We start from the raw sequence: 56489 nt of genomic DNA, 5'->3' as shown, positions 1-56489 counted from the left end.
AGCGCCTCGTCCGCCGCCTTCGCCCTACGGCGGAACGTTCCTGGTCTTCTCCGACTACATGCGGCCGGCGGTGCGGCTCGCGGCGATGATGAGGCTTCCCGTCACCTTCGTGTGGACCCACGACTCCATCGGCCTGGGCGAGGACGGGCCCACCCACCAGCCCGTCGAGCACCTCTGGTCGCTGCGGGGCATCCCCGGCCTGGACGTCGTCCGCCCCGCCGACGCGGGCGAGACGGTCGCGTCTGGCGCGGCGTCCTCGAACGCACCGACCGGCCCGCCGGACTGTGCCTGAGCCGGCAGAGCCTGCCGGTGCTCGACCGCGGGGAGGGCAGCGGGCTGGCCCCGGCCGACGAAGCGGTCCGCGGCGGGTACGTCCTCGCCGACGCCGAGGGTGGCAGCCCGGACGCGGTCATCGTCGCCACCGGCAGCGAGGTGCACATCGCGCTCGCGGCCCGGGAGGTCCTGCGCGAGGAAGGGACCGACACGCGCGTGGTGTCCATGCCGTGCCTGGAATGGTTCCTGGAGCGGAGCCAGGCCTACCGCGACGCGGTCCTGCCGCCCGAGGTGACGGCGCGCGTCTTCGTGGAGGCGGGCACCGCACTCGGCTGGTACGCCCTGCTCGGCTCCGCCGGAGAGACCGTCGCCCTCGACCAGTTCGGTGCCTCGGCTCCCCCCGAGGCGCTGTACCGCCAGTTCGGCTTCACCGCGGACAAGGTCGCGGCTGCGGTACGCACCAGCCTGAAGCGGGCCCGACGGGCCGAGCGCGCCTGACACACCCGCCCCGCAGCACAGGAAGGAACCAACCGATGACGACCCGCCGACACGCCGCGGTTCTGGGATCCCCCATCACACACTCGCTCTCCCCCGTACTGCACCGCACCGCCTACCGCGAACTTGGCCTGGACGACTGGACGTACGACAGCCACGACGTCGACGAGAGCGCTCTGGAGTCCTTCCTCGGCAGCCTGGACGACAGTTGGGCGGGCCTGTCGCTGACCATGCCGCTGAAGCGGGCCGTGCTTCCGCTGCTCGACTCCGTGACGGACACCGTGCGATCCGTGCAGGCCGTCAACACCGTGCTCCGCACGGCAGACGGCAGGAAGGAGGGCGACAACACCGACATCCCCGGCATGACCTCGGCGCTGCGCGAACGGGGCATCACACACGCCGGACACGCGGCCGTCCTCGGGGCGGGAGCCACCGCGGCCTCCGCCCTGGCGGCCCTGGCACGCATGGGGACACGCGACGTCACGGCCTACGTGCGCAGCGAGGCCCGGGCGGCCGAGATGGGCCGGTGGGGCGAGCGGCTCGGACTGACCGTGCGCACGGTCGCCTGGCATCGGGCGGCCCACGCGCTGAACGCGCCCCTCGTCATCTCGACCACCCCCGCCCGGGCCACCGACGCCCTGGCCGACTCTGTACCTGACAAGCCGGGTGTGCTCTTCGACGTGCTGTACAGTCCCTGGCCCACCCGGCTCGCACACCACTGGCAGTCCCGGGGCGGAACCGTCGTGGGCGGCCTCGACCTGCTGGTGCACCAGGCCGTGCTTCAGGTGGAGATGATGACGGGCCGGCGCCCGGCACCGGTGCACGCCATGCGCGCCGCAGCCGAGCGGGCCCTCGACGCCCGTACGCAGCTGGTCTGACCGCGGTGCTCCGCCCCTGCCGGGCACCGCCCCCGGGCCGCAGGCTCCCCGACCAGCGGTGGTTGACTCCTCAATCACGGTCTGCCTAGGTTCGGAGCTCTAAGCGCGAAATGGCAGGCCAGCGGGGGAAATGCGATGACCGACGCAGTAGACACAGACCGTCCGGACCCGCTCACCGTGCTCCGGCTCCTCGCCGAAGAGGTGCCGTCCCACCGCTTCGAGGAATTACTGCTGCGTGCGGACCAGACATGCTCCGCACACGAGCGGGACCGGCTGGAACAGGCGGTCCGGCTGGCGCATGTCATCCATGCCTCGCAGCACCGCCGTCGGCAGCGCGAGGACGGGCTCGCCGAACTCGTCGACACCGCCCGCGACATGACGCACCCGCACGACCTGGGCGAGCTGATGCGGGTCATCAGCCGCCGCGTCAAGCGGATCATCAAGGCGGACATGGCGTGCATCGGTCTGCCCGAGGACGACGGAACCTTGCGTCTGCACGCCGTCGACGGCGCGACCACCGGTCTGTGGGCAGAGGTGCGCCTGGCCATGGGTTCGGGACAGCAGGCCATGACCACCGGCGCCCCGCTGTGGACGGCCGACTATCTGAACGACGACCGGTTCGAGCACAGCCCGCAGGCCGACGAGCTGGTACGAGCGGAAGGCATCAGGTCACTGCTCGCCGTGCCGCTCGTGCACGGCGACGGCACGCTGGGGGTCCTGTTCTGCGCGAGCCGCACCGTGCGGCATCTCACCCCTGACGAGATCGGTCTGGCGTGTTCGCTGGCCGCGCTGGGCGCCCTGGCGCTCAAGCGCGCGGAGCGGCTTCAGGACGCCAGCGACGAGGTCAGCGAACTCGAATCCGACGGTTTTCGTACCCGTACCGCCCTGGCCAGGCTGCAACAGCTGGCCGACGTCAGAAGCCACCTGATGGGGCTGTTGCTCTCCGGCGCGGACCTCGACATCCTGGCGCAGGCCGCCGCCGACGCGCTGGACGGCACCGTGCAGCTGCGCAATCCCGCGGGCCTGATCATCACCGCCACCGCGCACCTGCCCGACCTGGACGACAACGCGGTGACCGAGGTGTCCTGGGACGCCCAGGCGCAGCGCACCCCGATGATGCAGGGCGAGGACACCTGGGTGGCCCCCGTGGTGGCGGGCGCGGAGAACCTGGGGTTCGCCGTCCTGCGCCCCGCCACCCCGCTGATCGGCGAGGACGAGCGGCTGCTGTACCTCATCACCCAGATCTTCGCGCTCCAGCTGCTCCTCCAGCACGGCACGGCCGCGGCGGAAGGGCCCGTGCACGACGAGCTGTTCGACGAACTGATCGCCCTGCCCTCCGGCGGGTCGCGGCGGGCACACCGCGTCGAGCAGCGTCTGAGCAGGGCCGGCCTGGACCCGGCAGCGCCTCATGTCCTGCTGGCCGTACGCATAGAGGGCGGGTCACACGGACGCGCGATGATGTGGGCCTCTTCCTACGCCCACAGGCAGGGCGGTCTCAAGACCGCCCGAGACGGCAACATCGTGCTGCTGTTGCCCGGCACGGACGCCTCGGACACGGCGCGCTCGGTGGCCGACGAACTGTCCGCGGTGCTGGGCCATCCGGTGACCGTGGGCGCGTCCGGACCCGGCCGCGGGCCCACGGAAGCGGGCCGGCTCCACCAGGAGGCGGTGCGCTGCCTGGAGGCGCTGACCACCCTCGACGCCATCGGGAGCGCCGCGGCGCCGGACGACCTCGGCTTCGTGGGACTCCTGCTGTCCGAGGGCCACGATGTGGGCGGCTTCATCGAGAACTCGATCGGGCCGCTCTTGGCCTACGACCGGGAGAACGACACCGATCTGGTGAAGACGCTCGAGGCGTACTTCGCCACGGGCGCCAGCCCGAGCAAGGCCGCCGACACCCTCCATATCCACGCCAACACCGTGTCACGGCGCCTGGAGCGGGTCACCGCGCTCCTGGACCCGCAGTGGCAGCAGCCCGGCCGGGCACTGGACATCCAACTCGCCCTGCGGATCCACCGGATGAGGGCTTTGCTGCGAGCAGACACCGCCGGCGCACCCCACGCCTGACACACCAGTCTGGTTCCGTCGGCTCTTCGGGGCCACGGCGGGCAACCAGATCTGTCAGGTCGAAGAGCGCCGCCGCCCCGACGTGACGTATTCGCCGGCGCGGACGGTGGCACGGCGGCGTTGATCACTAGCTTGACGTGGATGAAGACACGCATACATGTGGGCACCAGTACGGGTCATGGTTCGTACGACGTACGCGTGGGCCGCGGCCTGTTGCACGAACTGGCCGACGCGCCGACCGGCTCGGGCGACAGGGCCCCCTCGCGCGTGGCCGTCCTGCATCCGCCCAAGCTGCGCATGGTGTTCGCGGCCGAACTCGGCGGCTTGGCGGGCCTTTCGGACGACGCCGTGGTGCGGCGCCACCGGTCCGTGCTCAGCGCGGTCGGCCTGCCCTTGCACCACCGCGGCGGGCGGTGGCCCGATCTGCTGGAGGCCATGCGGGTGGACAAGAAGTCCCGAGGGAACACACCGCGCTTCATCGTCCTCGACGGCATCGGGCGCACTCGTGTCCTCAAGGATCCGGCTCCGGACCGGCTCGCCGCCGCCTGGGCACGGGTGTCCGGCTGACCGGCTGACCTCGGATCGCACACAACGAACGAAAGGACGTCATGCAGTTCGGGATCTTCTCCGTGGGCGATGTCACGCCAGATCCGGAAACCGGCCGGGCCGTCAGCGAGCACGAGCGGATCAAGGCGATGGTCACCATCGCGCTCAAGGCGCAAGAGGTGGGATTCGATGTCTTCGCCACCGGGGAGCACCACAATCCGCCGTTCGTACCGTCCTCCCCGACGACCTTCCTCGGCTACGTCGCAGCGCGTACGAAGCACCTGATCCTGTCCACCTCGACCACCCTCATCACCACCAACGACCCAGTGAAGATCGCTGAGGACTACGCCATGCTCCAGCACCTCGCGCAGGGACGCGTGGACGTGATGCTCGGGCGTGGCAACACCGGCCCCGTCTACCCCTGGTTCGGCCAGGACATCCGGCAGGGTATCCCCCTCGCCGTCGAGAACTACGGGCTGCTGCACCGGCTGTGGCGGGAGACGGACGTCGACTGGGAGGGAAGGTTCCGCGCGCCGTTGCGCGGATTCACCTCGACCCCCCGCCCCCTCGCGGGAGTTCCCCCCTTCGTCTGGCACGGTTCCATCCGCTCGCCGGAGATCGTCGAGCAGGCCGCCGTCCACGGTGACGGCTTCTTCGCCAATCACATCTTCTGGCCCGCGGCGCACACCAAGAAGATGGTCGCGCTCTTCCGCAGGCGGTTCGCCCACCACGGACACGGCACACCCGAGCAGGCCATCGTGGGCCTGGGCGGGCAGACATTCGTCCGGCGCCGTTCCCAGGACGCGGTCAGGGAGTTCAGGCCGTACTTCGACCACTCGCCGGTCATGGGCGGCGGTGTTCCCCTGGAGGACTACATGGCGGCCACACCGCTGAGCGTCGGATCGCCCCAGGAAGTCATCGACAAGACACTGACCTTCCGTGAGTACTGCGGCGACTACCAGCGCCAGCTGTTCAACGTCGACGCCAACGGACTGCCCCTGAAAACCGTTCTGGAACAGCTCGACATCCTGGGCGAAGAGGTCATCCCCGTGCTGCGCAAGGAGTTCGAGCGACTGCGTCCACCGGGCACGCCCGCGGCCCCGGAACACCCGGCGGCGCGGCGCGGGAGGGCGGCGGCACACTGACGACGGCACGGCGCCCCCCGGCCCTGTCCGGACAGCACACCTAGGGACCGGTCAGGCACGGACCAGCCGTCCGGCCCGCCGCGGCGCGTACTCCGCGGCTTGCAGGGCGATCGCCGTGTGCGCCACGGAGGCCAGAGTCATGTGGCGGTGCCAGCCGCGGAATGAACGCCCCGCGAAGTCGCGCAGCCCGGCCCGCTCACCGATGCGTTCGCAGTCCCGCTCGACCCGGCCGGCCAGCTTCGCGGTGCGAACCAGCGACGCGGCCGACATCTGCGGCAGGCAGGTGAGCCAGAGGGCGGAGGGCGGCCGCGCCGGATCGGCCCACTCACCCACCAGGAACAGCCGCTGGGGCGTCCCGGTGGCGGGACCGGGCAGCGCGACGGGGACTTTCGCCGCCCAGGAGGCGCGGGGGGTGTGCGGCTCAGCCGCGTCGTGCCAGGCGGCGGGCACGCGCATCCCCTTGAGCAGTTCGAGGATCCGCCGCGCGGGCAGCGCCCCGGCTCGGTGGCCGGGCAGCGCCTGGTCGGCGACGGACAGCAGGCACGAGGGGCTGATCCGGGTGAGGAAGGGCACGCCGCCCGATGTGAGACGGCGGGTCGCGGCGGCTACGTCGCCGCGGCGCAGATCGAGGACGGCGGGCCGGCGCGGGATGTCCCACATCCGCGCCATGTCCAGGGCGACGGACACGGCGCACTCCTCCGCGCTCTCCGGCGCCGTTCTCTCGGGCACCTCCGCCCGCGCGCGCCGCTCGGAGTCGTTGATCCAGCTCTCGGGCAGAACCATCCGCCAGTTGACGGGGGCGCTCAGCGTCGTGGAGGCGAGCCAGGCGCCGGTCACCTGCTGGCCGCGGACGACCTGCCCCAGGTGTGGGGCGAACTGCTGGTCCACGCCCACCGAGTACTTGCCTGCCTTGGGGATGTGCATCGGCTGTATCACCCACGCCTGCGGCGCGATGGTGTGTTCCAGATAGTCGGCCAGCGCGGCGCGCAGGGGGTGCCAGTCCCAGGTGGAGCTGGCGATGAAGTGGTGCAGGCTCTGCTCCAGGCCGGGCCGCCCCAGATGGGCGGCGATGTTACGGATGGACTTGCGGCCCTGGGTGGTCAGCAGCCCGCGCAGGTAGTGCTCCGCCCGGCGCCGCTGGTCCTTTCTGCCCAGGAGGGAGAATAAGGCGGCACCCAGCTCCGCGACGATGTCGTCGGGCGCCTCACCATCGGGGGAGACAGAGCGCTTGTGGGGCACGGAGTGGGCGGGGTCGCATTTCCCGAGGACGGTCGTGTTCACGTTGCTCCAGCCATGTTCGGGCAGCCCTGTTCGGCTGCATAAGCACCATGGCTGGCGCGGCCCCGGGACGACGAGGTGCTCCTGGCACCCGAATGTGCCGGATGCTGCGTGGAGGGCCACCGGTGGGCGGCGTACGGGCACCGTGCCCTTCAGTACGGTTGACGCCTGGTATACGGAGCATTGCGTCGTTCACCCGGGGGGTGTGGCCGGACCACCGTCAACACGGGTGGGTGTGGGGGCCGCGCCCCACACCCACCCGCCGGCCTCAGCGTATGGTCAGGTGCTCGACGTACGACTGAGCGTTGCGGCGGGTCTCCACCACACTGTCGCCGGCGAACTTCTCCGCCACCGCGTCCGCCAGCACCAGCGCGACCATGGCCTCGGCGACGATCCCGGCCGCGGGCACCGCGCACACGTCCGAACGCTGATGATGCGCCTGCGCCGTCTCACCCGTGGCCACGTCGATGGTGGCCAGCGCGCGCGGCACGGTCGCGATCGGCTTCATCGCGGCGCGCACCCGCAGCAGCTCACCCGAGGTCAGACCACCCTCCGTACCGCCCCCGCGACCCGAGGCACGCCTGACACCGTCTGAGGTGGCCACGATCTCGTCGTGCGCCTGCGAACCCGGCACCCGGGCCAGGTCGAAGCCGTCGCCGACCTCCACGCCCTTGATCGCCTGGATGCCCATGAGCGCGGCGGCGAGACGGGCGTCCAGCCTGCGGTCCCAGTGCACGTGGGAGCCGAGGCCGACCGGCACGCCGTACGCCAGCACCTCCACCACACCGCCGAGGGTGTCGCCGTCCTTGTGGGCCTGGTCGATCTCCGCGACCATCGCCTTCGACGCGTCGGCGTCCAGGCAGCGCACCGGGTCCGCGTCCAGCTTCTCCACGTCCGCCGGGGTCGGGTACACCCCGTACGGCGCCTTGGCCGAGGCCAGCTCGACGACATGGCTGACGATCTCGATGCCGGCCGTCTCCTTCAGATACGACCGGGCCACCGCGCCCAGGGCCACGCGGGCGGCGGTCTCCCGCGCGCTCGCCCGCTCCAGGACCGGCCGCGCCTCGTCGAACCCGTACTTCTGCATACCCGCCAAGTCGGCGTGGCCGGGTCGGGGCCGGGTCAAGGGCGCGTTACGGGCCAGATCCTCGAGCACGTCCGGATCGACCGGATCGGCCGCCATCACCTGCTCCCACTTCGGCCACTCGGTGTTCCCCACCATCACCGCGACCGGCGAGCCCAGCGTCAGCCCGTGCCGGACACCACCGAGGAAGGTCACCTCGTCCCGCTCGAACTTCATCCGCGCACCGCGCCCATGGCCAAGACGCCGCCGCGCCAGGTGGTCCGCCACCATCCGGGTGGTGACCGGAACACCGGCGGGCAGCCCCTCCAGCGTCGCCACCAGTGCGGGGCCATGCGACTCCCCTGCGGTCAGCCAGCGCAACCTGCTCAACGGTTTCCCCCGATGCCGCTGTCGGTGAAGGCCAGGTCGCCGTGGAGCCAGGAGACCTTCTCGTACATGTCCTGCTGCGACAGGCCGGAGAGCATCGCGTTGCGCACCTCGGCCTTCTCACCCGCCGGGTGGTACAGCTCGCTGCCCATGCGCCGGGCGATCAGCTGGGTCCGCCCCGCGCGTTCGCGGCGTGCGGCGTTGTACTTCTCCAGGCGCTGCACGACGTCGTCCTCCCCCACGGTCTCGGTCAGCTCGCCGAGGACCACGGCGTCCTCCAAGGCCTGGCACGCGCCCTGGGCCGCGTACTGCAGCATGGGGTGGGCGGCGTCACCGACCAGCGCGACCCGTCCGTCGGTCCAGGCCGGGACGGGGTCACGGTCGCACAGCACCCACTCGCGCCACCCCTCGCCGAGTTCGAGCAGGCGACGGGCGGTCGTGCCGATGCCGGGGAACCGGCCGAGCACGTGCGCGCGTTCGGCCTCCCGCCCGGCCACCGGCACAGTGGCCCCGTTGTCGCGGGTGACGGCGAGATTGAGGTACTTGCCGCCGCCGATGATGTAGTGCACGAAGTGCCACTTGGGGCCGGCCCACAGCGTGACCGTGTTCCAGCGCAGTTCCTCGGGCACCTTCTCGATCGGTATCACCGAGCGGTAGATGGTGTGGCCCGACACGCGCGGTTCACCGTCGCCCAGCATCTGCGCGCGCACCGTGGAGCGGATGCCGTCCGCGCCGATCAGCGCCGCGCCGTGGAAGGTCCGTCCGTCGGTGGTGTGCACCGTGACGCCCGCGGCGCTCTGCTCATAGCTCTCCACCGAAGCGTCGGCGACGAGTTCGACGGCGTCGAGCTCCTGGCAGGCGGTGAGCAGCGGCTGGTAAAGATCGCCGCGGTGCACCACGGCGTAAGGGTTGCCGAACCGGTCGCGGTAGGCCTCGGTCAGCTCCATGCCGGCGACCTTCTCGCCCGTGGTGCCGTCCATGAAGCACAGTTCATCGATGAACACGGCCTGTTCGCGCACGCCCTCGCCCACGCCGAGGCGGTCCAGGGCGTGGAAGGCGTTGGGGCCGAGCTGGATGCCGGCGCCGATCTCGGCGAAGGTGCCACGGCGTTCGAGCACGGTGACCCGGTGCCCGTTCCGGGCCAGCGACACAGCTGTGGCGAGCCCGCCGATGCCGCCCCCGGCGATCAGTATGTGCGTCATGTGAATCGTCAGATCCCTTCTGAGGCAAGGAAAGTGGTGGTCCGCGTCACGCAGAGACGCGGGCAGGTAGAGCCGGCAGCGGATGCCGCGGGAAGAGCCGGTGGAGCTCCTCGTGGAACCCGGGGAAGGTCTTGGCGACACAGCCGGGGTCGTCGAGCGTGAGATTCCTCGTGCGCAGATTCAGCACGGAGAACGCCATGGCGATGCGGTGGTCGCGGTGACAGGCGATCCGCGCAGGGTACGTGCTGCCGGGGTGCACCGTGATCCAGTCCCGGCCGGTGTCGGTGCGTACGCCCAGGGCGCGCAGGTTCCGGGCGACCGCCTCGATCCGGTCCGACTCCTTGAGCCGGGCATGGCCGATGCCGCGGATGGTCAGGGGCGCGTCGGCCAAGGGGGCGATCGCGGCCAGCGTCATGAACGTATCGGAGATGTCCCCCATGTCCACGGTGAAACCGCCCCTGAGCGTGCCGGTTCCGGTGACCGAGATCGCCTCCTCGCCGCGGTGCACACGGGCCCCGGCCCGCTCGAGCACCTCAGCGAACCGCACGTCGCCCTGGAGGCTGCCGCGGCCGAGACCGCGCACGGTCACGGTGCGCCCGGTGACAGCCGCGGCGGCGAGGAAGTACGAAGCGGTGGAGGCATCCGGCTCGACCCCTAGATCGGCGGCCCGGTAGCCGGTGGGACGGATGGCGAACTCGCCCGGGGTGTTCTCGGCCACGTCGGCGCCGAAGTGCCGCATCAGCGCGAGCGTCATGTCGACGTAGGGGCGGCTGACCAGTTCGCGCACCCCGAGCAGCAGCCCGCCGCGCAGCAGCGGGCCCGCCATCAGCAGCCCGCTGAGGAACTGGCTGCTGAGGCTGCCGTCGACCTCCAGCGCGCCGCCGTCCAAGCCCTGGGCGCGTACCCGCAGCGGCAGCGTGCCTCCCGGTCCGGTGTGTACCTCGGCACCCAGGCGGCGCAGCGCGTCGGCGAGCGGTGCCACGGGGCGGGCCGTGAGCTGGTCGCTGCCCGTGAAGACGAAGTCACCGTGGCCGGCGGCGGCCAGCGGTGGCAGGAAACGTGCGGCGGTGCCCGCGTCCGCGCACCAGATACGGCCGGTGCCCTTCGGGCCGCGTCCCAGCCCGGTCACCTGCCAGGCGCCGTCGTCGTCCGATGGCTGGACCCGGGCGCCCAGATCGCCGAGCGCTCGGCGGAAAGCCATGGTGTCGTCGCTGATCAGCGGAGTGGCGAGCACACTGGTCCCGTCCGCCGCGGCGGCGAGCAGGAGTGCTCTGTTGGTCAGTGACTTCGAGCCGGGAACACGGGCGTGAAGCGAGTCGGGCGGCGAGGGGACGGTGGTCATCGCTGTCCTTTGTCGAGTACGGCCGTCACCTGTGCGGCCAGGCGGTCCCACCGAGTGGCGGCGGTGACGGCCCAGCGGGCATCAAGAGCGGCGCTGATGGTCCGCAACGGCACGGAGAACCAAGCGAGATGGGACAGAGTGCGGTGGGCGTCGCCGTAGTGCGCGCCGGACCACCGCACCGACGGGAGATCCTTGGTGAGGGCGAAAGCCGAGCGCAGCGCGACCGCCGTGCCCGGTGCCGCCAGGGGCGGGCGGGCCCCGGCCACGGGGACCCCTGGTGCGGTGGCCTCGCACCACAGCAGCCGCGGCAGCGGGGCGCCGCGGTCGCGAAGCGCCTGCCAGCGGGGGGAGTCGAAGGTGTCCAGGGCCTGTTCGTGGATGACCTGCGCGAGCGCTCGGGCCACGCTGCCGCGCAGCGCCTTGGCCTCCTCGCCGCCCGCCCGGTCCAGCAGCGCGTCCACCGCGCACTCCACGGCGCCGACGCCGACGGACACCAGCGCGGCGGGTGGCGTGTGCCCGGCGTCGACCGCCTGTTCCAGGCCCTCCAGGCAGAAGCGCAGCGCCTGCTGGGCGCGGTCCGTGGTGTGCAGGGGGCCGATGCCCGCGTTCAGCCCCTCGGCGAGCGCGTCGCGCATCGCGCGCAGCCCGGCATCGGTGGCCGGCAGCACGGGGACGAGCTGGTCCGTGGCCACGTCCCGGTGGAGGGTCCGTACGGCGGCCAGCATCTGTCCCGGCGTGTGCGCGCACCGCGGATCGACCTCCACGGCGAGATGTCCCAGGCGCCCCCCACTGTTCCGGCGCACCTCGTGCAGCAGACGGGAGCCGAGCCGCAGCCGGTCGAGGACCAAGGCGTGCACCGCGTCGCGGACGCCGTGGCGGGTGAGGTGGTGCAGCCGGTGGTCCGCCGTCCGGTCGAGCGGGGCAGGGCCCAGCAGGACGCCGGTGATCCGGTGGCCTTGCGGCACAGTCGGCAGGTCCTCGTGGTGCAGGCCGTCCCACCACAGTTCCGGCCCGGACAGCGGTGTCGTGTCGCCGCGCCGCGTCGGTCGGGCCAGGGCGGTGCGCGCGCTCACGAGGCCGGGCTCGGGCGGCCGGCGGGCCGGCTCAGCGGGTCAGGGGCAGGGAAGGGCATCGGTGGTTCTCCTCAAGGGTGTGTTCCGTTTGTGGCCTGCGCCACGAACGGCCTTGTACGGCAAGGCTGTCGGGGGGCGGACCGCTGCTCCGGCGCAGTCGGCCGGTGGTCAAGTCGCCTCCGATCGCTGGTGTCCGATCAGCGGGTGGCTGGAGCGAGCACGGTGGCGATCTCTTCGGCGATCTCGTGCGGATCACGGTCTTCGGCGCGCACCGACACGACCGCCAGCCGCCGGTACAGGGGCAGCCGGGCGCGCATCAGCAGCGCGAGGCGGATCCGGGGGTCCCCGTCGAGAAGGGGCCGGTCGCCGTCGGCCCGGACCCGGTGCTCGAGCGTGTCCAGGCCGACCCACAGGTGCACCACACGGCACCCGCGCAGCCGGGCCCGGGTGCCCTCGTGCAGCACCGCGCCGCCGCCCAGCGCGAGCACACCGTCGTGCTCGGCCAGGGCGGCGGTGACCGCTTGGTGCTCCAGGAGACGGAAGGCTGCCTCGCCCTTCTCCCGCAGTACCTCGGGTGTGGGTTTGCCGGCCAGACGGGCCACATCGTGGTCGGTGTCACGGAAAGAGACACCCAGCAGGCCGGCCAGCGCCCGGCCGACTGACGTCTTGCCCGCACCGGGCATGCCGATCAGGATCGTCGCAGGTCCTGTCATGGGGGTGTTGCCTTTCGCGTCAAGGGGGCATGGAGCCGCAGTGGGGGAGGGCGGGCGCGCGGGGCCCGGCCGCGGTCTCGTGGGGTACGGGTCACGGGCCTTGTGGGATACGGGGCCACGTGGGATACGGGGCCACGTGGGGTACGGGCCACGGGCCGCGTGGGATACGGGCCGCGTGGGTACGGGCAAACGGGCCGCGTGGGGTGCGGGCCATGGGCGGCCGACGGCGTTCGCGGGCCGGTGCGGAGCGTGGGCCCGGCCCCGGGCCGCCTGCTGACGGTGCCGCGTGCCGCGCCCGGGCCACGTCCGCCCGGCACAGTGGCGTGCGGGGACCGACCCTGTGCCGCGGGGTCCGTGGTCGGTCACGGACCCCGCGGCAGTCGGGATGTCCGGCCGTCGCCGACACGGGAGTGGCCCGAGCGGCACACACGGGTTCGGCGGAAACTTCATCGAGGGCCGACCGCGCCGGCGCCGAGCCGGGACGTCCGAGTCCGTCACTGCCTGCCGCCCCGCCGGTGTGCGGGGTGACCGGCAGGCCCGGCGGCCGGTCAGCCGGCGTCCGGTGTGAGCGCCAGTCCCCGCCCGGAGAGCGCGGCAAGGGCGAAGTCGCCCTCGACGGTGGCTTCCACGTCGAAGGCGTGCCGCTCGGTGGGCGGATAGCCGATCAGCTCGGCAGCCCGGTTCGGCACGGGAGCCGTGGCCGCCTGGCGCGACTCCCACAGCAGCACCGCCCCCCACCGGTTGGCGGCCTCGTCCGAGATCCAGAACTTCAGCCGCAGCCCGGCCATACGGGAGAAGCGGTCCACCGCCTCCTCGCGCAGAAAGTCACGCAGGGACTCGATGGTCTGCCGCGAGCGGTCCAGGTCCCACCAGACGATCATCGCGTGCATGTGCCGGCCACCTCCGTCAGGAGCGAACCGATGATGCGCGGCCCGTCCACGGTCAGGACGGACTCAGCGTGAAACTGCATCGAGGCGAAGCCCGGGGCGCGCAGCGCGTGCACTTCGCCCGTCGCCGCGTCCCGGCTCACCTCGACCGTGCCGTACACCGGGTGTTCGAAGCGGTCGGCGTCGCTGCGGGCGGCGAAGGTGTTGTAGAAACCCGCCCGCTCGGTGCGGCCGAACAGGTCGATCTCGTGCTGGGCGCCCTGGTTGGGGGCCGGGCGGCGCAGCAGGTCCAGACCGAGGAGCGTGCTCAGCACCTGATGGCTCAGGCACACCGCGAGGAACGGCCGCTTCTCTTCCAGGAGCTGGGCCACCGCTGCCCGCAGATGGGCGATCTTCGGGTGGGCGATCTCGCGCGGGTCGCCCGGCCCCGGGCCCATGACCACCAAGTCGTGCGCGTCGAAGTCGTACCGCTCGTCGAAGCGTCGCACGGCCACCTCGCAGCCCAGCGAACGGATCTGGTGGGCGATCATCTCGGTGAATGTGTCCTCGGCGTCGACGATCAGCACCTTGCGCCCGGCCAGTGGCCCGGTGGTCCCGCCCGGATCGGCCGCCTCCTGGAGCCAGAACCGTGCGATGCCGTCGTTGCGGGAGCCGAGCGCCTCGCGTACCGCCGGGTGGGACCTGTACCGGGTGGGCTCGGCGTCCCCGAGCGCGGCCAGCAGACCCGCGGCCTTGGCGCGCGTCTCCTGCACCTCGGAGGCGGGGTCGGAGTGCCGCACGAGTGTCGCTCCGACCCCGATGCGCATCAGTCCGTCCGCGTCGATGTCAGCGGTGCGGATCAGGATCGAGGAGTCCAGCGTGCGCCCGCCGGCGGCGTCGCGTCCGACAAGGGCGGCCACACCGCTGTAGTAGCCGCGCCCCTGCGGCTCGTAGCGGCTGATGACCCGGGCCGCGCTCTGAAGCGGGGAGCCGGTCACCGTCGGCGCGAACAGGGTCTCGCGCAGGATGTCGCGGACATCGCGGTCGGTGCGGCCCTCGATGAAGTACTCGGTGTGCGCCAAGCGCGCCATCTCCTTCAGATACGGCCCCCGCACCCGGCCGCCCGCGGGGCAGATCCGGCCCATCATCTTCAGCTCTTCGTCGACGACCATGTACAGCTCGTCGGTTTCCTTCTCATCGGCGAGGAAGTCCAGCACGCCATCCAGGTCGGGGCCGGAGGACGGGTAGCGGTAGGTGCCGCTGATGGGGTTCATCACGGCGTTGTTGTCGTGGACGCTGATGTGCCGCTCGGGGGTGGCGCCCACGAGCGTGCGCTCGCCGGTGTGGATGAGGAATGTCCAGTACGCGCCCGCTTCCCGCTCCACCAGACGGCGAAAGAACGACAGGGCCGCGGCGCTGTCGAAGTCGGGCAGCTGGGCGGTGAAGGACCGTTTCATCACGAAGTTGGCGCCCTCGCCGGTGCCGATCTCGTCGGCGACGACGCGGCGCACGGTTTCGGCGTAGGCGTCGTCGTCGACGTCGAAGTGCTCCTCGGTCAACTTCACCGGGTCGTCGGGGAGCAGTGCGAGGCTCTCGCGCAGCGGCAGCGAGGCCTGTTCGCGCACGCGCATCGCCAGCAGCGGTGTGCCGTCGTCGGGGGCGGCGAAGCCGCGTTCGGCCAGCTGCCGGTACGGGATGAGAGCCAGCAGCTCGTGGTGGGCGCCAGTGCCTTCCCCCTCCTCGAGTTCGAGGTCGGCGAGCGTGTCGGCCCGCGTCACCTCACCGGTCAGCAGCTCAAGGGTGTCCGGTCCTGCGGTCTCGGGACGGTGCAGCAGCGTGAATGCCTCCGCCGAACCGTCAAGGATGCGCGCCAGCAGGCGCTGAGCGTCCTCGTTCCTTGCCATGGTGTGGGTCCTTTCGCCGGCGACGGCTCAGTGAGCCGTCGCGGTGGCCGCGTCGAGTTCGGTCAGCACCGCCTGGGACGTAACGACCTTGGCGGCGCGCTCGGCGGCGTAGGTGAGTGCCAGCTGGTGGTAGTGGGCGGAGAAGTCGGCCACCGCGTCGGCCACCAGGAACGTCTGGATGTCGTTCGTGTACGCCTCCACCGCGGTCATCAGGACGCCCACATGCGCGTACACCCCGCAGACGACCAGCTGGTCGCGGCCGTGGGAGCGCATCCGCTCCAGCAGGTCCGACTTGAAGAAGGCGCTGTAGCGCCACTTGGTGAAGGTCCAGTCGCCGTCGTCCGGCTCCAGCGGGGAGACCACCTTGCGGTGCTCGGGCGTGGGCCGCATGCCGGGTCCCCAGAAGTCCTTGAGCAGGCCCCGCTGTTCGGGCGTCATGCCGCCGGGCTGCGCGGTGTAGGCGACGGGGATGCCCAGCGCCTTGCACGACGCGCGCAGTTGTGCCGTGTTGTCCACCAGGGCCCGGCCGAGTTCGGTGCCGCGTGGGAACGGATTGAGGAAATACTCCTGCATGTCGTGCAGGAGCAGCACCGTGCGCCGCGGGTCCACCTGCCAGTCGACGGTGTTCTCGGGAAGCTGCTCGGCTGTGGGCATGGAGTAGGGCTGGACAGGGGGGATGCCGGGCATCGTCCGGTTGGTCCTTTCGTTGTCAGACACCGAGGGTGGCTCCGCCGTCCACGGTGAGTTCGTGCAGTGTGATGTGGCCCGCCTCGTCGGAGAGCAGGAACGCGACGGCCCGGGCGATGTCCTCGGGGAGGGCGACCTTGCCCAGCGGGATGCCCACCCGGTACCGCTCCGGACGGCCCGCCACGGAGGCCTGGGCGGCGGTGTCCGCGGTGTGCATGCCGCGCAGCATCGGGGTGTTGGTGGAGCCGGGGGCCACCACGTTGCAGCGGATGCCGTGCTGCGCCACTTCGAGGCCCAGGCACTTGGTGAACGCGGTCGCGGCGGCCTTGGACGCCGCGTAGGCCGCCATGTCGGCGCGGGCCGTGCCGGCCGCGTTCGAGGCGACGGTGACCAGAGCGCCACTGCCGCGCGGGATCATACGGTTGACCACGGCCCGCGACACGTGGAACACACCGGTGGCGTTGACAGCGAAGGTGGTGTTCCAGTCCTCGTCGGACAGGGTGTGCGCCTGGCCGAGGCGCAGCACACCCGCGGCGTTGACCAGGTATCGCACGGGCCCGAGCCGGGCCTCGACGTCATCGACGAGCTGCTCGACGGCCCTGCTCGAGGTGACGTCGGCGGCGAATTCGGTCACCGGGAGGCCGTCCCCGCGCAGCGTGGCCGCCGTCGCGGCCATCCGCTCGGGGTCACGGTCCACGGCCGCCACCGTCATGCCCTGCTCGGCCAGCAGCCGGGTGATGGCCTCTCCGATGCCGCCGGCCGCCCCCGTGACCAGGGCGAGGGTTTCTTGCACGTTCCAAACCTCCGTACGTGGTGTGCCGGTCGAAAACGATGGGCGGGCGCCGTCTCACCCCCGCCAGGCCGAGGCCGCCTCGACGGCCTGGCGCGGGTTGAGGCGCGGGTCGCAGAAGCTCAGGTACTTGTCGCCGATGCGATCGAGGCTGATGTCTGCCGAGACGCACTCGGTGACCGCCTCGGGCGTCGTCTCCAGGTGCAGGCCGGCCGCGACGCCGTCGTGGGCGCGTACCGCGTCCTGGAATGCCTGGATCTCCTGCACCACGGTCTTGACCATGCGTGTCTTCAGGCCTTCGGGGCCGGTGACGGTATTGCCGTGCATCGGGTCCGACAGCCACAGCACCGGATGCCCCTCCCTGGCGACCGCCTCGACAAGCGGCGGAAGCTTCTCGGCCGCGTTGTGGGCGCCCATGCGTGAGATCAGCGTGAGGCGGCCCGGCCGACGCTGGGCATCCAACTTCTCGCACAGGGCGAGGATCTGTTCGGTCGTCATGTTCGGCCCGACCTTGACGGCCACCGGGTTGGAGACGGCGGCCAGCAGCGCGATGTGGGCCCCGTCCAGCTGGCGGGTGCGCTCACCCACCCACGGCCAGTGGGTGGAGGTCAGCAGCAGCGAGCCGTCGGGCTCGCGCCGCAGCAGAGGCAGTTCGTAATCGAGCAGCAGTGCTTCGTGGCTGGTCCACACCGGCGCGCCGAACTCCGAGCGGCGCCCTGTCGAGCCGAGCCAGCCCAGGTAGTGCATGGTGTCGCTGGCGGCGCGGTAGCCGGTGAGCAGATGGCCGGGGTCGGGGCGGCGCAACTCGGCGTCGGGCTCGGGCCGGTTGACCATGTGGCCGCGGTAGACGGGCAGTTCGACCCCGTGCACGGTCTCGGTCGGGTTGGAGCGGGGCTTGCTGAACTGGCCCGCGACCCGGCCGACCCGCAGGATCGGCTTGCCGGAGGCGAGCTTCATCGTTCCCGCCAGCATGTCCAGCAGCGCGGTCTTGCGGGCGACGTCCTCGGGGGTAGCCTCGGCGGGATCCTCGGCGCAGTCGCCGGACTGGACCACCTGGAGGTGTCCCGCGGCGGCCTCGGCCAGCAGCGAGCGCAGACGGCGTACCGCCTCGAAGTCCACCAGGGCGGGCATCCGGGCGAGGCCCGTGCGGACGTCGGCGAGGCGGGGGTTGTCGGACCAGTCGGGCTGCTGGAGAGCGGGCAGGGAACGGAGGTAGGACTCAACGTCGATCATCAGATTCCCTCGGCAGGGCACGCCGGAGTGACTCCGGCTGATGGCGGGCGAGATCGTTCGCGAAACAACACGGGGCACACGGGCATCGGCCCGGTTCTCTGCCCGGTGTTTCATCCGGCAGCGGCTCATGTACGGCGCTGAAACCGGAGTGGTGGAGGTGGGGCGCCGGCGTGTGCCTCGGGTGCGCCCCGTCGGTGAACACCACTTTCCGGGACACGTGTGCGGTTCGGCAAGGCGGCGGCGCGTAGTCCGTCACGTACGGCGAAGGGGCGGGGTGGCATACCACCACCCCGCCCCTCACTGCACCCCAAGTCCTCTTTGCAGACGGCGAGTTGGCGTGGCCGCGCCAGCGGTGCCGGCAGGGCCGGGACACTCTCCGCGGCCGATGGCGGCTGCCTCGTCGCGCGCTGCCCGGCACGCCGAGAGCACGCACCAACGCAGTCATCAGCCGCTGCCGCGGCGGGCGCCCGGCCCGCCCTTCGGGCGGACGACGCCACTTTCGACACAGGCCCTAGTGGACGCTTGGTTCGTCCGCTCTGATGTGGTCGTGGATCAGGGCGAGCCGGGCCAGGGCGACCCGGCTGGAGATGCCCAGCTTGGCGAAGACATGCCGCAGGTGGCTGTCGACCGTGTGCGGGGAGATGGACAGGCGCTTGGCGACGGCGCGGTTGGTCAGTCCCTCGGCCACCAGACGGGCCACCCTCAGCTCGGCGGGGGTCAGGCTCGCCCAGCCCGGGTGGACCGCGGCCGTGCGCCGCGAGGGGCCCACCGCGGCAGTGGCGGAGGAGATCGGGTGGGTGCTCCGGTCGGCTGTGATGGTGTGGGTCACCCGAGAGACTCTTTACGCCGGGCCCGAGGGGCGGCAACGCCGGGACGGTCAGTCCGTCAGGTTCCGGTGCCGGGCCCGGACCGGCTCACGCGCGGGGCATGGCTGGTCACAGCGGCCAGCATGGTGTCCACCACGTTCATCAAAGCCGTGCGGTCGGGCTGTACGCGGGCGAGCACGCGCAGGCCGTAGTAGCTGCTCAGAACGTGATGGGTCAGGGCCACGGCGTCCTGCTCGCGGGTGATCTCCCCGCTGCGCTGTCCCTCGGCGAGGGCGGAGTGGACGGCCTGTTCGACGGTGGTGAAGTGGCGCTGCACTTCCTGTGCCACATCGGGGTCGGTGTTGGCCATCTCCATCGAGGCGTTGATGATGAGGCAGCCCGAGGAGGGCGGGTGCGCGAGGTCGATGTCGATCGCCTGCACCATCAGGTTCCGCAACCGGTCCTTGACCGGACCGGGCTGCCCCAGCAGCTCGGTCTGCATGGCGGTGTTTGTCTCGTAGTAGCGGCGCAGCGCGCGGAGGTACAGCTGCCGCTTGTCGCCGAAGGCGTTGGACAGACTCGACAGACCCATGCCGGTGGACTCGGCCAGGTCACGGGTGGAGGTCGCCTCATATCCACGCTGCCAGAACATGTTCATGACCGCGGTGAGGACGTGTGTCTCGTCGAACTTCCTGGGCCTCCCCATGGGGGCAACCTAACCGTTTTGGATCGATTGCGCAAAAAAACTGCGTGAAGAGGCTGCCGCAATTGCGTGCAAGGCCTGCCGGGCCGCGGACTGTGGCGGTGACAGGCGGAGGCGGAGGGCCGTGGCGTTCTGTCGCCTCGGCCCCCCGCTGCCGTGGGTGGTGCGTGGTCACACGCTCGCTGGGGACTTGAGGTCCGCGGGGGCGGGGGCGGGACGGTCGCTCTCCACGTGGTGCCGGTCGGTGACCCGCGCGATGAGCAGAGTGGCCAGTGCGCCGAGCGCGAGGACCGCGCCGACCCACATCGGGGCGCGGTAGCCGAAGGCGTCGATGCCGATGCCTGCGAGCCAGGTGCCGATGGTGATGCCCGCACAGATCGTCGCGGTGTTCATGGTGTTGATCAGGGCGCCGCTGTTGGACAGGTTCATGACGCGCGAGGCCATGGCCGGGTTGAGCGGGAGCCCGGTGAAGCCCAGAAGGAACAGGGCGACGAGGGAGAGCGCCTGGTTGGTCGCGACGAGCGCGTACAGGCCCAGGAGTACGGCCAGGACCACGCCGCCCAGCCACAGGATGCGCATGGTGTGCGCGTCCGCCAGGCGCCCGAGGACGATGTTGCCGATGACGGTGCCCACGCCGTACAGGACGAACAGCAGCGGAACGATGCCCTCGGAGAAGCCCGCCAGCTTGGTCAGCACCGGGGAGAGGTAGGAGAAGGTGGCGAACACGCCGCCGATCAGCAGGGCGTTGGTGGCGAAAGCGCCCCAGAGCCGGCCGCTGCGGAAGACCGACAGCTCCGAGCGGACGTCCAGTCCTTCGGGGGCCGGGGCGCGCTTGACGGTGAACAGGACCAGCACGAGGCACAGGGCGACCAGGATGTCCACGGCCCAGAAGGCGGCACGCCATCCCATGAGCTGGTCGATGAAGGTGGCCATGGGCAGGCCGAAGACGTTGGCCACCATGAAGCCGCCGAAGACGATGGCCAGCGCGCGGCCGATCTTGTCCGGCGGGACGAGGTTGGCGCAGACGGAAGCGGCGAGCCCGAAGAAGGCCGCGGTGGCCAGGGCCGTGATGATACGGGCGATCACCATGGCCCAGTAGTCGGTGGCGAGGGCACCGATGGTCTGTCCCACCAGGAACAGCACCATCATGCTGACCATCGCCGGCTTGCGGGGGGCCCTCATGAGCGCGAGCGTCAGCAGCGGGCCGCCGAAGACCATGCCGAGCGCGAAGACGGTGACCAGGTTGCCCGCGGCGGTGATCGAGACGTCGAGGCCGTCCGAGAGTGACGGGAGCAGCCCGGCCACCATGACCTCTGTCGTGTTCAGGCAGAAGATCGCGAGGCCGAGGACAAAGACCGCGAGAGGCATCAGTGGGCCGCCTTCCAGTCGCACGTTGCTGACAGCATGTCAAAACCTTTCAAGTCGGCCAGATGGTCTGGAACGTCACTGCTGGAGTGAACGGTACCTGTTTTTGGTTCAGTTGATCCAAAAACCGTCGTCAGTTTGTCACCTTGGACTTGCTGTGTCGAACCGGGCCCGTTCCGGCGGGGATGCCCGGCCAGGGAACCTGGCGGTCCCCGAAGCTCCTGCCGTTGCATGCCGCGGCGCCGACACGGGGCACGGACACGAAGAAGGGAGGCAGGCATCCAACAGATGCCTGCCTCCCGCCTGACGCGTCCGGTGTGCCGCACGCGCACCCGGCCGCGACCAGGGAACGTCCGCGGCAGCCCAGATGCCGCGGACCGGATCCGGAGGGGCCCCTCGGCTAGGCGGTGATCCCCCCGTCGAGGACCAGGTCCTGTCCCACCGTGTACGCCGAGTCGTCGGAGGCCAGCCACAACACGGCAGCCGCAGCCTCCTCGGCGCTGCCGATGCGGCCGAGGGGAATCATCGGTACGTAGCGCGCGTCGATGTCCGCGTCCGAGTCCCCCGGCTCACGCAGCAGTTCGGTGCGGATGGGGCCGGGGCTGATGGCGTTGATGCGGATCCCCTCACCGATGTGCTCCTTGGCCGCGGCTGCCGTCAGAGCCGTGGCGGCGGCCTTGGTCGCACCGTAGGCGCCCAGCGTGGGCATCGTGATGTGGGTACCGGCGTTGGAGGCGGTGTTGACGATCACGCCTGCGCCCTGTCGGCGCATCTGCAGGATCTCGTTACGCATGCACTGCCAGACACCGGTCAGATTCGTCGCCACGAGCCGGTCCCAGTCCTCCTGCCGCACGTCCACGATCCGGTCGACCAGCGTCATGCCCGCGTTGTTGAACGCGATGTCGATGCGGCCGTACAACTCCACGGCGGCCGTCACCATCGCCTCCACGTCGGTCGCGTCCGCGACGTCCGCGGTGACGTGAGCGGCCGTCCCGCCCGCGGCCTCGATGGCGGCGACCGTCTCCTTCAGCCGCTGCTCGTTGCGGCCCGCGACGCACACCTGTGCCCCCTCGCGGGCGAACGCCTCGGCCGCGGCCCGTCCGATCCCGCTGCCACCTCCGGTGACGAGCGCGACCTTGCCGACGAAACGAGCAGTCATGTTCCCATCCATTCTTCGTGCGAAAACTCGGCGGCGCGCATGTCCCGCGCACCGCTCCCACACCACTGTGGCCTCAACTCCCGGCCCAGCCATCCCGTATCCACGCCACTACCGGACCGGCCGCCGTCAACGCCGGCCCGCCCTCACCGGTGCGCCTCCTCCGCTGCCGGGGTGTCCGCCGCGGGAGTCCAGCTGTACCGGGGCGCTATCTCCAGCACGCGCAGATCGTCCTCCTCGCCCCACTGCGGAGGAACACCGGCGACGGCGGGCTTGCCCGCTTCGAGGAAGAACTTGTCGAACCCGGCGGGGGTGAAGAAGAACACCATGCGGGCCGCGTCCACTCCCGTGTTCTTGAAACGGTGCAGGGTGCCACGCGGAATGAAGACGAAGTCGCCGGCCTTGGCCGTGATGAGGCGCTCCCCGTCGAGCACCTCCAACTCGCCGTTGAGGATGTAGTACGCCTCGTCGGCGTCGAGGTGGACATGCGGCACAGGGCCCGCGCCGGGCGGGACGGACGCCTCACTGAAGGACAGGCGGCCGCCGGTGTTCTCCGAGGTGGCCTTGAGCGTGTAGGTGTCGCCCGACATCCAGACCTTCGGGCCCTCACCGGCCGGCACATGCAGCACCCGGGGCTCAAGTCCGGGACTTGCTTCGGAGTTGACTTCTTCATCAGCCATCGAGGGCTCCTCTGGTCGGTCAAGGCGCCGCGCCTCTTGGCGGACGGCCCGGCGTTCAGGGGTTCCGCCCGAGTCTCGGCCACACCTCCACGGACACACATCACGTGATCGCGTGGTCCGGGGCGCACCGTCGGCCGAACCGGACCCCGGCCCGCCCCGCACCCGACATCCCGCAGACACGTGATGCGGTATGCCGGCCGCGCCCGGTGGAATGTCCGGTGCACTCACCTGCCGAGAGGACACCACCTTGCGTACCGAGCTGTCGAACAGCACCTCCTGCCGCGCACGGGAGCGGGTCTGATGCTCGACTCCGCGACCGTCGACGCCTATCTGGAGCGCATCGGAGCCAAACGTCCTGAGCGTGCCGATGCCAAGGCCTTGGCCCACCTGCACGAGCGACATGTACTCAGTGTCCCGTTCGAGAACATCGACTTCGCGTACGGCAGGCCCAGCCCGCCCATCGGTCTCGGCGCCTCCGCCCTCGAAAAGATCATCAGCCGCAACCGAGGCGGCTGTTGCTACGAACTCAACGGCGCCTTCCACGAGTTGCTGCGCACCCTCGAGTTCGACGTCGCGCCCTTGGCCGCCCGGGTCATGGAGGAGGACGGCTTCACCCCGCCGCTGGGCCACATGGCCTTGCGCGTAGTGACCGAGGACGGCGAAGGCCCCTACCTGGCCGACGTCGGTTACGGAAACGCCTTCCGCCACCCGCTGCGCCTGGCCGAGCGGGGCGAGCAGGCCGATGAGCAGGGCACCTTCCAGCTGACCGAAGCACCCCACGGCGATCTGGACCTGCTGCGTGACGGCGTGCTCCAGTACCGCCTGGAACAGCGTCCGCGCGAGCTGGACGACTTCGCCGCCATGACATGGTGGCTCCGCAGCAGCGACGACTCTCCGTTCCTGGCTCGGCAGGTGTGCACCCTGCCCACCGCGGAGGGCCGGGTCACGCTGGCCGGGCGCACCCTCACCCACACCGCGGGCGGCGACAAGACCAAGGAACGCCTGTCCGAGGACGCCGCGTTGCTGGCCGCCTACCGTGCCGTGTTCGGCATCGAGCTGGCCACCGTCCCGCCTTCGGCCGATGCCCCTCAGCACCCCTGACGTTCAATCGACCCCCGGAGACACCATCATGACGCAACAGCCGACCGGTCTCATCGACGTCCACCACCACGCGATCCCGCCCGACTACGCCAAGGCCCTGGGCGACCGTGTCGCCATCCCCGGTGTCGACTACCCCACCTGGAGCGCGCAGGAGAGCCTCGATGTGATGGACCGCCACTCCATCGCCGCCGCCGTGCTGTCCATCACTGCCCCTGGCGTCACCTTCGCTGAAGGCGACCAGGCCCGCCGACTGGCCCGCCAGGTCAACGAGTTCTTCGCGCAGACCATCGCGGCGAACCCGGACCGCTTCGGCGCCTTCGCCATCCTGCCGCTGCCCGATGTCGCCGCCGCCAAGGACGAACTCGCCTACGCCGTCGACGAACTCGGCCTGGACGGTGTCGGGCTGCTGACCAGCTACGGAAACCGTTATCTGGGCGATGCCGAGTTCGAGCCGCTGCTCGCGGAGATCGCCGAGCGAGGCCTGCCCGTCCACGTCCACCCGGGCACACCGCCCGCGAAGGACCTGGCGACCTTCGATCTGCCGCCGTCGCTGTACGACTTCACCTTCGAGACCACCCGCACGGTGGTCAGCCTGCTCTTCAACGGTGTACTCGGGCGCCTTCCCCACCTCAAGCTCATCGTCTCCCACGCGGGCGGCACGCTGCCCTTCCTCGCCCAGCGCCTCACCTACGGGCCCACCATCGGCAAGTACCTGACCGAGCGGGCTCCCGCCGACGTGATCGGCCAACTACGGGGCATTCACTACGACATCGCCATGTCCGCCAACTCGTACGCGCTACCCGCCCTGACCGAGCTGGCCGCCCCCGACAAGATCCTCTTCGGCAGCGACTTCCCGTTCATGCCGGCCGCCCACACCACCGAGAACGTCGAAGGCTTCGCCCGCTTCCCGGGCTGGGACGACCAGCAGCGCGCGGCCATCGGCCGCACCAACGCACTGGCGTTGTTCCCGCGACTCGCGGCGGCCTGACCCCGTATCACAGGTCGACGTGCCTCGGCCGGATCGAGCTGGAGCACGCCTGCGAGCGCATCGAGGACCTGTTGGGAGGCCGTGCCGGCCTGGCCCTCCGCGGCGAGTCTTGAGACGGGCCCCGAGACTCTCCAGCTCCATGACTGCGAGCGTGGGCGCCACGGTCCGTGCCTGGGTGCCCCTGTGAGGTGTACCCATGACGCGGGGATGGTTGCCGAGCGGACGACGCCGCACCCTCCCAAGCATGAACCAACAGCGTGTTTCTCACTCACCCGGTCCGCGGGCGTGGCTCGGTCTGCTGGTGGTGCTGGGCCCGGTACTGCTCGTCGCGATGGACAGTTCGGTCCTGTTCCTGGCCATGCCCAAGGTCTCCGAGGCGCTGTCGCCGACCGCCGATCAGGCGCTGTGGATCCTGGACGTCTACGGATTCGCCGTCGGGTCCCTGCTCATCGCATTCGGCAACATCGGCGACCGGTACGGCCGGCTGAAGCTGCTGATGACCGGCGCGGCGGTGTTCGGCGCGGCCTCGGCGGGAGCGGCGTTCGCCTCCGGGCCGGAGCTGCTGATCGCCTTCCGGGCGCTGATGGGCGTGGCCGGTGCCACGCTGCTGCCGTCGGCGCTGGCGGTACTCAGCGAACTGTTCACCGATCCACGCCTGCGGGCGAAAGCGATCGGCATCTTCGCAGCCACCTTTGCCGCCGGCTTCGCGATCGGCCCGGTCGTCGGCGGACAACTGCTGAACAGCTTCTGGTGGGGATCGGTCTTCCTGATCAATCTTCCCGTCGTCGTGCTGTTCCTCGTTCTGGCCCCGGTCCTGCTCCGCGAGGTACGTGCCACCCGGACGGGCCGCATCGACGCTCTGAGCGTTCTGCTCTCCGCTGCGGGCATCCTGCTGACCGTCTACGCGATCAAGCACGCTGCGGCGGAGGGGTTGACCGCGACCCCGATGGCCACAGGGATCGTCGGCGTCGTCACCCTGGGGTGGTTCGTCCGGCGGCAACTCCACCTGGAACACCCGCTGATCGACTTCCGCCTCTTCCGCGACCGGGTGTTCACGATCGCGGCCATCACCGGGCTTCTGCCTCTGGCCGCATGGTCGGCAGTGGCCTACCTCGGCGGCATCTACCTCCAGTCCGTCCTCGGACTGACCGTCCTCGATGCGGCTCTCGTCGCGCTCCCCGGCGCCGCCGCGCTCACCGTCACCTGCATCGTCACACCGGCACTCGTCGTGCGTATCGGCACCCGGGCAGCGCTCATCACCTGCCACTTCTTCATCGCCGCAGGGCTGCTCCTGCTGCTGGCCACCGGCATCTCCAGCGGCATCGGCTGGTACGTGGCATCCACCGTCATCGCCGGCATCGGCTACGGCATCTCCTTCAGCGTCGTCGCCGACACCGCCATCGCCGCGGTTCCCGCAGAGCGCGCCGGGTCCGCGGCAGCGATCGCCGAGACCAGCAACGAGATCGGCAACGCGCTCGGCATCGCACTCCTCGGCTCGCTGGCCACCCTGATCTTCCGGCTCCAGGGACCTGACCTCGCCGGTACTCTCAACGAGACATTGCAGGTCCCCGGCCTCACAACCGCGGTGATCGGCGACGCGAAGACCGCCTTCGTCACCGGTCTGCACACCGCTGCCGTCATCGCCGGCATCCTTCACGCCGCACTCGGTGCATTCGCCCTGCGTCGGATACCGAGAACTTTCCTCAGCGCGGGTGACGCCGGCACTGAGGCCCTGGCCCAGGACGCCGTCGAAGAAAGCAGCGCTCGATGACCCATGCCAACTCCCCGCTTGGCATCGAGGGCCGACGGCGCCTCGTCGAGCGGTGCCGACCCGTTGATGACCGGCGTCTGGATGGAACTCTGCCCGGCCTGCGACGCCCGTCGATCCGCCGCCCGCGCGTTCATCCAGTGGCACCGCGATGCCGACCGCGATCCGACGGCACTACCCCAGCTGTTCGGAGGCTGGGAAGCCGAGACCATGCACGCCCACGGGTGGGCCCGCGCCCCGCAGCTCGAGGCGCCACCCAGCCCACCGGCTCACCTGAGCCTCGCACCGCGCGGACAAGGCTGAGGAGCCGTGTCTGATCCCAAGATGATGGATTCATCACATTGATACATGGGCCGATGAGCAGTCAGGCGCATGCTTCCAGTGAAGGCATCAGCGTCTCATCCGGAGGTCTCATGCATCCTCGCCGGGCCCTCGTCGGGATTGAGACGGAGTAGGGCTTTGTCAGGCTGAGGGCCTGGCGGGGCATGGCAACCGCCAGGCCGCCTGAGATCGGGGTTGACGTGTGGTCGGCCCGCCACGAGCAAATACGTCATCGTTCGTGCGCTGTCACGGCTCGCCTTCCTATGGGCCGGGTGGGTCGCCCGGGGTGTCGCGTCGAATTCGTCCCCGGCCCACTCACCAGCTCGGCCGTGCGCGCCGGCCGAACAGCACGCCGCGCGGTTCCGGCGGCGGGGGAGTGCCGGGGCGTAGCGGCCAGGCGATCAGCATGCCCGCCACGAAGCCGACGACGTGCGCCAGATAGGCCACGGTGCCCGCACTGGAGACGCCTTGGCCCGAGGAGTACACCGCCTGGAGCCCGAACCAGGAACCCAGCACGATCCACGCGGGCAGCCGCAGCGGCAGGAAGATCAGGAAGGGCACGAGGACCCAGACCCGTGCCTTCGGATACAGCACCAGGTAGGCGCCGAGGACGCCGGCGATGGCCCCGGAGGCGCCGATCAGGGGGTCGGCCGAGTCTGCGTTCGCAAGGGCGAAACCGTACGCGGCCGCGTAGCCGCAGGCGACGTAGAAGAGCGCGAAGCGGATGTGGCCCATGCGGTCCTCGATGTTATTGCCGAAGATCAGCAGGAACAGCATGTTGCCCAGCAGGTGCAGCCAGCCACCGTGCAGGAACATCGCCGTGAGGACGGACAGTTCGGGGGACTTGTCGTAACTCGGCGGCCCGATCACGCAGCCCGCCCCCTGCGGGCCCACCCCGACGTCGCCCGTGGGCACCAGGCGCGGCATCCGATGGTGGATCAACTCCCGTGGCACCGCCGCGTATTGGTCCAGGAACGCCTGGAGGTTGCAGAGCTGGGCCAGGTGGCTCTCCCCCGCCACGGAGCCGGCGAGGCCGGGCGTGGAGAGGAAGACGAAGACGTTCGCGGCGATCAGCGCGTACGTCACCCAGGGGGTGCGGCGCGCCGGGTTCACGTCATGGACGGGGATGACCACAAGGAAGTAGTGCCCCCGATGCGGGCGGCGAATCGGTGAACGCCGCCGTCCGCGCCTGCGTATGTGTCCTCAACCGCCCGCGGCACGGGGAAGGCGGGTCGCGGGGACGACGTGAGGAACAGGCGATGAACGACCGAGTTACCCCTCCGATGGTGGCGACGCCCGACGGGGAAGCCGAGATCGCGGTGGTGCTGCGGCTGCCGTGGGAGGACGTGGCCAGGCTCGGCCAGGAGGCCGGGCGGCTGGCCACGCAGAAGCAGCGGCCGGTCACTCTTGACGAGGCGGTGAGTCATCGGCTGCGGTCGAGTGCGCCGGGGGCTGCGCATGCGAGGCCGGCGGGGGCGCAGCCGGCTGCGGCGATGCCGTCGAGTGCGTCGGTGTCGTCGTTGCCTGCTCGGCCGCCGGCCGAGCAGGCGCGACAGGCTATCGATCGGATTAATGGGACGGCGTAGGGGGCTGCTGCGGTAGCGCCGTAGGGGTGTGGGTGGTTCTCGGGCTGCGGACCGGTTGTGGCTGGTCGCGCTCACGCGGCGGAGCCACATATTGATACAGCCCGCGCCCCTTGAGGACGCTGCCCTACAGGGTGTTTTCCTGAACTGCCTTTGCTGCCTTGCGGGCCGCTACCAGTACTGGGTCCCAGACCGGTGAGAAGGGCGGCGCGTATCCCAGGTCCAAGGACGTCATCCGGTCCACCGTCATGCCGGCCGTCAGAGCCACCGCGGCGATGTCGACCCGTTTGCCGGCGCCCTCCCTGCCGACGATCTGCACGCCGAGCAGCCGTCCCGTGCGGCGTTCGGCGAGCATCTTGACCGTCATGGGGGAGGCGCCCGGGTAGTAGCCGGCGCGGCTGGTGGACTCGATGGTCACCGTTTCGAACTGGAGGCCGACGCGGCGGGCGTCCTTCTCACGCAGGCCCGTGCGGGCGATCTCCAGGTCGCAGACCTTGCTCACCGCCGTGCCGACCACGCCCGGGAACGTGGCGTAGCCGCCGCCGGCGTTGGTGCCGATGACCTGGCCGTGCTTGTTGGCGTGGGTGCCGAGGGCGATGTGCCGTTCCTGCCCGGAGACCAGGTCGAGGACCTCCACGCAGTCGCCGCCGGCCCAGATGTTCTCGTGCCCGCGCACCCGCATCGCCAGGTCCGTCAGCAGCCCGCGATGAGCGCCCAGGGGCAGCCCCGCCGCCTCGGCGAGCGCCGTGTCGGGGCGTACGCCGATGCCCAGCACGACCACGTCCGCCGGGTACTCGGCGTCCTGCGTCCCGACCGCCCGCACGCGGCCGTCCTGGCCCGTCAACAGCTTGGTCACCTCGGCGTCGTTCACCATGGTGATGCCCAGGCCCTCCATGGCCTCGTGCACCAGGCGGCCCATGTCCGGGTCGAGCGTGGACATCGGTTCGCTGCCGCGGTTGACGACCGTCACCTCGTAGCCGCGGTTGATGAGCGCCTCGGCCATCTCGACGCCGATGTAGCCCGCGCCGACCACGACCGCGCGGCGGCCACGCGTGCGTGCCAGCGTGTCCAGGAGCGCCTGGCCGTCGTCGAGCGTCTGCACGCCGTGGACGCCGGGCGCGTCGGCCCCCGGCAGGTCCGGGCGGATCGGGCGGGCGCCGGTCGCGATCACGAGTTTGTCGTACGACGTCCAGGACTCGGCGCCGGAATCCACGTCATGCGCGCGTACCCGCCCGCCGGCCACGTCGATCTCCGTGACCTCCGTCCGCATGCGCAGATCGATGTCCCGCGCGCGGTGCTCCTCGGCCGTGCGGGCGATCAACTGGTCGCGGTCGGACACTTCGCCGCCCACCCAGTACGGGATGCCGCAGGCGGAGTAGGAGGTGAAGTGGCCGCGTTCGAAGGCCACGATCTCCAACTCGTCCGGGCCCTTCAGCCGGCGTGCCTGCGACGCCGCGGACATGCCCGCGGCGTCGCCGCCGATCACGACCAGACGCTCTGCCCCACGGCTCGTTCCGCTCATGCTCACGCTCATGCGAACACGCTACGGGGGCCGGGCATTTCAGTCCTGCCCAGGCCGGTTCAGTTCTCCTCGTCGCCCTCCTGCGGGCGCGTGGGCTCCGGTGCCTGCCGGGCCGTCGGCAGCGGGCCCAGCGCGGTCATCGCCGACGCGGTGGCCGGCCGGCGCGGCAGGCGGGGCCGTACGATCCGCAGCCACACCAGCACGATCAGCGCGGTGACCGCCGCGAACGGGAGCACTGCCGCCAGCGCCACCACGATCCAGCGCAGCGTCGTCACGAAGGCGTCCCAGCCGCCGGCCAGCGCGTCGACGATGCCCGGGTCCTCGTCCTCGGTGACCTCCTCCACCGGCGGCTCGAGCAGGGAGAGGGTGATGGTGGCCAGGGTCGTGCGGTCCTTCAGGGACGCCTGCCGGGCCAGCAGCGACTCCAGCTCGGCCTGGCGGCTGCTCAACTCGCCCTCCAGCGTCACCACGTCGCTCAGCCGCGTGGCCCGGTCCATCAGCTCGCGGATCCGCGTCACGCTCGCGCGCTGAGAGGTGATGCGGCTCTCCACGTCGACGACCTGGTCGGTGACGTCCTGCGCCTTCGCCGTGCGCTCGAGCAGCTTGCCCGTGCCTTCCAGGTCGGCGAGGACCTCGTCGTACTTGTCGACGGGCACGCGCAACACCACCTCCGTCTCCGCGCCGCCCTCTTCGATGCTGGTGGTGGTCTCGTTGCCGACGTAGCCGCCCGCGTTCTCGGTGGTGGTGCGGGCCTTGTCGAGGGCCTTCGGCACGTCCTTGACCCGCACGGTGAGGGAGGCGGTGCGGATGATGTGGCTCGCGGTGAGTTTGGGTGGCGCTGTCGCCTTGGCGGCGCCCGCGCCGCTGTCGCCGTCCGCGGCGCCGCCCGGGGCGGCCTCCTTCGCGTCCGAGCGGGCGACGGCCGCATCGCCGCCGGAGTCGCTGCCGGCGCTGTCGTCGGCGCTGGTGCAGCCCGTGAGCGCGAGGGCCGCGGCCAGCAGGACTCCGGCCAGGGTCTGGACGGGTCGTGCGGAACGTCGTGTGCGCATGTGGGTATCCCCCGAGGGTCGTCGTGACGACTGACGCTCCTTCGACGCCGGGACGGGCCCGGACGTTGGCCTTCGACGGTCCCGATGCGGTCACGGTCAGGACTCGTGAAGGACACCGGGGTGCCGTGGGAGTGTCAGTGGGGTCTGAGAAAGTGGGGACATGAGCGCAACAGGTCAGGGTCGGGTCGTCGTCATCGGAGCGGGCATCGCCGGACTGGCTGCCGCCCACCGGCTGTTGCGGCGCGGGGCGAGAGTGACCGTCCTGGAGGCGTCCGACCGCGTCGGCGGCAAGCTGCTGCCCGGCGAGATCGCGGGCGCGCGCGTCGACTTCGGCGCCGAGTCCATGCTCGCCCGGCGTCCGGAGGCCGTGGCCCTCGCCCGCGAGGTCGGCCTCACCGACCGCCTGCAACCGCCCGCCACCGCGACCGCCTCCCTGTGGACCCGCGGCGCCCTGCGCCCCATGCCCAAGGGCCATGTGATGGGCGTCCCCGGCACCGCGTCCGCCCTCTCCGGTGTGCTGTCCGAGGAGGGCCTCGCCCGCATCGAGCGCGACGCCGACCTGCCCCGCACGCAGATCGGCGACGACGTGGCAGTCGGGGAGTACGTGGCGGCGCGGCTGGGCCGCGAGGTCGTCGACCGCCTCGTCGAGCCACTGCTGGGCGGGGTCTACGCGGGCGACGCGTACCGCATCTCGATGCGCTCGGCGGTCCCCCAGCTCTTCCAGGCCGCGCGGACACACGACTCCCTGACGGAGGCGGTCCGCGAGATCCAGGCCAAGGCCGCCGCGGGCCAGCAGACCGGGCCGGTGTTCATGGGCATCGAGGGCGGCGTGGGCACACTCCCGATCGCGGTCGCGGAGTCGGTGCGGGCACAAGGGGGAGAGATCCTGACCGGAGCGCCGGTGAAGGAGCTGCGCCGAGAGCCGTCCCAGGGGTGGCGGATCGTCGCCGGCGATCGTGTGCTGTACGCGGACGCCGTCATCGTCGCCGTCCCCGCCCCGGTCGCCGCCGGCCTCCTGCGCGCCGAGGCGCCCGAAGCCGCCGCCGAGCTGGCCGGCGTCGAGTACGCCTCCATGGCTCTGGTCACCCTCGCCTACCGCCGTGGCGAGGTCTTGCTCCCCGAGGGCAGCGGCTTCCTCGTGCCGCCCGTCGACGGGCGCACCATCAAGGCGTCGACCTTCGCCTCCCAGAAGTGGGGCTGGATCGCCGACGAGAACCCGGACCTGGTCGTCCTGCGCACCTCCGTCGGGCGGTACGGCGAGACGGAGATCCTCCGGCGCGACGACGCCGACCTGGTGGACGTCTCGCGGCACGACCTCGAGCAGGCCACCGGCCTGGACGCCACCCCCGTCGAAACCCGCGTCACCCGTTGGACCGACGGCCTGCCCCAGTACCCCGTCGGCCACCACGCGCGCGTGGCCCGCATCCGCGAGCACGTCGGCAAGCTACCGGGCCTGGCGGTGTGCGGCGCGCAGTACGACGGCGTCGGCATCCCGGCCTGCATCGCGAGCGCGTACGCGGCCGTCGACCAGATCCAGGGTGACCTGCGCGCTGTGCAGGAGCTCACCGCCAACCCGGTGCAGAGTCTGCACGGCGGAGCGGGAGAATGAGGACCATGAGTGACGACGCCCCCACCACCGAGTCCGGCAGGGTCCCGAACAAGGGCAAGCTGGCCAAGGACCTCAACGAGGTCATCCGCTACACCCTCTGGTCGGTCTTCAAGCTGAAGGACGTGCTCCCCGAGGACCGCTCGGGCTACGCCGACGAGGTCCAGGAGCTGTTCGACCAGCTCGCCGCCAAGGACGTGACGATCCGCGGCACGTACGACGTGTCGGGCCTGCGCGCAGACGCCGACCTCATGATCTGGTGGCACGCGGAGACCAGCGACCAGCTCCAGGAGGCGTACAACCTCTTCCGCCGCACCAAGCTGGGCCGCGCGCTGGAGCCGGTGTGGTCGAACATGGCGCTGCACCGCCCCGCCGAGTTCAACCGCTCGCACATCCCGGCGTTCCTCGCCGACGAGACGCCCCGCGACTATGTCAGCGTCTACCCCTTCGTGCGCTCGTACGACTGGTACCTGCTGCCCGACGAGGACCGCCGCCGCATGCTCGCCGACCACGGCAAGATGGCCCGCGGCTTCCCGGACGTGCGCGCCAACACGGTCGCCTCGTTCTCGCTGGGCGACTACGAGTGGATCCTCGCCTTCGAGGCCGACGAGCTGTACCGCATCGTCGACCTCATGCGCCACCTGCGCGCCTCGGAGGCCCGCAGGCACGTCCGCGAAGAGGTGCCCTTCTTCACAGGGCGACGTAAGTCTGTGGCCGAGCTGGTCGCCGGGCTCGCCTGACAAGGGGCGGCGAGCTGTGACCGGCCGGGGGTCTGGGGGTTGTCCCCCAGATGGTGCAGCACAGGGCGACGTAAGTCTGTGGCCGAGCTGGTCGCCGGGCTCGCCTGACAAGGGGCGGCGAGCTGTGACCGGCCGGGGGTCTGGGGGTTGTCCCCCAGATGGTGCAGCACAGGGCGACGCAAGTCCGTGGCCGAGCTGGTCGCGGGCCTGGCCTGATCAGCGTGGGGGCATGGCGGCCGGCGCCTTCCTGACGTCGGCCGCCGACTTCGGCTTCGGTTCGGGGCGCGGTGCGCAGGACGCGCGCCGCGTCGGCAGGTCGCCCTGCAGCAGATACGCCTCGACGTGCCCGTTGACGCACGGGTTCGCGCCGCCCGCGATGCCGTGCGTGCCCGAACCCCGCTCGGTGACCAGCACCGAACCCGACAGACGCCGGTGCAGTTCCAGGGCGCCGTCGTACGGCGTGGCCGCGTCCCGCTCGGCGGCCAGGATCAGCGTCGGCGGCAGCTCACCCCGCCCGGTCCGCACGTCGAGGGGCTGCTGCCGAGGCGCCGGCCAGTAGGCGCACGGCAGATTCATCCACACGTTGTCCCAGGTCTCGAAGGGCGCGATGCGCGCGAGCCGCGTGTTGTCCCGGTCCCACACCCTCCAGTCCGTCGGCCAGGGCGCGTCGTTGCACTCGACGGCCGTGTAGACCGCGTGGGTGTTCTCCGCCTCGGCCGCCGCCTGCGGATGCGGCCCGGCCTGCTCGATCAGCGGCTTCGGGTCGCCCTTCAGATACGCCGACAGCGCGTGCGCGCGGTGCGGCCAGTAGTCGTCGAAGTACCCGGCCGACAGGAACGCGCCCTGCAACTGGGCGGGCCCGACCTTCCCGCCCGCCGGCTTCACCGCCAGCCGCGCCCGCGCCTTCTCGTAGCTGCGCAGCACCTTCTCGGCCGTGTCGCCCAGCCCGTACACGTCGTCGTGCCGGGCGATCCACTCCCGGATGTCCTCCCAGCGGCCCTCGAACGCGGCCGACTGGTGGAGGTTGTTGCGGTACCAGATCTGCTCGGGGTCCGGGTTCACCGCCGAGTCGAACACCATCCGCCGTACGTGCGAGGGGAACAGGGTCGCGTACAGCGCCCCGAAGTAGGTGCCGTACGACGCGCCCATGAACGTCAGCCTGTGCTCGCCCAGCGCGGCGCGCAGGACGTCCAGGTCGCGGGCGTTGTTCAGGGAGGTGTAGTGCCGCAGCGTGCCACCCGCACGCTGGGCGCAGCCGCGCGCGTACGCCTTCGCCTGCGCGATGCGCTCCTGTTTGTACGACTCCGAGGGGTGCGTCGGCGCCTGTGACGGTGCCTGGAAGAACTGCTCGGGGTCCTTGCAGGACAGGGGCGCCGAGCGGCCCACCCCGCGCGGGGCGTAGCCGACGAGGTCGTACGCCGCCGCGATCCGCTTCCACTCGGGGAGCACACCGATCAGCGGGAAGTACATGCCGGTGGCGCCCGGGCCGCCCGGGTTGTAGACCAGTGCGCCCTGCCGGGGCACCCGGCGCTTGCTGTTGTGCGGGTCCTTGTGGGTGGCGCGCATCCGGCTGACGGTCAGCTTGATCTGGCGGCCGTGCGGACGGGCGTAGTCGAGCGGGACGGACACCGTGCCGCACTGCACGTTGTCCGGCATGTCCGGCTCGGCGGTGCACTTCCCGAAGGCGATGCCCTCCGCCTCGGCGCGCGCGGCGGCCACCACGGTGCCGCGCAGTTCGGCCGCGCCCGGCACGGCCGGGGCGGCGTCGGCCGGTGCGGCCGCGAGTGTGGTCAGGAGCAAGGACCCGGCGGCCGAGTAGAGGGCGGGGGCTCTCATCGCGTATCCCTTCGGTGCACGGCAGCAACAAAGGGGATATTTCGGTCACCTGTTGACGAAGACAAGCACCACTCGGCCGGTGTCGTGGTTTTGTGGCCAAACCGCCGCCTCGGGCGTTTGGTCTCAGGTTCTTTCAGGGGTGCCGGCGCTTTCCGGTGGCGGGGTTGCGGTAGGCGGCGGCAGCGGGTAGCTCGGGGTCGGTGACGGGGTGACCGGGATCGGTGGGCTCGGGTCGGCGATCGGGTCCGGCGGGGCGGGGGAGTTGGTGAGTGGGGGAGTGCTGCCGGCGACCATGTCCCGGGCGAGTGCGTCGAAGTCGACGTAGCCCGTGGCCTCCAGGACCTTGATGTGGTCCAGGACGGTCGTGTTCGCGTCGTCGGCGAGGGCGCGGACGAGGGAGTTGCGGGTGCCGGCCCGTACCTGGGCGACGACCGAGAAGACCTTGCCGTGTGCCAGCCGCAGGATGTTGGCGAACTCGCGGTCGTATGCGACGCTCTGTGCCGAGTTCAGCGTGGCGAGCCACTGTTTCTGCTGGTCGGTCGGCTCGTTGGGCAGTTCCAGGCCCAGCTTGGAGGCGACGTCGCGGACGCGTTCGTCCAGGAAGATGTGGCCCTCGATGAGGTGCCGGCCCGCCGTCTGTACGGCAGGGGTGGTGCCCTTCCGCAGTGCCTGCTGGCCGGCGGGCAGCTCCCACAGGCCTGCCAGCCGGACCTTCGTGACGAAGTCCCGGTCGAGAGCGGACAGCGGCCCGTACTGCGTCGACACGGTCTCGGAGTTCAGAACGTCCAAGCCCGTACCGGACCTGTCCTCGTACGACCAGATCGGGAAGATCAGCGCGACGAGGGTCGCCGTCAGGCCGGTGATGATGATTCCGGTCCCGGAGAATATGCCTCGGCCGTTGATGGGGGGTCGGGGTCGCATGGTGCCTCCTGTTGCGGCACCGCACGCTAGTGGGTTTCAGGTGCGGGATTGGCATGTTACTGCGGGGTCTACGCCAACTTCCGTATGGGTTTTCGCCCCCGCCGCCCCTACCCGTCCCATCTGAAAGGGCTCCGCCCCTCCCCGCCAGGGGGCGGAGCCCCCTGGACCCCCGGCCTGTGCCCACCCACCACCCGATTCGGTACCTCGAGAGGTGGACCACCATCCTCCTGCTCAACGGCGCAGCAGTACCCGCCGCGTCGCGCGGGCCAGGCGCACCGCCGGGCGTTGTGAGCGTGGCATCGGGCCCGAGCGCTCCAGCCACCAGTGCCGCAGCTCCCGCCGTACTCCCGCGTCCTCCAGGCGCCCGGCGAGCAGCACGTGCTCGGTGAAGTTCAGGGCGTCGCGGCGGTAGCCGTCGGTCATCGGGTGGCCGTGGGCGTAGGCGAGGAAGGCGGGGCGGTAGTCGGCGCCGAGGATCTCCGGGAGTTCGGGCGCGACCTTCGCGACCACGTCCGCCCGCTTTCCGGCCAGGGCCCGTGCCTGCACGCCCAGCCGTACCCGGTCGAATCCCTCGGGCACGGGCGTTCCCGCGACCAGCGCGGACAGCAACGCCGTCTGTGCCAGGGCGAGCCGTTGGCGGGTGGCGTCGTCGGCCGCTGTCGTCGTCGGCGGGCCGGGGGTGTCGGCCTGGGCCGCACGGGTGGCGGCCTTCGCGCCGCCCTTCTCCAGCGCCTCCCGTATCGCCCCCAACTCCCCTTCCAGTTCCGCGGGTTCGGGGAAGTTCTCGTCCCGTTCCAGCAGGACACCCGGCGGGGAGACCCGGGACGCGAGGTCGGTCAGGATCTCGAGGACCGGGCGGGGGACCGGGTGGGCGTGGCTGTCGTGCCAGACGCCGTCGCGTTCGAAGCCGCCCGCGACATGGACGTACGCGATGGCCTCCAGGGGGAGTTCGGCGAGTGCCGCCGCCGGGTCCTCGCCGCGGTTGACGTGGTTGGTGTGCAGGTTCGCCACATCGATGAGGAGGCGGACGCCCGTGCGGTCGGCCAGCTCGTACAGGAACTGCCCCTCGGTCATCTCCTCGCCGGGCCAGGAGATGAGGGCGGCGACGTTCTCGACGGCCAGCGGCACCGGCAGGGCGTCCTGCGCGATGCGGACGTTCTCGCACAGCACGTCGAGCGCGTCCCGGGTGCGCGGCACGGGCAGCAGATGGCCCGCCTCCAGGCGCGGCGACGCGGTCAGCGGCCCGCCCGCCCTGACGAACGCGATGTGCTCGGTGACCAGGGGCGAGCCCAGCGCCTCGGCCCGCTGGGCGAGGGCGGTCAGCCGGGCCTCGTCGGGGCGGTCCGCGCCGCCGAGGCCGAGCGAGACGCCGTGCGGGACCACCGTCACCCCGCGCTCGCGCAGGCGCAGCAGCGCCTGAGGAAGGTGGCCGGGGCAGACGTTCTCGGCCACGACCTCGACCCAGTCGATGCCCGGCATGCGTTCCACGGCGTCCGCGATCTCCGGCCGCCACCCGATGCCCGTCCCCAGTCGCTCCATGATCCGTCCCCTCCTCGGCTTCCTCCGGATACGCGGTGCCGCCTTCTCGGGCGTGACGGGGGTATGGCCCCGGCGCCCGCGCCCGAACCCCGCCGCGGGAACGTTCAGAGCAACATTTGAGGTTCGGCGCGGGTGGTCGCTCGGCCAGTGCCAGGAGATACGGGGAGCGGGGCCGTGCCGTTCAACGGCCGGTGAAGGCCGGCGGAACGGTGATCAGTACTCCAGCTCGGGGCGCAGGCGCAGCGGACCGCCGACCGCGTGGAGGTGCCGCAGCACCTGGGCGTAGGAGTCGAAGAGCCCGGTCTCGTGGTAGGCGATGCCGTGCCGGGCGCAGAACGAGCGCACGATCTCCTGGGCCTGGCGCAGGCTGGGCCGCGGCATGGAGGGGAACAGGTGGTGCTCGATCTGGTAGTTCAGCCCGCCGAGCGCGAAGTCGGTGAACCGCCGGCCACGGATGTTGCGTGACGTCAGTACCTGCCGGCGCAGGAAGTCGACCTTGTCGTCCTTGGCGAACATGGCCATGCCCTTGTGGTTGGGGGCGAAGGAGCACCCCATGTACAGCCCGAACAGTCCTTGGTGCACGGCGAGGAAGCACACGGCCTGGAGGGGAGACAGGACCAGGAACAGGGCGGCCAGATAGCCGACGAGATGCGCCGTCAACATGCCCGCCTCGGCCAGCTTGGCCGCCCGCGAGCCCGCGTTGCCGGTGCGCTCGAGCAGCGCCCGTACGCCGGCGACGTGCAGGGCGAGCCCTTCAAGCAGCAGCATCGGGAAGAACAGCCAGGCCTGGTGACGGCCCAGCCAGGCGTACGCTCCGCTGCGGACGCGGGCGTGGTCCTCGGTGAAGGCGATCGCACCGTCGGCGATGTCGGGGTCGCGGTCGACGTGGTTGGGGTGGGAGTGGTGCCGGTTGTGCTTGGCGATCCACCAGCCGTAGCTGAGGCCGATCAGCAGGTCCGCGTGCACCCGGCCGATCAGGTTGTTGACGCGCTTGGAGCCGGCGATCTGCTGGTGTCCGGCGTCGTGCCCGATGAACCCGGTCTGGGTGAACATCACCGCGAGGAAGGCGGCGGTCACCATCTGCCACCACGACTGCCCGATCAGGCCGAACGCGGTCCAGCCGGCGGCCAGCAGAAGCAGGTTCCCCCCGACCTTGACGGAGTAGTAGCCCGGGCGCCGCTTCAGCAGCCCGCTCTGCTTCACCTCGCGGGACAGCGCGGCGTAGTCGCTGCCCCGGCCGGTGGGCGGGGGTTCGGTGATCTCGGCGTAGTCCGCCGGAGCGGTACTCGGGGCGCTGATGTCAGTCGTCACAGGGTTCCTTTCGGGGTGTACGGGTGCTGCCTGCCCGGGGCCGGGGACGAGGCGCCGGATACGGCACCCGTACGTAAAGCAGCGCGAGGCGGGCCCACGGCGCGGGCCTGCCTCGGGAAGGGTGTCCTCTGGGCGCCTCAGAGCGCGCGGACCTGGTCGGCCTGCGGGCCCTTGGGGCTCTGGGCGGCGGTGAACTCCACCCGCTGGTACTTCACGGTTCGTCGAGCCATGCGCTGTCTCCTTCGAGATGGCGAGTAGTGCGGGAAACGCGCGCTCGCGCGATCCCGGGCTGCTGGCCGCCAGCCGTCGAAGAAAACCCCGAGAACGACGAAGCGCCCGCTGTCAGAACTCCGCGGGCGCTCACACGTTCGCAAACTTCAACTACAACCACCGGCTCCAACGTCCGGAGCGTCGGCAAGGTTCCCGGCCGGGCGGGAAGGGTCCGCGGACGTCTGACGGGTCGGCTAGGGGGTGTTTTGAAAGTCCTGTGCGGTGCCCGCGGTGTTCGGTGCGTGCCCTCGGCGTGCCGGACGAAGGCCCTCGATGGGGGTCCCCCCGCTCGAGCGAAGCCGAGAGTGGGGGAGGAGCTACTTGGGTCTTTGGCCGGTGCGGCGAGGGTGCGTGCCGGGCGCCGTGGGTGCTGTGCGGGACTTTCAAAACACCCCCTAGGCCCTGAGGGGAGTACGGTTGCGGCACCGAGCGCACCTCGCATGCCGAACTCCTGGCTCGTACTGTCTCCGCGCCCCGCGGTAGCGCATTCCGGTACCTCGCGCGCGCCCTGAACCGACCAAAAGGATGCTGGACGCATGTATTCACAGGACGCGATCTCCGGCCGCCGCCGCGGCCGCCCCGAACCGACCGCCGAGATGCTCTCCGGGCTGGCCTGCCTCATCTGCGGCACCGACTACCGGAGCCGCCCGGACGCGGAGGCGGTGGTGGTCTCCCACCGCGACGACAGGCAACTGCTCGCCTGCCACGGGACGTGCGCACGGATGGCGAGCGGGTCGGTCACCGGTCTGGACGAGACGCCCCTCCCGCTGGCCGAGCGCGTGCGCAGGCATCAGGGCGACCGCTCCTGAGTCCTCCCTCGCACGCCCCTCAGCGCAAGGTGATCGGCCGACGCGCGTCGGCCGGCAAGGCGCCGACGCGGTCGTATCCCTCGACCGCGACCGTCGTCCCGGGTGCGATCTCCGTGAACCCCGCGTCCCGCACCAACGGCAGCCCGCTCGTGGTGAGTTCGTGCCAACGGCCCTCGGCCGCGGGGCGCACGGCGAGCGGGAACCCCGCCTCGCGCCAGGCGACCCGCTCCACGTCCGACAGCTCCCACCAGGCGAGGTGGGCACCGTGTCCGGCCTGCGCCATCGACTTGCCGGCCGACATCTCCAGGCCCGGGTTCAGCCAGAGCACCGGCACCGATCCGTCCGCGTCCACCGGCGGCTCAGGGTCGTCGAGGTCGGTACCGGAGACCTGGAGCCGGGCCAGGTCCTTGGGCCAGCCGTCCAGCGGTACGGGAGGGAAGACCCGTACCTGAGCCGACTCGCCGGTGACCGTGATCCCGGGCAACGCCTCGGCCCGCCGCCACTCCGCTCCGCGGGCTCGCCGTACGACCTTCCGGATCCGCGCGTCCTGCCAGTCCCGCACGGCCTGAGCCCACTCGCCGTCACCGAGAGACCGCTCGTCACTGAGCATGACGAGTACCGCGCGGGCAGCGGTCTCCAGGGCGTCGGTACGGGCGGGCGGTGCCGCTCGTTCGATACGGACGACCAGGGGCAGCACGAACTGCGGCGCGTGGTCGCGTGTGCTCCGCTCGGACCGGAAGGGGCTGTCATTCACAGGCGTCGGATCAAGGTTCACGCGTCCAGTCTGCCAACCTGGGCGCGCCTCATCCGGAGCAGGCCGTCCGCCGCGCCCCCTGCCACTCACCGCCGGACGGCCGCAGCCCCGATCAGCTCGGACACCTTCACGAACCGGTAGCCCTGCCGGCGCAGCTCGGGCACGATCGTCCGTACCGCCCGCTCGGTCGTCGGGGCGGCACTGCGCGTGCAGTGCATGACGACGACCGACCCCGGCCGCACCCCCTCCAGAACCTGCCGGGCCACCGCGTCGGCATCCGTCGCGAAGGCGTCCCCGCTCACCACGTCCCACTGCACGGCGGTGACGCCGGTCGGGGTCAGCGCCTTCAGGGCCCGCCGGTCGTAGCACCCGCCGGGGAAGCGGAAGTACGGCATCGGCTCCGGCACCCCGGCCTTCCGGAACGCGGCGTACGCCCGCTCCACGTCCGCGCGCATCCGGCCCTCGGAGACGGTCGGCAGCCCGTAGCAGTCGTCGGTGAAGGCGTAGTGGCTGTACGAGTGGTTCGCGACCTCGAAGAGCGGGTCCTGCCCGATGGACCGGGCCTGCACCGGGTACTGCTCGGCCCACCGTCCCGTCATGAACACCGTGGCCGGCACCTTCAGCGCCCGCAGCGTCGCGATCAGCCGCGGATTGTCGAACCGCTCGCCCGCCGCCGCCCGCGGACCCTGGCCGGCGGTCATGTCGGCGTCGAAGGTGAGCGCGACGGTCCTGCCGTGGGTCCGGGGGCCGTTCTCGAAGACGGGGGTCAGGCCCGCGGGGCCGGGTGCGAGGGTCGGTGGCCGGGACGGTGCCGTGGCGGGCGCGGAAGGAGCCGGGCGGGCGGGCCTGGAGGGCTGGGCGGTGCCGCAGGCGGCGAGTGAGGCGAGGGCGGCGCTCAGGGCGCAGGCCGCGGTGACACATCGTACAAGAGTGATCATCATACTAATGTATGGCGATGTGTCTCATATGTACGTTCAGCGCCGCCGGAGCATCACCCGCTCAGATCTCCCGCTGCTCCAACGCCCGCGTCGCCGGCCCCTGCACCACCTTGCCGTCCGTGTCGAAGCGGGAGCCGTGGCAGGGGCACTCCCAGGCGCGTTCGGCGGCGTTGAAGGCGACGATGCAGCCCATGTGGGTGCAGCGCGGGGACAGGGCGTGCAGGTGGCCGCCCTCGTCCCGGTACACCGCGAGCCGGCCGCCGCCGGTGCGCACGACCGCGCCCTCGCCCCGAGGCAGGGACTCGACCGGCGGCGGGGGCCGCAGCCGGTCGCCGACGAAGTGGCGGGCGACCTGCGCCTGGTGCTTGAGGAACGACGGGGCCTCGCGCACGGTCGAACGCAGCCGGCGTGGGTCGTACAGCTCGCTCCACGCGCACTCCTCGCCGGTGATCAGCGCGGTGAGCAGCCGGCCCGCCATCATCCCGCCGCTCATGCCCCAGCCGCCGAAGCCGGTGGCGACGTACGCGTGGTGCGCGCCCGGGTGCAGCGGGCCGACCAGCGGCACGGTGTCGGTCGGGTCGTTGTCCTGCGTGGCCCAGGCGTGGGTGAGCGTGACGTCGGGGAAGTGCTCGCCGGCCCAGTCGGCCAGGTGCTGGAAGCGGGAGCGGGTGTCGCCGGTGCCGGGCGTGAAGTGCTCCCCGGTGACGATCAGCAGCCGCCGCTCGCCGTGCGGCGCCGTGCGGACCGAGCGCGTGCCCTCGTCCGGCGTGATGTACATGCCGCCCGGGTCCCGGTCGGCGCCGATCGTCCCGGCGACCACCAGCTCGCGGCGCGGGGAGAGGCGGGTGAACAGCAGGGCGCGGTCGAAGACCGGGTAGTGAGTGGCGACCACGACGTCCCCCGCGGTCACCGTCGCCCCCGTGTCGGTCGTCAGCCGGCACGGCTCGCCCTCCTCCAGACGGATGACCGTGGTCTGCTCGTGGATGTGACCGCCGTGTGCGAGCAGGTCGTCGGCGAGGGCCAGCAGGTACTTGCGCGGATGGAACTGCGCCTGTCCGGTGACCCGCACCGCGCCCGCCACCGGGAACGGCAGCCCGGTCTCCGTCACGAACGACGCCGGCAGCCCCGCCTCCCGCGCCGCCTCCGCCTCGGCCCGCACCTCCTCCGCACGGCCTGCGTCGCGGGCGTACGTGTAGGCGCTCCGCTCCTCCCAGTCGCAGTCGACGCCCAGCTCGGCCACGATGCCGGCGGCCCGCTCGATCGCCTCCGTCTGGGACCGGGCGTACAGCCGCGCCCCCTCGGGGCCCCGGGTGCGCCGCAGCTTGTCGTAGATCAGGGTGTGCAGCACGGTGACCTTGGCGGTGGTGTGCCCGGTGACGCCGGCCGCGACCCGGTCGGCCTCCAGCACCGCCACCTCGCGCCCGGCCCGTGCCAGCTCCCACGCCGTGCTCAGCCCGGCGACACCGGCGCCGATCACGGCCACGTCGACACGGAGGTCGCCCTCCAGCACGGGCCGCTGCGGGCCGGGCGCGGTCTGGAGCCAGTACGAGCCGCTGACGTGCGGGTGCTCTGTCATGCGGGCCGGGTACCCCGACCGGGCCGGTTCACCGCGCGAGCAGCCGCCGACGGCACTCGGCCACGTCGAAGTCCGCCTTCGGGTAGCGCGGGTCCAGTTCCCGCAGGTGCTCCAGGAGCAGCCGGCTCACCGCCCAGTTCCGGTACCACTTGCGATCCGCCGGGACCAGGTACCAGGGGGCGTACGGCAGCGAGCAGCGCTCCAGGACGATCTCGTACGCCTCCTGGTACGCGGGCCACAGCACGCGGTCGTCGATGTCGGACGGGTCGAACTTCCAGTGCTTGTCGGGGCGGTCGAGGCGCTTGAGCAGGCGGCGGCGCTGCTGGTCGTAGGAGATGTGCAGGAAGCACTTGATCACGGTCACGCCGTCGTCGGTCAGGGACTTCTCGAAGCGGTTGATCTCGTCGTAGCGGCGCTCGATCTCGGCGCGCGGGACGAGCTCGCGGACGCGGGCGATGAGCACGTCCTCATAGTGCGAGCGGTCGAAGATGCCCAGCTCGCCGGGGTGCGGAAGCGCCTTCTCGATGCGCCAGAGGAAGGAGTGCCGGCGCTCTTCGGGCGTGGGTGCCTTGAACGCGTGGATGCGGCAGCCCGACGGGTTGAACAGGCCGATGACGTGCTTGACCGTGCCGCCCTTGCCGCTGGTGTCCATGCCCTGCAGCACCAGCAGGACCCGGCGCCGGTCACCGGCCGTGCTCGCCGCCCACAGGCGTTCCTGGAGCTCGGCGAGGGGCTTGCCGAGTTCGGCGGTGGCCGCCTTGCCCGCCGCCTTGCCCTTCGGGCCGCCGGGGGTGCCCCGGGCGTCGTACGCGGCCAGGTCGACGGGTTCGCCGCCGGGCACGCGCAGCAGCTCGCGGAGATCGAGGTCGCCGCGGTGCTTGGGCTTGGAGCCCTTCTTGGCCATGGGGCACCCCTTCCCGTCCTGCGCCGCTACCTACGCCACGGCCCCGTCACCGCGAACGTCGTCCCGGGCGTGTAGCAGTTCACGTACATCGTCCGGCCGTCCGGGGAGAAGGTGACGCCGGCGAACTCGCCCCACTCCGGCTCCTGCGGGGTACCAATGTTCTGGCGGCCGCGCGCCATCGCGTACACCTCGCCGCGCCGGGTGACGCCGTAGACATGCTGGGCGCCGTTGCCGTCCTCGCAGACCATGAGGCCGCCGCTGGGGGCGAGGCAGATGTTGTCCGGGGACTCGCGGGGAGCTGGACGTCGGTGTTAGGCCCTTCGGGTCGGGGACCAGAGGGCCGTATCCGGTGTGGCCGAGGTTCTGTGCGGCGGCGGTGCCCGCGAAGAGGTCGGAGAGGCTTCCGGCGAAGGTGATCGAGACGCCCAGCGCGCCGGCGCCGGCGAGTACCTGACGGCGTGTCGTGGACGCGGTTGTCGTGGGCGCGGTTGTCGGGGACACGGTTTCGGGCATGGGCAACAACCTTCCTGCTGGCGGACAGGAGCTGTGACCCCGCCGTGTCTACCATCTGCCGAGCGCCGCGGGAACCACGCGCGTAGAACGCCTCAGCTCCCGATCGACTTCCCGACCGGCTTCTCGACCGGCTTCTCGACCGGCTTCTCGACCGGCTTCTCGACCGGCTTCTCGATCGGCCGCTGGGGCGACTGCTGGGGCTGTTCCTGATGTGCCCTCTCCAGGAACCGCAGCAACTCCACCGGGAACGGCAGCACGAGCGTCGAGTTCTTCTCGGCGGCGACCGCCACCACCGTCTGCAACAGCCGCAACTGGAGCGCGGAGGGCGTGTCCGCCATCTGCTGGGCGGCCTCGGCCAGCTTCTTGGAGGCCTGGAGTTCGGCGTCGGCGTTGATGATCCGGGCCCGCCGCTCGCGGTCGGCCTCGGCCTGACGGGCCATGGAGCGCTTCATCGTCTCCGGCAGGGACACGTCCTTGATCTCGACCCGGTCGACCTGGACGCCCCAGCCGACGGCCGGGCTGTCGATCATCAGCTCCAGGCCCTGGTTGAGCTTCTCCCGGTTGGAGAGCAGGTCGTCCAGGTCGCTCTTGCCGATGATCGAGCGCAGGGAGGTCTGCGCCATCTGCGAGACCGCGTACTTGTAGTCCTCGACCCTGATGAGCGCGTTCGCCGCGTCGACCACCTTGAAGTACACGACCGCGTCCACGCGCACGGTCACGTTGTCACGGGTGATGCCCTCCTGGGCCGGCACCGGCATCGTGACGATCTGCATGTTGACTTTGTGCAGCCGGTCCACGAACGGGATGATCAACGTGAATCCGGGCGCCCGTACGTCTCCCACCAGCCGCCCGAGCCGGAGGACCACTCCGCGCTCGTACTGCTTGACGACCCGCGCCGCCGCGGCGACGTAGACGACTCCCACGGAACCGACCGCCGCGGCCGCTCCCAACAGCTCTGCGAGCATCCCGACCTCCTCGTCCAGAGGTCCGTCTGTCTGTTCCTGCAACGATATGCCTGTCCTGCAACGATATGCCTGGTGCCCGGTCCGGGGCCATGACAGGCCCCGGACCGGGCACCGACGCGCCTACGACGCGGTGACTACACCGGTTCCGGTGAGGTGACCCGCACCGGTTCCGTGCCGACCGAACTGTGCCGCTCGGCCCAGTTCTCCAGGGCCGTACGGCAGGCGTGATCGAGGTGGTGCAGCCCGGACAGGTCCAGCTCGACCGGGCGGTCCTGCGGAAGTGCCTCCAGGCTGTCGAGGATCTTCGGCAGCCTGAGGAAGGTCGCGTTGCCCGACAGGTACGCCTGGATGGGGCCGGCGCCCTTGTCTATGACCTCCAGCTTCAGGTGCGAGGCCTCCCAGGCGGTCTTGACCACGGACAGGGCCAGACCGATCAGCACGCCCTCGAACATGTTCACCGCGACGATGGACACGGCCGTGACCACCAGGATCAGAGCCTCACCGCGGTGCTCCCGCCACAGCGCCACGACCTCGCGGAAGGGGATCAGCTTCCAGCCCGCGTGGACCAGGATGCCGGCGAGCGCGGGCAGCGGGATCAGCGCCAGCGTCGACGGCAGCAGTGCCGCGAACAGCAGCAGCCACACGCCGTGCAGGACGCGGGAGGCCTTGGTCTTGGCGCCCGCCTGGACGTTGGCGGAGCTGCGCACGATGACCGCGGTCATCGGCAGCGCGCCGAGCGCGCCGCTCACCGCGTTGCCCACGCCCTGGGCCATCAGCTCCTTGTCGTACTCGGTGCGCGGACCGTCGTGCAGCCGGTCCACGGCGGCGGCGCTGAACAGGCTCTCGGCGGAGGCGATCAGCGTGAAGGCCAGGATCGTGCCGAAGATGGCCGGGTTGGCCAGCTCGCCGAAGGCGTCCATGCCCGGCGGCTGGATGGAGCCCAGCAGGCCGTTCACCTCGACGGTGCCGATCGGCAGGCTGAACACCTGCGTGACCACGGTCGCCAGGACCACAGCGGCGAGCGCGCCCGGCACCAGCTGCGCCTTCTTCGGCAGCCGCTTCCACAGCACGAGCACCGCGATCGTGCCCGCGCCGATCGCGAGCGAGGCCAGCGCCTCGCTGCTGCCGAGCACGTCGGCGGCGGCACCGGGCAGCCCGATGATCTTGTCGATGCCGGAGGTGGGTGCCTCCAGACCGGCAGCCGCGTACAGCTGGCCCGCGATGATCACGAGTCCGATACCGGCCAGCATGCCCTCGACGACCGAGACGGATATCGCCCGGAAATAGCGCCCCAGCTTCAGGGCGCCCATGACGAGCTGGAGCAGCCCGGCGGCCAGCACGATCACACCGAGCGCGGGGAGCCCGAACTCGTTGACCGCCTCGAAGACGAGCACGGTCAGACCCGCGGCCGGCCCCGAGACCTGGAGGCTGCTGCCCCGCATGAATCCCGTGATGATGCCGCCGACGATGCCGGTGACCAGGCCGAGTTCGGCCGGTACCCCGGAGGCGACGGCCACGCCGACGCACAACGGCAGCGCGACGAGGAAGACGACGAGGGATGCGGCGAAGTCCTGCCGCAGATGAGGGAACCTGGTGCTTGCAGTTCGATTCTCCACGGCGGTCCTCACAGTGCCCGGAAGGTGTCGGAGGACACGTCGTGGGTCAGCACTGACCCCGTGTGCACCTCGTAGTACCAGGCGTGCAAGGTCAGTTGACCACTCGCCAGCTTCTTGTCGATGAACGGGTAGGACCGCAGCCGCAGTACCTGCGCCAGGACGTGGCTCTGCACTCCCTCGGCCACGCACGGGTCCTCGACCGCGCCCGCCGGGCGCGGGGTGGCGTGTGTGAGCCAGTCGCGCACGGCCGGTACGGCGGTCAGGTCGTCGCCGCGGACCAGAGCGCCCACGGCACCGCAGTGCGAGTGGCCGCAGACCACGATGTCCTTGACGCCCAGCACCTCCACTGCGTACTCGATGGTGGCCGCCTCGCTGGTGGGGTGCTCGGAGGCGTACGGGGGGACGATGTTGCCCGCGGTGCGCAGCTCGAAGAGCTCGCCGGGGCGGGCGCCTGTGATCAGGGCCGGGACGACCCTGGAATCGGAGCAGGTGATGAACAGGACCTGCGGGGACTGGCCTTCGGCCAGCTTGGCGAACTCCTCAGGGCGCTGTCCGAACGTGCGGGCGTTGTCGATGAGGGGCTGCATATGTGGTGACTCCTCCTGGCGCGCCGCGATGGCGCGTCGGGCTTACCCGGTGCGCCAATGGGGGGCGCGTCGGGCTTACATGACAGGGTGCGGGACTGCTGTGCTGTCAGCAGCTGTGCTGTCAGCAGCGAAAGACCTGCAGAGCGGCCGGAGAGTGGCCCGTCGAGGGTCTCGACGTGGTGAGCGAGACGCGCGCGAGGCGTCTGTCCGCATCCGTGCGGTCCTGCGCCGGCAGCGGGCGATCGGGTGCTTCAGGAGCGAAGTCGATGCCACGGTGCCGGTCGCGGGGGCGCAGGGGACCGGTCGGGTCCTCTGCCGGGTCGCAGTGCCGGAACGTGGCCGCCTCGTCGCGGACCGCCTTGCCGGAGAGCTTCATTCCGGGCTGAGCTTTGGCCTCGATTTGACGCACCGTGTGCGCGGATGCGAAGTGCTCGGTAGGTGCGAAGAAGGGGAGGGCGAGCAGGACGGCGGAGAGGATCGCTACCACAGTCCATACCGTCGTACCTCGGAACATGCGCCCCCCTTCCGGCAGTTCATACCTCTACTTCGGACCAACGGTTGGTCAATGACTGGTCAAGAAACACCTTAGCCCGGCAAAGTTGTTTGCAGGGTTAACTTAACGTTTCGACCTGAAGAGAGGCTGAAGGGAGCCGGGTGGCTGGCGGGAACTGGCCCTTGACCTGGAAGGGTTGGCCGATTAGGCGGCCTCGACGAGTCCCTTGGCGTCGCGGGCCAGGGCGGTGAGTCGGGAGATCGCCCGGAAGTACTTCTTGCGGTAGCCGCCGTTCAGCATCTCCTCGCTGAACAGACGGTCGAAGGGCAGCCCCGAGGCGAGAACCGGAACCTCACGGTCGTAGAGCCGGTCCGCGAGGACGACGAGCCTGAGGGCCGTCGACTGGTCCTGGATCGGCCGGACGTCGGTGAGGCAGACCGCCTTGAGGTCGTCGGTCAGCGCGCCGTACCGGCTGGGGTGGACGCGGGCGAGGTGCTCCAGCAGGTCCGGGAAGGTGTCGAGCGAGGCGCCCGCGGTGGCGTACGCGGCCTTGGTGACCTGCTCGTCGGTGTACGGCGCCGGGGCCTCGGGCAGGCCGCGGTGGCGGTAGTCCTCGCCGTCGATGCGCAGGGCGCGGAAGTGCGCGGACAGGCCCTGGATCTCGCGCAGGAAGTCGGCCGACGCGAAGCGGCCCTCGCCCAGCTTGCCCGGCAGGGTGTTGGAGGTGGCGGCGAGGGCGACGCCCGCGTCGACCAGCTTGCCGAGCAGGGTGGAGACGAGGACGGTGTCGCCGGGGTCGTCCAGTTCGAACTCGTCGATGCAGAGCAGACGGTGGCCGGAAAGGGTCTGCACCGTCTTCTGGAAGCCGAGGGCGCCGACCAGGTTGGTCAGCTCCACGAACGTGCCGAACGCCTTGAGCGCCGGCTCGGCCGGGGTGGCGTGCCAGAGGGAGGCCAGCAGGTGGGTCTTGCCGACGCCGTAGCCGCCGTCGAGGTAGACGCCGCGGGGGGCGGCCGGGGTCTTCGGTGCCTTGGCCTTCCCGAACCCCAGGAAACCGCGCTTGGCCCTACCGGCCCCGGAGGCGTGCGCCCCGCCCAGCCCGGCCGCGAAGCCCTCGAGAACCCGCACGGCCTCGGTCTGGCTGGGCTGGTTCGGGTCCGGGAGGTACGTGCCGAAGCGCACCGAGTCGAACCGCGGCGGCGGCACCATCTCGGCGACCAGCCGGTCCGCGGGGACGTGCGGCTCACGGGCGCACAGGGACGGCGGGGCGGTGTCGGCTATGGGACCGAATCCGGAGGCGGCGGGGGAGGTAGGCACAGTTGTCCATGCTAAGGGTCGTGCCACACTGCACGACATGCGACGCCTGTTCCCTGTGACCGACGAAACAGTGGCCCGGAGCCGGGGGGAGGCCGAGTGGAGCCTCGCCGAGCTGGCCGGGGCCTATGCCTATCCCGAGCTCGGGCCCGAGGTCGGTTCCGGTGGGCCGGTGGCCTGGCTGCGGGCCAACATGGTCTCCACGCTCGACGGGGCCGCCCAGCACGACGGCCACTCCAAGCCCATCTCCAGCGCCACCGATATGCGGATCTTCGGCATCCTGCGGGCCCTCGCGGACGTGGTGGTGGTCGGTGCCGAAACGGTACGTCAGGAGGGGTACCGCCCCGCACGCGCGCGGGCGGAGTTCGCCGGCATGCGGGCGGCGGCGGGGCAGGGGCCCGCGCCCGCGATCGCCGTGGTCACCGCGAGCCTGAACCTGGACTTCACCCTCCCGCTGTTCACCTCACCGCTCGCACCCACCCTGGTCCTCACCGGCGCCGCGGCCGCCCCGGACCGGATCGCGGCGGCCGAGAAGGCGGGCGCGCAGGTCGTGGTCGCCGGGGACGGCGTCGGCGTGGAGCCCGCCCGCGCCGTACGGGCCCTCGCCGAGCTCGGGCATACGCGGCTGCTGACGGAGGGCGGCCCGCGACTGCTCGGCCAGTTGGTCGCCGCCGAAGTGCTCGACGAGCTGTGTCTGACCGTGTCCCCGATGCTCACCGCCGGCGACGCGCAGCGGATCGCGGGCGGGCCCTCGGTCGGGGTCCCGCACCGGTTCGCGCTGGTGTCGCTGCTGGAGGAGGACGGGTTCCTCTTCAGCCGGTACCGGCGGTCCTGAGGCGGTCGGTCCCTCGACGCGGTCGGTCCCTGCATGGGGGGACCGGCAATGGGTGGACCGGCATGGGTGGACTGGCATCGGTGGACCGGCATGGGTGGACCGACATGGATGGAATCTTCCGTTCCGTTTAGCTTTCGGCGGGCACACTGATTCCGGCAGTACCCGTGCGATCGCGGGGCAGGATGGTTTCCGCAGGGCCTGGCACGGCCCACGGAGGAGAATGGGGCGCCTGGTGTTCACAAGCGTATTGATGATCGAGAAGGCCCTCACGTCCGCCGACGTGGAGTTCGTCACCGGTTTGCACGGGGAGGAGGGCGCCGCCTTCCACGTGCTGCTGCAGCCACGCGGCGAGCAGGCGGACCGGCTGCTGCGCGCCATCGACGACGTAGCGCTCGGCGCGATCGACGAGGCCGCGCGGGAGCTGGAGACACCGGAGGGAGAGGAGGCGAAGAGCGTCGGCCAGCAGGCCCTGGAGGTGTCCCTCACCGCCCTGCGCGCGGCCGGCAGTGAGGCGGAGGGGCGGCTGATCGAGGAGCATCCGCTGGATGCGCTGAAGTCGCTGGTGGACGAGGTCGACGCGGACGAGGTGATCGTGCTGACCGATCCCCACTACGTGGAGGAGTTCTTCCACCGGGACTGGGCTTCGCGGGCGCGCCACAAGGTGGGGGTGCCGGTGCTGAAGTTGTTCTCCCACAGCAAGGTGTGAGGGGTAACCCGTACTCCATGGCGTGTGCCATAGGGTTTGCGTTACCTGACTGTTCGCCGTACCACCCAGGAGACCCGCATGGCACCCGGCCTTCCCACCGCCATGGACCGACCGCACTTCATCGGCATCGGCGGCGCCGGGATGTCGGGGATCGCGAAGATTCTCGCGCAGCGTGGGGCGAAGGTGGCGGGCAGTGATGCCAAGGAGTCCGCGACCGCCGAGGCGCTGCGGGCGCTGGGCGCGACCGTGCACATCGGGCACGCGGCGGAGCACCTGGCGTCCGACGCCACCTGTGTCGTCGTGTCCTCGGCGATCCGGGCCGACAATCCGGAACTGGCGCGGGCGGCCGAGCTGGGGATCCCGGTGATCCACCGTTCGGACGCCCTCGCCCGCCTGATGGACGGTCTGCGTCCGATCGCGGTGGCCGGCACGCACGGCAAGACCACCACCACCTCGATGCTGGCGGTCTCGCTGAGCGAGCTCGGTCTGCGGCCGTCGTACGCCATCGGCGGCGATCTGGACGCACCCGGCTCCAACGCCCTGCACGGCGAGGGCGAGATCTTCGTCGCCGAGGCGGACGAATCGGACCGCAGCTTCCACAAGTACGCCCCTGAGGTCGCCATCGTCCTCAACGTCGAGCTCGACCACCACGCCAACTACGCGTCCATGGACGAGATCTATGAGTCCTTCGAGACGTTCGCGGGCCGGATCGTGCCCGGCGGCACGCTGGTGATCGCCGCGGACCACGAGGGCGCCCGGGAGCTGACGCGGCGGCTGGCCGGGTCGGTGAAGACGGTGACGTACGGGGAGTCGGCGGACGCGGACGTACGGATCCTGTCGGTGACGGCCCAGGGCCTGAAGAGTGAGGTCACGGTCGTTCTGGACGGCGTGGAGCTCACCTTCGCGGTCTCCGTCCCCGGCCGCCACTACGCGCACAACGCGGTGGCCGCGCTGGCCGCGGGCGTGGCGCTGGGCGTTCCGGCCACCGAGCTGGCCGGGGCCATCGCCGCGTACACCGGTGTGAAGCGGCGCCTGCAGCTGAAGGGCGAAGCGGCCGGCGTCCAGGTCATCGACTCCTACGCCCACCACCCGACGGAGATGACGGCGGACCTGGAGGCGATGCGCGCGGCGGCCGGTGACGCCCGCATCCTGGTCGTCTTCCAGCCCCATCTGTTCTCCCGGACGCAGGAGCTGGGCAAGGAGATGGGTGAGGCCCTCGCCCTGGCGGACGCCTCGGTCGTCCTCGACATCTACCCCGCCCGCGAGGACCCGATCCCGGGCGTGACGAGCGAGCTGATCATCGAGGCGGCGCGAGTCGCGGGCGCGGAGGTGACGCCGGTCCACGACAAGGGCGAGGTGCCGGAGGTCGTCGCGGGAATGGCGAAGGCCGGTGATCTCGTTCTCACCATGGGCGCGGGCGACGTGACGGACCTGGGCCCGCAGATTCTGGACCGTCTCGCGCAGAAGTAAGGGGTTGGCCTTCATGTCGTACGACGTCGACAAGCCGGACGAGCAGTGGCGCGCGGAGCTGACCCCGGCCGAGTACGCCGTACTGCGGCAGGCCGGGACGGAACCCGCCTTCACCGGTGAGTACACCGACACCAAGACCGAGGGCGTCTACTCCTGCCGCGCCTGCGGCGCCGAACTCTTCACCTCCACCACGAAGTTCGAGTCGCACTGCGGCTGGCCGTCCTTCTACGACCCGAAGGACACCGACGCGGTGCAGCTCATCGAGGACCGGTCGCACGGGATGGTGCGGACCGAGGTGCGGTGTGCGCGGTGCGGGTCGCACCTCGGGCACGTCTTCGAGGGAGAGGGCTACCTGACCCCCACGGACCAGCGGTACTGCATCAACTCGATCTCGCTGCGGCTGGTCCCCGACGAGGGCTGACCAGGATGGACGTCCTGGGGGTCGACGCCTGTAAGCAGGGGTGGGCGGGGATCAGGCTCACGGACGGCGTGTACGCGGGCAGCCTGGTGGATGTCCGGCTCGACGCGCTGATCGAGCGTGCCGTCGGAGTACGGGCGATCGCCGTGGACATGCCGCTGGGCCTTGTCGAGAAGGGCTGGCGCGCGGCGGATCTGGCCGCCCGGGCGCTCCTGGAGGTGCGGCGCGGCAGTGTTTTCCTCATCGCGCCGAGGCCGGCGTGGCGGGAGCCGGACTATGCGGCGGCCGCGGAGCGCTGCCAGGAGCTCACCGGTCAGCGATTGAGCCGGCAGGCGTGGGCGCTGGCGCCGAAGCTCCTTGAGGCTCGGGCGTGCTGGCTTGCCGATGAACGCATCCACGAGGTGCACCCCGAGGTGTCCTTCCGTGCCCTGGCCGGCGGAGTGCCGCTTGCTCACGCCAAGAAGACCTGGCGCGGCCAGAACCTTCGCCGCTCCCTGCTCGCCGAGGCCGGGCTCGTCCTCCCGGACGAGCTCGGTGAGGCCGATCGCGTTCCTGTGGACGACGTACTCGATGCCGCTGCCGCGGCCTGGTCGGCACACCGGATCGCGCTCGGGATCGCGGGGCGTGTGCCTCAGGTGCCGGAGCTGGACGCGGAGCGGCGAGTGGTCGAGATTCGTTATTGACTGCCGCGAGATTCGTTATTGACTGCCGCGAGATTCGTTATCGACTGCCGAATTGACTGCCGAAGGCCGCAGCGCTGACCAGCGCCCTCCCTTCAGGGAGGGGAGCATTCAGAGCACCTTGCGGTGCACGAGCGTCGAGAGCACGAACGCGCCCGGCAGCAGCGGCAGCCACACCGTCACGACGCGGTAGCCGATGACCGTCGCCGTGGCCAGGCCCAGCGGCGCCCCGAACGCGACCATGGTGAAGACCAGCGCCGCGTCCACGGGACCGATGCCGCCCGGTGCGGGGACGGCGCCGACCGCGGTGCTGGCGGCCAGGAACGCGAAGACCACCTGGGCCCAGGTCATGGGCAGGCCGAGCGAGGCCCCGACGCAGAAGATCACGCTTGCCTGGAGGAGCGGGGTGGCGGCTGCCCCGCCCCACAGGGCGAGAACCCGGGCGGGCATGGTGTGCAGTCGGCGTGCGTCCGTCAGGGCGGTCCGTACGAAGGTGAGGGCCGGGCGGCGCAGCGGTGGTACGGCCGCCACGAGCAGCAGCGGTGCGGTGAGGCCGATCGTCAGGGCTGAGGCGCCGAGGAGCAGGGTCCGCCGGTCCGGGACCAGTTCGTCCAGCCGTACCAGGTCGGGGAAGGCCAGCAGGAAGACCAGGAACACCGCAGTCTTCGCGATCGGCCTGACCAGCGAGTACAGCGCGAGCGAGGCGGCGGCGCGCGACAGGGGTATCCCGCGGCCCTGCAGAAAGCGCACGGTGACGGCGTGGGCGCCGATGCTCGCCGGGAGCACATGGTTCGCGGCACCGGCGGCGAATTGCGAGGCGAGCAGCAACCCTGGCGGAAGCCGGTCCGGAATCGCGCCCTGACGGACGCATGCCGCGCACACCCAGCCCAGGCAGGTGAAGAAGACCGCGGCGAGCAGCCACCAGGGGTCGGCGGCGGCGAGCCGGGCGGCACCGTCGTACACGGTGCGCCAGTCGAACGCCGCCCACGCCGCGATCAGCAGCAGCGGCAGCAGACTCAGCAGCCTGGGGAGGAGGCGCGAGGTGGAGGAGGAGCGGGCGGGGGAGGCGTCAGGGCAGGCGGAGGCGTCGGGGCAGGCGGAGGCCGAGCAGGCCGGGGCCGGGGAAGGGGCGGCGGGGGAGCCGGCGGGGAGCGGCCCGGGGTGATCGTCGAGCGGGAGCAGGGACACGGCGCACGTCGTCCTTCCGCGTCCACGCCCCGCCGGGTATGCGGGGCGTGACGGATCGAGGCGAGGCAGGGGCACAGATGGGGACGGTGAAAACGTTCCCGGCCCGTATGACGCCCCGGTGTCCGGAAGCCGAAGGCGCGCGGGCGGGTCGGCGACGTGGTGCGCCTCGGTCCCTGGAGCCGGCGTGCCGCACACGGCGACCTCGCCCGCGATGTTGAATCAGTGATCCATACACCTGTTGACTTTTGGCTGAATGAGCCAGAAGATGCCGAAGATGACCCACATCGAGTCCGTGCCCGTCAGCACCGCTCTCCCCGTCGATCTGGACGAGGCCGCACACCGCTGTCTGGTCGCGGGATTCGACGGCACCACGGCCGTCCCGGACACCCTGAAACGCCTCGTCGACCGCGGCCTCGGCGGGGTCATCCTCTTCACGCGCAACGTGCGGGACGCCGAGCAGGTGCGCCGGCTCACCGACACACTGCGGGCCCTGCGCCCCGACCTGCTCGTGGGCATCGACAACGAGGGCGGCGGCATCGGCCACCTCGTGGACGCGGGCGCCCCGGACGTCCCCGGCTGCTACGCCCTCGGCGTCGCCGACGACCCCACGCTGACCGCCCGCTGCGCCGACGCCCTCGCCGGTCACCTGGCCACGCTCGGCATCACCGCCTCCTACGCCCCCGTCGCCGACGTCCAGCGGCACCCGGACAACCCGATCGTGCGGACCCGCTCCTTCGGTACCGATCCCGAGCTGGTCTCCCGCCACGTACGGGCCTGGATCGCCGCCACCGAGGCGCGCGGCGTCGCCTCCTGCGCCAAGCACTTCCCCGGGCACGGCGGCACCGTGACCGACAGCCACCACGAGATGGCCCTCGACCCGCGGCCGTACGACGAACTCGACCTCACCCCCTTCCGGGCCGCGATCGCCGCGGGCGTGCCGATGCTGATGAGCGCCCACGTCGTCTTCCCCGAACTGGACCCCAACCGCCCCGCCACCCTCAGCCGCCGCATCCTGGGCGACCTGCTCCGCCACGACCTCGGCTACGAGGGCGTCCTGGTCAGCGACGCCCTGGAGATGAAGGCGATCGCCGACCGCTACGGCGAGGCGGCCGGGGCGCGTATCGCCCTCGCCGCGGGCGCGGACCAGGTCATCGTCGCCGTACCGGATCTCGAGGTCACCCTGTCCTGCCGGGACACCGTGCTCGGCGCCCTGCGCTCCGGTGTGCTGGCCGAGGAGCGCCTGGAGGAGGCCGCGGGGCGGGTGCGGCGGCTCGCGGAGCGGTACGCGACCCCCGCGGCCGAGGTCGCCGCGGGGGACGCGGGGGCGGGGGAGGGGGGGGGGGGGGGGGGGGGGGCGGGGGGGGGGGGGGGGGGGGGGGGGGGGGGGGGCGGGCGCGGGGTGCGGGGGTCTTGGCTGCGGTCTTCGCCGGGGACTTCGCTGGGGACTTGGTCGGGGACTCGGTCGGGGACTTGTCCGAGGGCTTGGCCGGTAGTGCCGTGGCGGCGTCGACCAGCT

52 protein-coding genes and 2 pseudogenes are annotated in these 56489 nt (G+C 71.2%); 19 read left to right on the top strand and 35 right to left on the bottom strand.

Features of this window, described 5'->3' with window-relative positions; translation table 11 throughout:
- Nucleotides 1-22 precede the first annotated feature (22 nt).
- The 5 genes and pseudogenes from CLM62_RS11675 to CLM62_RS11655 form a co-directional block, all read left to right on the top strand.
- Nucleotides 23-771 (top strand): annotated as a pseudogene (locus CLM62_RS11675) (transketolase C-terminal domain-containing protein); the annotation flags it as partial.
- 35 nt (nt 772-806) lie between these two features.
- Complete coding sequence (locus CLM62_RS11670; RefSeq protein WP_095749757.1) at nt 807-1646, top strand: shikimate dehydrogenase; 840 nt, start codon at nt 807-809, stop codon at nt 1644-1646.
- A gap of 135 nt (nt 1647-1781) precedes the next feature.
- Nucleotides 1782-3713 carry a GAF domain-containing protein gene (locus CLM62_RS11665; protein WP_095749756.1) on the top strand — a complete coding sequence of 644 codons (1932 nt, stop codon included), beginning with the start codon at nt 1782-1784 and terminating at the stop codon, nt 3711-3713.
- Between the two features lie 141 nt (nt 3714-3854).
- Nucleotides 3855-4280, top strand: coding sequence for a hypothetical protein (locus tag CLM62_RS52680; RefSeq protein WP_179382051.1), 426 nt, complete (start codon nt 3855-3857; stop codon nt 4278-4280).
- 41 nt (nt 4281-4321) lie between these two features.
- Nucleotides 4322-5404: a CE1758 family FMN-dependent luciferase-like monooxygenase gene (locus CLM62_RS11655; RefSeq protein WP_095749754.1), complete on the top strand. Its 1083-nt coding sequence runs from the start codon at nt 4322-4324 to the stop codon at nt 5402-5404.
- A gap of 51 nt (nt 5405-5455) precedes the next feature.
- Here CLM62_RS11655 and CLM62_RS11650 read toward each other — a convergent pair whose 3' ends face one another.
- The 16 genes from CLM62_RS11650 to CLM62_RS11575 form a co-directional block, all read right to left on the bottom strand.
- Nucleotides 5456-6685, bottom strand: coding sequence for a transposase (locus CLM62_RS11650; protein WP_095749753.1), 1230 nt, complete (start codon nt 6683-6685; stop codon nt 5456-5458).
- 265 nt (nt 6686-6950) lie between these two features.
- Complete coding sequence (aroC, locus tag CLM62_RS11645; RefSeq protein WP_095749752.1) at nt 6951-8135, bottom strand: chorismate synthase; 1185 nt, start codon at nt 8133-8135, stop codon at nt 6951-6953.
- The gene (locus CLM62_RS11640; RefSeq protein WP_095749751.1) at nt 8132-9334 is read right to left on the bottom strand and encodes a 3-hydroxybenzoate 6-monooxygenase; all 1203 of its coding nucleotides are present in this window, start codon (nt 9332-9334) and stop codon (nt 8132-8134) included. Before CLM62_RS11640 ends, aroC begins: the two co-directional genes overlap by 4 nt.
- A 46-nt stretch (nt 9335-9380) precedes the next feature.
- A complete protein-coding gene (gene aroA / locus CLM62_RS11635) occupies nt 9381-10676 on the bottom strand; it encodes a 3-phosphoshikimate 1-carboxyvinyltransferase (protein ID WP_095749750.1) in 1296 nt (431 codons plus the stop codon).
- Nucleotides 10673-11749 (bottom strand): transaldolase family protein, encoded by a 1077-nt coding sequence (locus CLM62_RS11630; RefSeq protein WP_095749749.1) that lies wholly within the window; start codon nt 11747-11749, stop codon nt 10673-10675. The genes aroA and CLM62_RS11630 overlap by 4 nt, the downstream gene beginning before the upstream one ends.
- Before the next feature lie 197 nt (nt 11750-11946).
- Entirely contained in the window at nt 11947-12462 is a 516-nt protein-coding gene (locus CLM62_RS11625; protein WP_095749748.1) for a shikimate kinase, read from the bottom strand.
- A 548-nt stretch (nt 12463-13010) separates the two neighbouring features.
- Nucleotides 13011-13352, bottom strand: a complete 342-nt coding sequence (locus CLM62_RS11620; RefSeq protein WP_095749747.1) for a hypothetical protein — start codon at nt 13350-13352, stop codon at nt 13011-13013.
- Entirely contained in the window at nt 13340-15232 is a 1893-nt protein-coding gene (locus CLM62_RS11615) for an anthranilate synthase family protein (protein WP_095749746.1), read from the bottom strand. Before CLM62_RS11615 ends, CLM62_RS11620 begins: the two co-directional genes overlap by 13 nt.
- Nucleotides 15233-15259: 27 nt before the next feature.
- Nucleotides 15260-15919, bottom strand: coding sequence for an isochorismatase family protein (locus CLM62_RS11610; RefSeq protein ID WP_095749745.1), 660 nt, complete (start codon nt 15917-15919; stop codon nt 15260-15262).
- A gap of 22 nt (nt 15920-15941) precedes the next feature.
- Nucleotides 15942-16712 (bottom strand): 2,3-dihydro-2,3-dihydroxybenzoate dehydrogenase, encoded by a 771-nt coding sequence (locus CLM62_RS11605; RefSeq protein WP_095749744.1) that lies wholly within the window; start codon nt 16710-16712, stop codon nt 15942-15944.
- A 54-nt stretch (nt 16713-16766) separates the two neighbouring features.
- Nucleotides 16767-17942 carry a 3-deoxy-7-phosphoheptulonate synthase gene (locus tag CLM62_RS11600; RefSeq protein ID WP_095749743.1) on the bottom strand — a complete coding sequence of 392 codons (1176 nt, stop codon included), beginning with the start codon at nt 17940-17942 and terminating at the stop codon, nt 16767-16769.
- Between the two features lie 511 nt (nt 17943-18453).
- Nucleotides 18454-18771, bottom strand: coding sequence for a response regulator transcription factor (locus CLM62_RS11595; RefSeq protein ID WP_095749742.1), 318 nt, complete (start codon nt 18769-18771; stop codon nt 18454-18456).
- 56 nt (nt 18772-18827) lie between these two features.
- A complete protein-coding gene (locus CLM62_RS11590) occupies nt 18828-19454 on the bottom strand; it encodes a TetR/AcrR family transcriptional regulator (RefSeq protein WP_218835586.1) in 627 nt (208 codons plus the stop codon).
- A 168-nt stretch (nt 19455-19622) separates the two neighbouring features.
- Nucleotides 19623-20819, bottom strand: a complete 1197-nt coding sequence (locus tag CLM62_RS11585; protein ID WP_095749741.1) for an MFS transporter — start codon at nt 20817-20819, stop codon at nt 19623-19625.
- Between the two features lie 397 nt (nt 20820-21216).
- A complete protein-coding gene (locus CLM62_RS11580; protein WP_095749740.1) occupies nt 21217-21975 on the bottom strand; it encodes an SDR family NAD(P)-dependent oxidoreductase in 759 nt (252 codons plus the stop codon).
- A gap of 143 nt (nt 21976-22118) precedes the next feature.
- Nucleotides 22119-22652: a quercetin 2,3-dioxygenase gene (locus CLM62_RS11575; protein WP_095749739.1), complete on the bottom strand. Its 534-nt coding sequence runs from the start codon at nt 22650-22652 to the stop codon at nt 22119-22121.
- A gap of 300 nt (nt 22653-22952) precedes the next feature.
- On the opposite strand from CLM62_RS11575, the gene CLM62_RS11570 reads away from it, so the two are divergent.
- The 4 genes from CLM62_RS11570 (at nt 22953) to CLM62_RS53010 (ending at nt 26812) form a co-directional block, all read left to right on the top strand.
- Complete coding sequence (locus CLM62_RS11570; protein WP_095749738.1) at nt 22953-23753, top strand: arylamine N-acetyltransferase; 801 nt, start codon at nt 22953-22955, stop codon at nt 23751-23753.
- Nucleotides 23754-23781: 28 nt separating this feature from the next.
- Nucleotides 23782-24741: an amidohydrolase family protein gene (locus tag CLM62_RS11565; protein WP_095749737.1), complete on the top strand. Its 960-nt coding sequence runs from the start codon at nt 23782-23784 to the stop codon at nt 24739-24741.
- Between the two features lie 244 nt (nt 24742-24985).
- A complete protein-coding gene (locus CLM62_RS11560; protein ID WP_095749736.1) occupies nt 24986-26512 on the top strand; it encodes an MFS transporter in 1527 nt (508 codons plus the stop codon).
- A gap of 3 nt (nt 26513-26515) precedes the next feature.
- Nucleotides 26516-26812 (top strand): DUF6300 family protein, encoded by a 297-nt coding sequence (locus CLM62_RS53010; protein ID WP_373559134.1) that lies wholly within the window; start codon nt 26516-26518, stop codon nt 26810-26812.
- Between the two features lie 333 nt (nt 26813-27145).
- Here the strand turns inward: CLM62_RS53010 and CLM62_RS11555 are convergent, their stop codons facing one another.
- Nucleotides 27146-27964, bottom strand: coding sequence for a rhomboid family intramembrane serine protease (locus tag CLM62_RS11555; RefSeq protein ID WP_095749735.1), 819 nt, complete (start codon nt 27962-27964; stop codon nt 27146-27148).
- A 125-nt stretch (nt 27965-28089) separates the two neighbouring features.
- Here CLM62_RS11555 and CLM62_RS11550 point away from each other — a divergent pair, with 125 nt between their 5' ends.
- A complete protein-coding gene (locus CLM62_RS11550; RefSeq protein ID WP_095749734.1) occupies nt 28090-28416 on the top strand; it encodes a hypothetical protein in 327 nt (108 codons plus the stop codon).
- Between the two features lie 124 nt (nt 28417-28540).
- Here CLM62_RS11550 and CLM62_RS11545 read toward each other — a convergent pair whose 3' ends face one another.
- Complete coding sequence (locus CLM62_RS11545; protein WP_179382050.1) at nt 28541-29947, bottom strand: FAD-dependent oxidoreductase; 1407 nt, start codon at nt 29945-29947, stop codon at nt 28541-28543.
- A 47-nt stretch (nt 29948-29994) separates the two neighbouring features.
- Nucleotides 29995-30984, bottom strand: coding sequence for a DUF4349 domain-containing protein (locus CLM62_RS11540; RefSeq protein ID WP_095749732.1), 990 nt, complete (start codon nt 30982-30984; stop codon nt 29995-29997).
- 160 nt (nt 30985-31144) lie between these two features.
- Between CLM62_RS11540 and hemG the strand changes: the two genes are divergently transcribed.
- Both hemG and hemQ read left to right on the top strand, forming a co-directional pair.
- Nucleotides 31145-32593 (top strand): protoporphyrinogen oxidase, encoded by a 1449-nt coding sequence (gene hemG, locus CLM62_RS11535; protein ID WP_095749731.1) that lies wholly within the window; start codon nt 31145-31147, stop codon nt 32591-32593.
- Nucleotides 32594-32598: 5 nt separating this feature from the next.
- Nucleotides 32599-33330, top strand: a complete 732-nt coding sequence (gene hemQ, locus CLM62_RS11530) for a hydrogen peroxide-dependent heme synthase (protein ID WP_095749730.1) — start codon at nt 32599-32601, stop codon at nt 33328-33330.
- Between the two features lie 216 nt (nt 33331-33546).
- On the opposite strand, the gene CLM62_RS11525 is transcribed toward hemQ, so the two are convergent.
- From CLM62_RS11525 to CLM62_RS50745, 5 genes are all read right to left on the bottom strand, one after another.
- Nucleotides 33547-35166, bottom strand: coding sequence for an alpha/beta hydrolase (locus tag CLM62_RS11525; protein WP_095749729.1), 1620 nt, complete (start codon nt 35164-35166; stop codon nt 33547-33549).
- A 123-nt stretch (nt 35167-35289) separates the two neighbouring features.
- Nucleotides 35290-36087: a DUF4142 domain-containing protein gene (locus CLM62_RS11520; protein ID WP_095749728.1), complete on the bottom strand. Its 798-nt coding sequence runs from the start codon at nt 36085-36087 to the stop codon at nt 35290-35292.
- Nucleotides 36088-36318: 231 nt separating this feature from the next.
- Nucleotides 36319-37626 (bottom strand): DUF692 domain-containing protein, encoded by a 1308-nt coding sequence (locus tag CLM62_RS11515; RefSeq protein WP_095749727.1) that lies wholly within the window; start codon nt 37624-37626, stop codon nt 36319-36321.
- A 213-nt stretch (nt 37627-37839) separates the two neighbouring features.
- Nucleotides 37840-38937 carry an acyl-CoA desaturase gene (locus tag CLM62_RS11510; RefSeq protein ID WP_257003805.1) on the bottom strand — a complete coding sequence of 366 codons (1098 nt, stop codon included), beginning with the start codon at nt 38935-38937 and terminating at the stop codon, nt 37840-37842.
- A gap of 137 nt (nt 38938-39074) precedes the next feature.
- The gene (locus CLM62_RS50745; RefSeq protein ID WP_218835585.1) at nt 39075-39167 is read right to left on the bottom strand and encodes a cold shock domain-containing protein; all 93 of its coding nucleotides are present in this window, start codon (nt 39165-39167) and stop codon (nt 39075-39077) included.
- 576 nt (nt 39168-39743) lie between these two features.
- Between CLM62_RS50745 and CLM62_RS11500 the strand changes: the two genes are divergently transcribed.
- Complete coding sequence (locus tag CLM62_RS11500; RefSeq protein WP_095749726.1) at nt 39744-40016, top strand: hypothetical protein; 273 nt, start codon at nt 39744-39746, stop codon at nt 40014-40016.
- A gap of 19 nt (nt 40017-40035) precedes the next feature.
- Here CLM62_RS11500 and CLM62_RS11495 read toward each other — a convergent pair whose 3' ends face one another.
- The 10 genes and pseudogenes from CLM62_RS11495 to zapE form a co-directional block, all read right to left on the bottom strand.
- Nucleotides 40036-40791: a peptidyl-tRNA hydrolase gene (locus CLM62_RS11495; RefSeq protein ID WP_095749725.1), complete on the bottom strand. Its 756-nt coding sequence runs from the start codon at nt 40789-40791 to the stop codon at nt 40036-40038.
- Nucleotides 40792-40856: 65 nt separating this feature from the next.
- Complete coding sequence (locus tag CLM62_RS11490; protein WP_095749759.1) at nt 40857-41708, bottom strand: polysaccharide deacetylase family protein; 852 nt, start codon at nt 41706-41708, stop codon at nt 40857-40859.
- A gap of 61 nt (nt 41709-41769) precedes the next feature.
- Nucleotides 41770-43284 (bottom strand): FAD-dependent oxidoreductase, encoded by a 1515-nt coding sequence (locus CLM62_RS11485; RefSeq protein WP_095749724.1) that lies wholly within the window; start codon nt 43282-43284, stop codon nt 41770-41772.
- Nucleotides 43285-43312: 28 nt separating this feature from the next.
- On the bottom strand, nt 43313-44188 hold the full coding sequence (locus tag CLM62_RS11480) for a PPK2 family polyphosphate kinase (RefSeq protein WP_095749723.1): 876 nt from the start codon (nt 44186-44188) through the stop codon (nt 43313-43315).
- A 26-nt stretch (nt 44189-44214) separates the two neighbouring features.
- Nucleotides 44215-44507 (bottom strand): annotated as a pseudogene (locus CLM62_RS11475) (alkaline phosphatase PhoX); the annotation flags it as partial.
- Nucleotides 44508-44793: 286 nt separating this feature from the next.
- On the bottom strand, nt 44794-45666 hold the full coding sequence (locus CLM62_RS11470; RefSeq protein ID WP_095749722.1) for a slipin family protein: 873 nt from the start codon (nt 45664-45666) through the stop codon (nt 44794-44796).
- Between the two features lie 134 nt (nt 45667-45800).
- Nucleotides 45801-47282 (bottom strand): SulP family inorganic anion transporter, encoded by a 1482-nt coding sequence (locus CLM62_RS11465; RefSeq protein ID WP_257003804.1) that lies wholly within the window; start codon nt 47280-47282, stop codon nt 45801-45803.
- Between the two features lie 8 nt (nt 47283-47290).
- Nucleotides 47291-47869 carry a carbonic anhydrase gene (locus CLM62_RS11460; RefSeq protein WP_095749720.1) on the bottom strand — a complete coding sequence of 193 codons (579 nt, stop codon included), beginning with the start codon at nt 47867-47869 and terminating at the stop codon, nt 47291-47293.
- Nucleotides 47870-47990: 121 nt separating this feature from the next.
- Entirely contained in the window at nt 47991-48383 is a 393-nt protein-coding gene (locus CLM62_RS11455; RefSeq protein WP_095749719.1) for a hypothetical protein, read from the bottom strand.
- A 183-nt stretch (nt 48384-48566) separates the two neighbouring features.
- Nucleotides 48567-49718 carry a cell division protein ZapE gene (gene zapE, locus CLM62_RS11450; protein ID WP_095749718.1) on the bottom strand — a complete coding sequence of 384 codons (1152 nt, stop codon included), beginning with the start codon at nt 49716-49718 and terminating at the stop codon, nt 48567-48569.
- On the opposite strand from zapE, the gene CLM62_RS11445 reads away from it, so the two are divergent.
- The 5 genes from CLM62_RS11445 to CLM62_RS11425 all read left to right on the top strand — a co-directional run bounded on the left by CLM62_RS11445 (nt 49717) and on the right by CLM62_RS11425 (nt 53788).
- Nucleotides 49717-50511 (top strand): pyrimidine reductase family protein, encoded by a 795-nt coding sequence (locus CLM62_RS11445; protein ID WP_257003803.1) that lies wholly within the window; start codon nt 49717-49719, stop codon nt 50509-50511. The genes zapE and CLM62_RS11445 overlap by 2 nt on opposite strands.
- Before the next feature lie 232 nt (nt 50512-50743).
- Entirely contained in the window at nt 50744-51217 is a 474-nt protein-coding gene (locus tag CLM62_RS11440) for an indole-3-glycerol phosphate synthase (RefSeq protein ID WP_179382049.1), read from the top strand.
- A 78-nt stretch (nt 51218-51295) separates the two neighbouring features.
- The gene (murC, locus tag CLM62_RS11435) at nt 51296-52687 is read left to right on the top strand and encodes a UDP-N-acetylmuramate--L-alanine ligase (RefSeq protein WP_095749716.1); all 1392 of its coding nucleotides are present in this window, start codon (nt 51296-51298) and stop codon (nt 52685-52687) included.
- 13 nt (nt 52688-52700) lie between these two features.
- A complete protein-coding gene (gene msrB / locus CLM62_RS11430) occupies nt 52701-53108 on the top strand; it encodes a peptide-methionine (R)-S-oxide reductase MsrB (protein ID WP_095749715.1) in 408 nt (135 codons plus the stop codon).
- A 5-nt stretch (nt 53109-53113) separates the two neighbouring features.
- A complete protein-coding gene (locus CLM62_RS11425; protein WP_095749714.1) occupies nt 53114-53788 on the top strand; it encodes a DUF429 domain-containing protein in 675 nt (224 codons plus the stop codon).
- 108 nt (nt 53789-53896) lie between these two features.
- Here the strand turns inward: CLM62_RS11425 and CLM62_RS11420 are convergent, their stop codons facing one another.
- Entirely contained in the window at nt 53897-54973 is a 1077-nt protein-coding gene (locus CLM62_RS11420) for a lysylphosphatidylglycerol synthase transmembrane domain-containing protein (protein ID WP_107483777.1), read from the bottom strand.
- A 274-nt stretch (nt 54974-55247) separates the two neighbouring features.
- Here CLM62_RS11420 and CLM62_RS11415 point away from each other — a divergent pair.
- A partial coding sequence (locus CLM62_RS11415) for a glycoside hydrolase family 3 N-terminal domain-containing protein (RefSeq protein WP_257003806.1) occupies nt 55248-56489 on the top strand: 1242 nt, incomplete at its 3' end.

Source organism: Streptomyces sp. SA15 (assembly GCF_002291145.1).
Classification (GTDB): domain Bacteria; phylum Actinomycetota; class Actinomycetes; order Streptomycetales; family Streptomycetaceae; genus Streptomyces.
The sequence above is the reverse complement of the archived record's forward strand: the minus strand, read 5'-3'. Positions and strand labels throughout refer to the sequence as shown.

What these genes read in the sequence shown, in the direction of transcription:
- CLM62_RS11670 (WP_095749757.1), top strand. Translation starts at nt 807, where the DNA reads ATGACGACCCGCCGACACGCCGCGGTTCTGGGATCCCCCATCACACAC.
- CLM62_RS11665 (WP_095749756.1), top strand. Translation starts at nt 1,782, where the DNA reads ATGACCGACGCAGTAGACACAGACCGTCCGGACCCGCTCACCGTGCTC.
- CLM62_RS52680 (WP_179382051.1), top strand. Translation starts at nt 3,855, where the DNA reads ATGAAGACACGCATACATGTGGGCACCAGTACGGGTCATGGTTCGTAC.
- CLM62_RS11655 (WP_095749754.1), top strand. Translation starts at nt 4,322, where the DNA reads ATGCAGTTCGGGATCTTCTCCGTGGGCGATGTCACGCCAGATCCGGAA.
- CLM62_RS11640 (WP_095749751.1), bottom strand. Translation starts at nt 9,334, where the DNA reads ATGACGCACATACTGATCGCCGGGGGCGGCATCGGCGGGCTCGCCACA.
- aroA (WP_095749750.1), bottom strand. Translation starts at nt 10,676, where the DNA reads ATGACCACCGTCCCCTCGCCGCCCGACTCGCTTCACGCCCGTGTTCCC.
- CLM62_RS11625 (WP_095749748.1), bottom strand. Translation starts at nt 12,462, where the DNA reads ATGACAGGACCTGCGACGATCCTGATCGGCATGCCCGGTGCGGGCAAG.
- CLM62_RS11620 (WP_095749747.1), bottom strand. Translation starts at nt 13,352, where the DNA reads ATGCACGCGATGATCGTCTGGTGGGACCTGGACCGCTCGCGGCAGACC.
- CLM62_RS11615 (WP_095749746.1), bottom strand. Translation starts at nt 15,232, where the DNA reads ATGGCAAGGAACGAGGACGCTCAGCGCCTGCTGGCGCGCATCCTTGAC.
- CLM62_RS11610 (WP_095749745.1), bottom strand. Translation starts at nt 15,919, where the DNA reads ATGCCCGGCATCCCCCCTGTCCAGCCCTACTCCATGCCCACAGCCGAG.
- CLM62_RS11600 (WP_095749743.1), bottom strand. Translation starts at nt 17,942, where the DNA reads ATGATCGACGTTGAGTCCTACCTCCGTTCCCTGCCCGCTCTCCAGCAG.
- CLM62_RS11590 (WP_218835586.1), bottom strand. Translation starts at nt 19,454, where the DNA reads ATGGGGAGGCCCAGGAAGTTCGACGAGACACACGTCCTCACCGCGGTC.
- CLM62_RS11585 (WP_095749741.1), bottom strand. Translation starts at nt 20,819, where the DNA reads ATGCCTCTCGCGGTCTTTGTCCTCGGCCTCGCGATCTTCTGCCTGAAC.
- CLM62_RS11580 (WP_095749740.1), bottom strand. Translation starts at nt 21,975, where the DNA reads ATGACTGCTCGTTTCGTCGGCAAGGTCGCGCTCGTCACCGGAGGTGGC.
- CLM62_RS11575 (WP_095749739.1), bottom strand. Translation starts at nt 22,652, where the DNA reads ATGGCTGATGAAGAAGTCAACTCCGAAGCAAGTCCCGGACTTGAGCCC.
- CLM62_RS11570 (WP_095749738.1), top strand. Translation starts at nt 22,953, where the DNA reads ATGCTCGACTCCGCGACCGTCGACGCCTATCTGGAGCGCATCGGAGCC.
- CLM62_RS11565 (WP_095749737.1), top strand. Translation starts at nt 23,782, where the DNA reads ATGACGCAACAGCCGACCGGTCTCATCGACGTCCACCACCACGCGATC.
- CLM62_RS11560 (WP_095749736.1), top strand. Translation starts at nt 24,986, where the DNA reads ATGAACCAACAGCGTGTTTCTCACTCACCCGGTCCGCGGGCGTGGCTC.
- CLM62_RS53010 (WP_373559134.1), top strand. Translation starts at nt 26,516, where the DNA reads ATGCCAACTCCCCGCTTGGCATCGAGGGCCGACGGCGCCTCGTCGAGC.
- CLM62_RS11550 (WP_095749734.1), top strand. Translation starts at nt 28,090, where the DNA reads ATGAACGACCGAGTTACCCCTCCGATGGTGGCGACGCCCGACGGGGAA.
- CLM62_RS11545 (WP_179382050.1), bottom strand. Translation starts at nt 29,947, where the DNA reads ATGAGCGTGAGCATGAGCGGAACGAGCCGTGGGGCAGAGCGTCTGGTC.
- CLM62_RS11540 (WP_095749732.1), bottom strand. Translation starts at nt 30,984, where the DNA reads ATGCGCACACGACGTTCCGCACGACCCGTCCAGACCCTGGCCGGAGTC.
- hemG (WP_095749731.1), top strand. Translation starts at nt 31,145, where the DNA reads ATGAGCGCAACAGGTCAGGGTCGGGTCGTCGTCATCGGAGCGGGCATC.
- hemQ (WP_095749730.1), top strand. Translation starts at nt 32,599, where the DNA reads ATGAGTGACGACGCCCCCACCACCGAGTCCGGCAGGGTCCCGAACAAG.
- CLM62_RS11525 (WP_095749729.1), bottom strand. Translation starts at nt 35,166, where the DNA reads ATGAGAGCCCCCGCCCTCTACTCGGCCGCCGGGTCCTTGCTCCTGACC.
- CLM62_RS11520 (WP_095749728.1), bottom strand. Translation starts at nt 36,087, where the DNA reads ATGCGACCCCGACCCCCCATCAACGGCCGAGGCATATTCTCCGGGACC.
- CLM62_RS11515 (WP_095749727.1), bottom strand. Translation starts at nt 37,626, where the DNA reads ATGGAGCGACTGGGGACGGGCATCGGGTGGCGGCCGGAGATCGCGGAC.
- CLM62_RS50745 (WP_218835585.1), bottom strand. Translation starts at nt 39,167, where the DNA reads ATGGCTCGACGAACCGTGAAGTACCAGCGGGTGGAGTTCACCGCCGCC.
- CLM62_RS11500 (WP_095749726.1), top strand. Translation starts at nt 39,744, where the DNA reads ATGTATTCACAGGACGCGATCTCCGGCCGCCGCCGCGGCCGCCCCGAA.
- CLM62_RS11490 (WP_095749759.1), bottom strand. Translation starts at nt 41,708, where the DNA reads ATGATCACTCTTGTACGATGTGTCACCGCGGCCTGCGCCCTGAGCGCC.
- CLM62_RS11485 (WP_095749724.1), bottom strand. Translation starts at nt 43,284, where the DNA reads ATGACAGAGCACCCGCACGTCAGCGGCTCGTACTGGCTCCAGACCGCG.
- CLM62_RS11480 (WP_095749723.1), bottom strand. Translation starts at nt 44,188, where the DNA reads ATGGCCAAGAAGGGCTCCAAGCCCAAGCACCGCGGCGACCTCGATCTC.
- CLM62_RS11470 (WP_095749722.1), bottom strand. Translation starts at nt 45,666, where the DNA reads ATGCTCGCAGAGCTGTTGGGAGCGGCCGCGGCGGTCGGTTCCGTGGGA.
- CLM62_RS11460 (WP_095749720.1), bottom strand. Translation starts at nt 47,869, where the DNA reads ATGCAGCCCCTCATCGACAACGCCCGCACGTTCGGACAGCGCCCTGAG.
- CLM62_RS11455 (WP_095749719.1), bottom strand. Translation starts at nt 48,383, where the DNA reads ATGTTCCGAGGTACGACGGTATGGACTGTGGTAGCGATCCTCTCCGCC.
- CLM62_RS11445 (WP_257003803.1), top strand. Translation starts at nt 49,717, where the DNA reads ATGCGACGCCTGTTCCCTGTGACCGACGAAACAGTGGCCCGGAGCCGG.
- zapE (WP_095749718.1), bottom strand. Translation starts at nt 49,718, where the DNA reads ATGTCGTGCAGTGTGGCACGACCCTTAGCATGGACAACTGTGCCTACC.
- murC (WP_095749716.1), top strand. Translation starts at nt 51,296, where the DNA reads ATGGCACCCGGCCTTCCCACCGCCATGGACCGACCGCACTTCATCGGC.
- msrB (WP_095749715.1), top strand. Translation starts at nt 52,701, where the DNA reads ATGTCGTACGACGTCGACAAGCCGGACGAGCAGTGGCGCGCGGAGCTG.
- CLM62_RS11425 (WP_095749714.1), top strand. Translation starts at nt 53,114, where the DNA reads ATGGACGTCCTGGGGGTCGACGCCTGTAAGCAGGGGTGGGCGGGGATC.